General features: G+C 59.9%; 49 protein-coding genes, 1 pseudogene and 1 riboswitch (2 of these 51 only partly in view). Of the genes and pseudogenes, 39 read left to right on the top strand and 11 right to left on the bottom strand.

The window, feature by feature from the left end; translation table 11 throughout:
* From galU to VQ071_RS01035, 5 genes are all read left to right on the top strand, one after another.
* On the top strand, positions 1 to 101 hold the 3' end of the coding sequence (galU, locus tag VQ071_RS01015) for a UTP--glucose-1-phosphate uridylyltransferase GalU (protein ID WP_340511972.1). It extends 808 nt beyond the left edge of the window; only the last 101 of its 909 coding nucleotides appear in the window; its start codon lies beyond the left edge, outside the window; it ends in the stop codon at positions 99 to 101.
* A 101-nt stretch (positions 102 to 202) separates the two neighbouring features.
* Positions 203 to 1,576 (top strand): sugar phosphate nucleotidyltransferase, encoded by a 1,374-nt coding sequence (locus VQ071_RS01020; RefSeq protein ID WP_340511973.1) that lies wholly within the window; start codon positions 203 to 205, stop codon positions 1,574 to 1,576.
* Positions 1,549 to 2,613 carry an LCP family glycopolymer transferase gene (locus VQ071_RS01025; protein WP_340511974.1) on the top strand — a complete coding sequence of 355 codons (1,065 nt, stop codon included), beginning with the start codon at positions 1,549 to 1,551 and terminating at the stop codon, positions 2,611 to 2,613. The genes VQ071_RS01020 and VQ071_RS01025 overlap by 28 nt, the downstream gene beginning before the upstream one ends.
* Positions 2,614 to 2,759: 146 nt before the next feature.
* The gene (locus tag VQ071_RS01030) at positions 2,760 to 3,479 is read left to right on the top strand and encodes a PIG-L family deacetylase (RefSeq protein WP_340511975.1); all 720 of its coding nucleotides are present in this window, start codon (positions 2,760 to 2,762) and stop codon (positions 3,477 to 3,479) included.
* A gap of 73 nt (positions 3,480 to 3,552) precedes the next feature.
* Positions 3,553 to 3,930 (top strand): GNAT family N-acetyltransferase, encoded by a 378-nt coding sequence (locus VQ071_RS01035; protein ID WP_340511976.1) that lies wholly within the window; start codon positions 3,553 to 3,555, stop codon positions 3,928 to 3,930.
* A gap of 224 nt (positions 3,931 to 4,154) precedes the next feature.
* Here the strand turns inward: VQ071_RS01035 and VQ071_RS01040 are convergent, their stop codons facing one another.
* On the bottom strand, positions 4,155 to 4,679 hold the full coding sequence (locus VQ071_RS01040; protein ID WP_340511977.1) for a general stress protein: 525 nt from the start codon (positions 4,677 to 4,679) through the stop codon (positions 4,155 to 4,157).
* Between the two features lie 262 nt (positions 4,680 to 4,941).
* Here VQ071_RS01040 and VQ071_RS01045 point away from each other — a divergent pair, with 262 nt between their 5' ends.
* From VQ071_RS01045 to VQ071_RS01065, 5 genes are all read left to right on the top strand, one after another.
* On the top strand, positions 4,942 to 5,862 hold the full coding sequence (locus tag VQ071_RS01045) for a carbohydrate ABC transporter permease (RefSeq protein ID WP_340511978.1): 921 nt from the start codon (positions 4,942 to 4,944) through the stop codon (positions 5,860 to 5,862).
* Complete coding sequence (locus tag VQ071_RS01050) at positions 5,859 to 6,710, top strand: carbohydrate ABC transporter permease (RefSeq protein ID WP_340511979.1); 852 nt, start codon at positions 5,859 to 5,861, stop codon at positions 6,708 to 6,710. The genes VQ071_RS01045 and VQ071_RS01050 overlap by 4 nt, the downstream gene beginning before the upstream one ends.
* Before the next feature lie 159 nt (positions 6,711 to 6,869).
* Positions 6,870 to 8,243: an ABC transporter substrate-binding protein gene (locus VQ071_RS01055; RefSeq protein WP_340511980.1), complete on the top strand. Its 1,374-nt coding sequence runs from the start codon at positions 6,870 to 6,872 to the stop codon at positions 8,241 to 8,243.
* A gap of 88 nt (positions 8,244 to 8,331) precedes the next feature.
* Positions 8,332 to 10,254 (top strand): sensor histidine kinase, encoded by a 1,923-nt coding sequence (locus tag VQ071_RS01060; RefSeq protein WP_340511981.1) that lies wholly within the window; start codon positions 8,332 to 8,334, stop codon positions 10,252 to 10,254.
* Positions 10,255 to 10,296: 42 nt separating this feature from the next.
* Positions 10,297 to 11,898 (top strand): helix-turn-helix domain-containing protein, encoded by a 1,602-nt coding sequence (locus tag VQ071_RS01065; protein WP_340511982.1) that lies wholly within the window; start codon positions 10,297 to 10,299, stop codon positions 11,896 to 11,898.
* Positions 11,899 to 11,983: 85 nt separating this feature from the next.
* Here VQ071_RS01065 and VQ071_RS01070 read toward each other — a convergent pair whose 3' ends face one another.
* The 4 genes from VQ071_RS01070 to VQ071_RS01085 are packed head-to-tail and all read right to left on the bottom strand — an operon-like array spanning position 11,984 to position 15,948.
* Positions 11,984 to 12,463: a GNAT family N-acetyltransferase gene (locus VQ071_RS01070; RefSeq protein WP_340511983.1), complete on the bottom strand. Its 480-nt coding sequence runs from the start codon at positions 12,461 to 12,463 to the stop codon at positions 11,984 to 11,986.
* Positions 12,456 to 14,285: a family 20 glycosylhydrolase gene (locus VQ071_RS01075; RefSeq protein ID WP_340511984.1), complete on the bottom strand. Its 1,830-nt coding sequence runs from the start codon at positions 14,283 to 14,285 to the stop codon at positions 12,456 to 12,458. The genes VQ071_RS01070 and VQ071_RS01075 overlap by 8 nt, the downstream gene beginning before the upstream one ends.
* 57 nt (positions 14,286 to 14,342) lie before the next feature.
* Positions 14,343 to 15,122, bottom strand: a complete 780-nt coding sequence (locus VQ071_RS01080; RefSeq protein WP_340511985.1) for an SIS domain-containing protein — start codon at positions 15,120 to 15,122, stop codon at positions 14,343 to 14,345.
* A 37-nt stretch (positions 15,123 to 15,159) separates the two neighbouring features.
* Complete coding sequence (locus VQ071_RS01085; protein ID WP_340511986.1) at positions 15,160 to 15,948, bottom strand: glucosamine-6-phosphate deaminase; 789 nt, start codon at positions 15,946 to 15,948, stop codon at positions 15,160 to 15,162.
* Positions 15,949 to 16,173: 225 nt separating this feature from the next.
* Here VQ071_RS01085 and VQ071_RS01090 point away from each other — a divergent pair, with 225 nt between their 5' ends.
* The 5 genes from VQ071_RS01090 to VQ071_RS01110 all read left to right on the top strand — a co-directional run bounded on the left by VQ071_RS01090 (position 16,174) and on the right by VQ071_RS01110 (position 20,654).
* Complete coding sequence (locus tag VQ071_RS01090) at positions 16,174 to 17,163, top strand: catalase (RefSeq protein WP_340511987.1); 990 nt, start codon at positions 16,174 to 16,176, stop codon at positions 17,161 to 17,163.
* Positions 17,164 to 17,372: 209 nt separating this feature from the next.
* Complete coding sequence (locus VQ071_RS01095; RefSeq protein ID WP_340511988.1) at positions 17,373 to 18,443, top strand: ABC transporter substrate-binding protein; 1,071 nt, start codon at positions 17,373 to 17,375, stop codon at positions 18,441 to 18,443.
* Between the two features lie 34 nt (positions 18,444 to 18,477).
* A complete protein-coding gene (locus tag VQ071_RS01100) occupies positions 18,478 to 19,419 on the top strand; it encodes an ABC transporter permease (protein WP_340511989.1) in 942 nt (313 codons plus the stop codon).
* Complete coding sequence (locus VQ071_RS01105; protein ID WP_340511990.1) at positions 19,419 to 20,213, top strand: ABC transporter ATP-binding protein; 795 nt, start codon at positions 19,419 to 19,421, stop codon at positions 20,211 to 20,213. The genes VQ071_RS01100 and VQ071_RS01105 overlap by 1 nt, the downstream gene beginning before the upstream one ends.
* A 144-nt stretch (positions 20,214 to 20,357) precedes the next feature.
* Positions 20,358 to 20,654 (top strand): hypothetical protein, encoded by a 297-nt coding sequence (locus tag VQ071_RS01110; protein WP_340511991.1) that lies wholly within the window; start codon positions 20,358 to 20,360, stop codon positions 20,652 to 20,654.
* On the opposite strand, the gene VQ071_RS01115 is transcribed toward VQ071_RS01110, so the two are convergent.
* On the bottom strand, positions 20,633 to 20,953 hold the full coding sequence (locus VQ071_RS01115; RefSeq protein ID WP_340511992.1) for a hypothetical protein: 321 nt from the start codon (positions 20,951 to 20,953) through the stop codon (positions 20,633 to 20,635). The two genes, VQ071_RS01110 and VQ071_RS01115, sit on opposite strands and share 22 nt — an antisense overlap.
* 201 nt (positions 20,954 to 21,154) lie before the next feature.
* A riboswitch (cyclic di-AMP (ydaO/yuaA leader) is annotated at positions 21,155 to 21,322 on the top strand.
* Between the two features lie 98 nt (positions 21,323 to 21,420).
* Between VQ071_RS01115 and VQ071_RS01120 the strand changes: the two genes are divergently transcribed.
* From VQ071_RS01120 to VQ071_RS01160, 9 genes are all read left to right on the top strand, one after another.
* The gene (locus VQ071_RS01120) at positions 21,421 to 23,238 is read left to right on the top strand and encodes an APC family permease (RefSeq protein WP_340511993.1); all 1,818 of its coding nucleotides are present in this window, start codon (positions 21,421 to 21,423) and stop codon (positions 23,236 to 23,238) included.
* Positions 23,239 to 23,322: 84 nt separating this feature from the next.
* Positions 23,323 to 24,390 carry an LLM class flavin-dependent oxidoreductase gene (locus VQ071_RS01125; RefSeq protein ID WP_340511994.1) on the top strand — a complete coding sequence of 356 codons (1,068 nt, stop codon included), beginning with the start codon at positions 23,323 to 23,325 and terminating at the stop codon, positions 24,388 to 24,390.
* Positions 24,391 to 24,951: 561 nt separating this feature from the next.
* Complete coding sequence (locus VQ071_RS01130) at positions 24,952 to 29,577, top strand: RCC1 domain-containing protein (RefSeq protein WP_340511995.1); 4,626 nt, start codon at positions 24,952 to 24,954, stop codon at positions 29,575 to 29,577.
* 135 nt (positions 29,578 to 29,712) lie between these two features.
* Positions 29,713 to 30,441, top strand: coding sequence for a metallophosphoesterase family protein (locus VQ071_RS01135; protein ID WP_340511996.1), 729 nt, complete (start codon positions 29,713 to 29,715; stop codon positions 30,439 to 30,441).
* Between the two features lie 41 nt (positions 30,442 to 30,482).
* Positions 30,483 to 31,538 (top strand): LacI family DNA-binding transcriptional regulator, encoded by a 1,056-nt coding sequence (locus VQ071_RS01140; RefSeq protein ID WP_340512369.1) that lies wholly within the window; start codon positions 30,483 to 30,485, stop codon positions 31,536 to 31,538.
* A 46-nt stretch (positions 31,539 to 31,584) separates the two neighbouring features.
* Positions 31,585 to 31,821, top strand: a complete 237-nt coding sequence (locus tag VQ071_RS01145; protein ID WP_340511997.1) for a DUF6953 family protein — start codon at positions 31,585 to 31,587, stop codon at positions 31,819 to 31,821.
* Between the two features lie 92 nt (positions 31,822 to 31,913).
* Positions 31,914 to 32,381, top strand: a complete 468-nt coding sequence (locus tag VQ071_RS01150) for a hypothetical protein (protein WP_340511998.1) — start codon at positions 31,914 to 31,916, stop codon at positions 32,379 to 32,381.
* Positions 32,382 to 32,523: 142 nt separating this feature from the next.
* Positions 32,524 to 32,739, top strand: coding sequence for a cold-shock protein (locus tag VQ071_RS01155; RefSeq protein ID WP_340511999.1), 216 nt, complete (start codon positions 32,524 to 32,526; stop codon positions 32,737 to 32,739).
* A gap of 464 nt (positions 32,740 to 33,203) precedes the next feature.
* Positions 33,204 to 33,407 carry a cold-shock protein gene (locus tag VQ071_RS01160; RefSeq protein WP_090118053.1) on the top strand — a complete coding sequence of 68 codons (204 nt, stop codon included), beginning with the start codon at positions 33,204 to 33,206 and terminating at the stop codon, positions 33,405 to 33,407.
* A gap of 110 nt (positions 33,408 to 33,517) precedes the next feature.
* Here VQ071_RS01160 and VQ071_RS01165 read toward each other — a convergent pair whose 3' ends face one another.
* From VQ071_RS01165 to VQ071_RS01175, 3 genes are all read right to left on the bottom strand, one after another.
* Entirely contained in the window at positions 33,518 to 34,330 is an 813-nt protein-coding gene (locus tag VQ071_RS01165) for a hypothetical protein (protein ID WP_340512001.1), read from the bottom strand.
* A gap of 199 nt (positions 34,331 to 34,529) precedes the next feature.
* Positions 34,530 to 35,048, bottom strand: a complete 519-nt coding sequence (locus VQ071_RS01170) for a L,D-transpeptidase (protein WP_340512002.1) — start codon at positions 35,046 to 35,048, stop codon at positions 34,530 to 34,532.
* Positions 35,049 to 35,114: 66 nt separating this feature from the next.
* Positions 35,115 to 35,333, bottom strand: a complete 219-nt coding sequence (locus VQ071_RS01175) for a hypothetical protein (protein WP_340512003.1) — start codon at positions 35,331 to 35,333, stop codon at positions 35,115 to 35,117.
* Between the two features lie 444 nt (positions 35,334 to 35,777).
* On the opposite strand from VQ071_RS01175, the pseudogene VQ071_RS01180 reads away from it, so the two are divergent.
* The 5 genes and pseudogenes from VQ071_RS01180 to VQ071_RS01200 form a co-directional block, all read left to right on the top strand.
* A pseudogene (locus tag VQ071_RS01180) lies at positions 35,778 to 36,062 on the top strand (LacI family DNA-binding transcriptional regulator); the annotation flags it as partial.
* A gap of 233 nt (positions 36,063 to 36,295) precedes the next feature.
* The gene (locus VQ071_RS01185) at positions 36,296 to 37,237 is read left to right on the top strand and encodes an IS1595 family transposase (RefSeq protein WP_340512004.1); all 942 of its coding nucleotides are present in this window, start codon (positions 36,296 to 36,298) and stop codon (positions 37,235 to 37,237) included.
* A gap of 542 nt (positions 37,238 to 37,779) precedes the next feature.
* Positions 37,780 to 39,117: a hypothetical protein gene (locus VQ071_RS01190; protein WP_445293248.1), complete on the top strand. Its 1,338-nt coding sequence runs from the start codon at positions 37,780 to 37,782 to the stop codon at positions 39,115 to 39,117.
* Positions 39,118 to 39,204: 87 nt separating this feature from the next.
* Positions 39,205 to 39,864 (top strand): GDSL-type esterase/lipase family protein, encoded by a 660-nt coding sequence (locus VQ071_RS01195; RefSeq protein WP_340512005.1) that lies wholly within the window; start codon positions 39,205 to 39,207, stop codon positions 39,862 to 39,864.
* Positions 39,865 to 40,064: 200 nt separating this feature from the next.
* Positions 40,065 to 41,273 (top strand): amidohydrolase, encoded by a 1,209-nt coding sequence (locus tag VQ071_RS01200; protein WP_340512006.1) that lies wholly within the window; start codon positions 40,065 to 40,067, stop codon positions 41,271 to 41,273.
* Here VQ071_RS01200 and VQ071_RS01205 read toward each other — a convergent pair.
* Both VQ071_RS01205 and VQ071_RS01210 read right to left on the bottom strand, forming a co-directional pair.
* Entirely contained in the window at positions 41,251 to 42,903 is a 1,653-nt protein-coding gene (locus VQ071_RS01205) for a response regulator (protein WP_340512007.1), read from the bottom strand. The two genes, VQ071_RS01200 and VQ071_RS01205, sit on opposite strands and share 23 nt — an antisense overlap.
* Positions 42,900 to 45,005, bottom strand: coding sequence for a cache domain-containing sensor histidine kinase (locus tag VQ071_RS01210; protein ID WP_445293244.1), 2,106 nt, complete (start codon positions 45,003 to 45,005; stop codon positions 42,900 to 42,902). Before VQ071_RS01210 ends, VQ071_RS01205 begins: the two co-directional genes overlap by 4 nt.
* Positions 45,006 to 45,114: 109 nt before the next feature.
* On the opposite strand from VQ071_RS01210, the gene VQ071_RS01215 reads away from it, so the two are divergent.
* The 10 genes from VQ071_RS01215 to VQ071_RS01260 form a co-directional block, all read left to right on the top strand.
* Positions 45,115 to 46,005 carry a carbohydrate ABC transporter permease gene (locus tag VQ071_RS01215; protein ID WP_340512009.1) on the top strand — a complete coding sequence of 297 codons (891 nt, stop codon included), beginning with the start codon at positions 45,115 to 45,117 and terminating at the stop codon, positions 46,003 to 46,005.
* Positions 46,002 to 46,841 (top strand): carbohydrate ABC transporter permease, encoded by an 840-nt coding sequence (locus VQ071_RS01220; RefSeq protein ID WP_340512010.1) that lies wholly within the window; start codon positions 46,002 to 46,004, stop codon positions 46,839 to 46,841. Before VQ071_RS01215 ends, VQ071_RS01220 begins: the two co-directional genes overlap by 4 nt.
* 119 nt (positions 46,842 to 46,960) lie before the next feature.
* Positions 46,961 to 48,271, top strand: a complete 1,311-nt coding sequence (locus VQ071_RS01225; RefSeq protein WP_340512011.1) for an ABC transporter substrate-binding protein — start codon at positions 46,961 to 46,963, stop codon at positions 48,269 to 48,271.
* Between the two features lie 418 nt (positions 48,272 to 48,689).
* Positions 48,690 to 50,582, top strand: coding sequence for an LTA synthase family protein (locus VQ071_RS01230; RefSeq protein ID WP_340512012.1), 1,893 nt, complete (start codon positions 48,690 to 48,692; stop codon positions 50,580 to 50,582).
* A 133-nt stretch (positions 50,583 to 50,715) separates the two neighbouring features.
* Positions 50,716 to 51,957, top strand: a complete 1,242-nt coding sequence (locus tag VQ071_RS01235) for a DUF445 domain-containing protein (RefSeq protein ID WP_340512013.1) — start codon at positions 50,716 to 50,718, stop codon at positions 51,955 to 51,957.
* Positions 51,958 to 52,112: 155 nt separating this feature from the next.
* On the top strand, positions 52,113 to 54,236 hold the full coding sequence (locus VQ071_RS01240) for an ATP-binding protein (protein ID WP_340512014.1): 2,124 nt from the start codon (positions 52,113 to 52,115) through the stop codon (positions 54,234 to 54,236).
* Between the two features lie 2 nt (positions 54,237 to 54,238).
* Positions 54,239 to 55,471, top strand: a complete 1,233-nt coding sequence (locus VQ071_RS01245) for an acyl-CoA dehydrogenase (protein ID WP_340512015.1) — start codon at positions 54,239 to 54,241, stop codon at positions 55,469 to 55,471.
* Between the two features lie 178 nt (positions 55,472 to 55,649).
* Complete coding sequence (infC, locus tag VQ071_RS01250) at positions 55,650 to 56,141, top strand: translation initiation factor IF-3 (RefSeq protein ID WP_340512016.1); 492 nt, start codon at positions 55,650 to 55,652, stop codon at positions 56,139 to 56,141.
* 120 nt (positions 56,142 to 56,261) lie between these two features.
* Positions 56,262 to 56,660, top strand: a complete 399-nt coding sequence (locus VQ071_RS01255; RefSeq protein ID WP_340512017.1) for a hypothetical protein — start codon at positions 56,262 to 56,264, stop codon at positions 56,658 to 56,660.
* 81 nt (positions 56,661 to 56,741) lie between these two features.
* Positions 56,742 to 57,671: the 5' portion of a hypothetical protein gene (locus VQ071_RS01260; RefSeq protein ID WP_340512018.1), read on the top strand. 171 nt of this gene lie beyond the right edge of the window; the window shows 930 of its 1,101 coding nt (coding positions 1-930); its start codon is at positions 56,742 to 56,744; the stop codon falls past the right edge of the window.

A 57,671-nucleotide genomic window follows, 5' to 3' on the forward strand; every position in this document is an offset into this window, starting at 1 on the left:
AGCGCGATGAGCTCGGCTCGGGCCTGTGGGATCATCTGCACGAGCTGACCGGGGCCGGTGCCACGGCCGAGCGCGTGCGCGGAGAGCTGAGAATCGGTTGAGCACAGGCGCCGGCGCGATATTCGCCGCGTGAGCAGCGGCGCCGTCGGATGCAACCGTCGGTTGCAACAGAAAGAGAAAAAGATCTGGAGGGAATAAAACAATGAAATTGGTACTGCTGTCCGGGGGTTCCGGCAAACGACTGTGGCCGCTGTCCAACGATGCGAGGTCCAAGCAATTCCTCAAGGTGCTCGAAAACGAAAATAAGGAAATGGAATCGATGGTGCAGCGGGTATGGGGCCAGATCTGCGCGGTAGGCCTCGACCAATCGACCGTCATCGCGACGGGCAAGCAGCAGCTCGACATCCTGCAAAGCCAGCTCGGCCAGGTGCCGATCATCGTCGAGCCGGAGCGTCGGGACACGTTCCCGGCGATCGCGCTGGCGGCGGCCTACCTGTACTCGCTGAAGCAGGTCGACCTGAACGAGACCGTGTGCATCCTGCCCGTCGATCCGTATGTCGAAGACCGGTTCTTCGAGCGAATCTGCGATCTGGAGGATGTGCTGAACCGGACGGATGCGAAGATCGCACTCATGGGCGTGACGCCGACGATCCCGTCCTCGAAGTATGGCTACATCGTGCCCGAGCAAGGGAGCGGGGACGACTCGCACAGCCGCGTCGCGCGCTTCACGGAGAAGCCGACGGAGGAGAAGGCCAAGGCGCTCATCGCCGACGGCGCGCTGTGGAACTGCGGCGTATTCGCCTTCAAGCTCGGCTATCTGATCGGCCTGCTGCTCGAGCGGGGCGTGCCGATCCGCTACGAGGACCTGCAGCAGGACTACGGCAAGCTCGCCAAGATCAGCTTCGACTATGAGGTCGTCGAGAAGGAATCGGACATCGTCGTCATTCCGTACGACGGCTACTGGAAGGACCTCGGCACCTGGAACACGCTCACGGACAACATGGGCGCGAGCGTGATCGGCAACGGCATTCTGAGCGAGGACAGCAACAATACGCATCTGGTCAACGAGCTCGACATTCCCGTCACGATCATCGGCATTCACAACGCGATCGTCGCGGTCAGTCCGGACGGTATCCTCGTCTCCGACAAAAACGCGAGCCCGCGGATCAAGGACATGGTCGTGCCGAACCAGCGTCCGATGTACGAGGAGCGGACGTGGGGCTGGTACCGCGTGCTGGATTACTCCAAGAGCAGGGATTCGGAGGTGCTGACCAAGCGCGTCTGCCTGAAGGCCGGCAAGCATCTCAGCTACCACTACCATACGGAGCGCACGGATACGCTGACGATCGTCTCGGGAGAGGGCGAACTCGTGCTGAACGAGGAGCTGTACATCCTGAAGCCGGGAGACGTGTTCCGCATCCCCGCCGGCTCCTATCACGGGCTGCGGGCGGCGACGGACATGGAATTCATCGAGATCCAGCAGGGCGATTCGGTGAAGGAAGAGGATGAGATCGATCTGTACGGCACCTGGGAGGAGATGGAGTTCCATTGTCTGTCAAGAGGCATTCCTTCGTAAAAAAATCGCTCATCGTCGCAGCTGCGGCCGTCCTGCTCCTCGTCATCGGAACAGGCGGCTATGCCTGGTATATCTATCATGATGCGAAGGAGACGCTCAGCTCCATCTATCAGCCGATCGCTCCGGCCCCAGAAGGGGGCGGAGCGCAGGCGGTCGGAGTGGGGGCCTCAGGCGGCGGGAACGAGTCTGCGGGCGCCGACAACGGGTCTGCAGCAGGCGGCACCGTGCAGCTGGCGGCTTCAGGCGGTGCGCTGCCCGCCGCCGGCACAGGTCCGCACGCCGTCGATCTGAACGACGGCGATCCGTTCACCGTCCTGCTGCTCGGCGTCGACGAGCGCGCGGGCGACACGGGACGCTCGGACACGATCATGGTCGTCGCCGTCAACCCGGCCAAGCACTCCGCTCTCCTGTACAATATTCCCCGCGACACCCGCACCGAGATTGTCGGCAAGGGCAAGCTCGACAAGATCAACCATGCCTACGCCTTCGGCGGCGTCGACATGTCGATCCGTACCGTCGAGCGGTTCATGGACGTCCCCATCGACTATTACGTCAAGGTGAATATGGAGGGCTTCGCACGGATCATCGACATTCTCGGCGGCGTCTCGGTGGACAACCCGTTCGGCTTCACGATCGACGGCGTCACCTACCCGGAGGGCCGGCTCGACCTGGACGGTGAGAATGCGCTGCTGTACTCGCGCATGCGCTACGACGATCCCAAGGGCGACATCGGCCGGATCGAGCGGCAGCAGGGCGTGCTCGCCGAGCTGATCGACAAGGCGAAGCGGTTCACGACCGTGGCCAAGCTGCCGGACATCTTCGACCAGATCCGTGCCAACGCCAAGACGAATCTGACGGTCGACGACATGAAGGCGCTGTTCAACAACTACCGCAAGAAGATCGAAGTCGTAAACAAAGACCAGGTAGCAGGCGGCGGCGAACGCATCGGCGGCATCTACTACTATCAGGTCAGCGAGAGCGAGCGGCAGCGCATGCACGACCAGTTCGTCCGTCAGCTGGACGCGAACGGCGTGTAGAGCGCGCGAGGCCCGTCCGGGCGTATGGCCGCGAGGCCGCGCGCCCGGACGGGCCTCTTCATGTGCTGTCGGGGAGGCAGCGCATCTGCGCCGCAGCCTCTTGGGCGGGCACATAATTTTGAACGGGAGCGGGAGGGACAAGCCGGATGGCTGTTAATTTGTTTTTTGTGCCGCATCAAGACGACGAGGCGCTGACGTTCGGCGCGGGCATTCGCAACCATCTTGACGTGGGCGACGAATGCCATGTCATCTTGTATACGGACGGGCGCTCCTCCGGCGTGAGGAGGCAGCTCAACGGCGAGGACAGGAGTGCGCTCACACGGCGCTACTACGATCCTTCGGCCGAAGGCTACGGCTATCTTGAGGAGACGGATATCGTGCGGCTGCGCAACGATGAATTCCGCCGTTCTTGCCTGGCGCTCGGCGTGCCCGACAGTCACATCCACTTCGCGGACGGACAGATGCGCGACGGAGCGACGAGCGTGGAGGGGTGCGAAGACGTGCTGCGCGAGTACATGCGCAGATATCCGGGCGCCCGGGTCAAGACATTTACCGATCTGGGCGGCAATCATGCCGATCACGCGAATATGGGGCGCGCGGCGCGCAAGCTGGCGCGGGCTGGAGCGATTGCAGATTTGCGTCTCTATGTCGAGCCGTACAATCGCCGCAACGCCAAGCAGGAAGTCCGCAGGCTTGAACTGCTCGTCGAGCGTTCGGAGCAGCAGGCGCATCGGGTGGTAGCCTCCCTGCAGGAGTACAAGCGTTGGGACCCTGTCCGCGGACAGCTCGCCATCGGCTATCATTCGGTCAAGCGCTGCTTCGACGCCGCCATCGCGAAGCCAGTCTCTTATTATCACAAACCTTGAGTGCAGGGGCGATCGGATAGGCGCTGCCGGGGTAATGAATAGAGAACGAGATTGATGACGGAGGTGCTAGGCTATGAGCGCGTTATATGATAATGAATCAGCCGAAGTACGGACTGAAGAGGAGATTATCGCCGAACGGGAAGGCAACGGCTACATTCTGCGCGGCATCAAAGGCCGGATCGGCCAAATCTCGTATACGATGGCCGACGCGGACACTTGGATCATCGATCATACTGCCGTAGACGGCGAATATCGGGGGCGTGGGCTTGCCAGGCAGCTGCTCGACTTCGTCGTAGCCGAGGCAAGGGAGAAGGGACGGAAGATCATCCCCTCCTGCTCCTATGCGCTGCACCAATTCCAGACGGACCCTTCGCTCTCCGACGTGTGGGCCGAAGGCGACGCCAGCCGTTATTCGGACGCTTACAGCAGCAACGGCGTCGAATCCCGCTAGCGCTCGCATCCGGCGGCGGAATGCGGTTGTGATCGTGCACGCGATTAAGAGAGACTATTCCCCCGGGATAGTCTCTTTTTTCTGCGTAGGAGGACAGTCGGTGGAACGCAGCTCTGCGTCCGCGACGGCGCTTTGTCGGCGCGGTCAAGGTAAAAGGCCATCTCCGGTCGATTGGAGCACTCGACTGGAGATGGCCTTGTCTGTCGCCTATACGACGGCTGGAATCAGACGATATACGTATCCGAGTTTAGCGTGTTGTTCGTGCGGAACGTATCGTAGATCGGGGCTCGGCGGTCGGGATCGGTATCGACCAGCACGAGGATTCGGCCGGCGTTGAGATCCTCGTCGTACCGCTTGGCCTCGTCCTCTGGAATGCCGAGGCCGATCAGGCCGCCGACGATTCCGCCCGTGCCCGCGCCGATCGCGAGGCCCGTCAGCGTCGCTGCGATCGGGCCGGCTGCGAGGATCGGGCCGATGCCCGGTACGACGAGGAGGCCGAGGCCCGCGAGCAGGCCGGTCAGTCCGCCGACTACGCCGCCTGTCGCCGCGCCTGCAGCAGCGCCTTCGGGCGCCTTGGTGCCCGTCTCGTCGGTAACGTAATCGAGGTCATCCCGATTTTTGCTGATGACGGAGATGTCGTCCGACGTGTAGCCCTGACGCTTGAGATCCTCGATCGCCTTCACGGCGCCCTGTTCCGTGTCGAATACGCCGACGATTCTTCTCTCGTGTGTGCCGCGCTCCTGTGCCATGTTCATCCCTCCGAATTTATGATTTGTCTGCTTGTGTTCAATCTTGTGTGTGTTTGTATGCGGGTTCTTTATCTTTTACCCACAAGCGTTAAGCATAACCCTATCCTGAGATTATGAAATAAAGCATGTCGAGCCAACGGCCGGATCAGCAGTGTCCGATTCCCGGTCAAAATAATTTAAAATGAGTCATATTCCGGCCTTATGACGGGCTTCCGCGGACATCTATAATGAAAGAAATCGACAAGACGGGAGGCGACAGCCCGTGACGCCCAATCAGCATTACCGCCCAAAATCGAGGGCTGCCAGACGATGGAGAGAGATCGCGGCCGGGTATGTGTTTGTCGGTCCGATGCTGCTCGGCGTTATCGTTTTTACGCTCATTCCGATGATTATGCTGCTGCTCTTCAGTCTGACCGACTGGTCGTTTCTGACGGGCTACGACAAGCTCCATATTTCCGGCTTCGGCAATTTTGCCCGGCTGTCCAAGGACGCGGAATTCGGCGAGTCGCTGCTCCACAATCTGGTCATGCTGCTGGCCGTGCCGATCGGCATGGCGGTCGCGCTGCTGCTGGCGGTGTTGATATCCGAACGCGCTTACATGAAGTCCTTTTTCAAAATCATTTTTTTCATGCCGCAAATATCCAGCATCGTCGCAGTGGCGGTCGTCTGGCAAGTGCTGTTCCATCCGTCCTACGGGCCGGTCAACGGGTTTCTGTCGGCCATCGGCGTCCATGAGCCGCCCAAGTGGCTGGCCGATCCCCATTATGCGCTGCCTTCGGTCATGCTGCTGATGATCTGGATCGACCTGGGCGTCTCTCTCATCATTTATACCGCGGGTCTCAAAAACATTCCGCGCGATCTGTACGAGGCGGCCGACATCGACGGGGCTTCCGCGCGCGTGAAGTTTTTCCGAATCACCTTTCCGCTGCTGACGCCCACGAGCTTTTTCCTGCTGATCACCGGCCTGATCGCCAATTTCAAATCGTTTGCGCTCATCAAGGTGCTGACGGACGGCGGGCCGGCGCATTCCACGTCGGTTCTCGTATACGACATTTACCAGCAAGGCTTCGTTAATCTGAAGACGGGTTATGCGTCCGCCATGTCAATCGTGCTGTTCGTCATCATCCTGGCGATCACGTTTCTCCAATGGGCCGGACAGAGAAGGTGGGTGCATCAAGGATGAAGACGCAAGCCGCAGGGCGGAAGGGGCTGCCCGTATCCCGTATTCTGATCACGGTGCTGCTTGTACTGTTCGGCATCATCTTCCTGCTCCCGTTCATATGGATGCTGTCCGCCTCGCTCAAGCCGGAGGTCGACGTTTTTAATTATCCGGTCGAGTGGATCCCGAAGCACTGGCAGGCGATCGAGAACTACACGAAGGTATGGAACGGCAAAGCCAACTTCGTATTGTATTACTGGAATTCGATAAAGGTAACTGTACTGACCACGATGCTGTCCGTCGTCGTCTCGGCGATGGCGGCCTACGGCTTCACGAAGGTGCGGTTCCCGGGCCGCAATGTATTGTTTCTGGTCGTGCTGGCCACGTATATGATCCCGGTGGAGGCAACGCTCGTGCCCTTGTTCGTCATCTATCGCTCCATTGGGCTGTACGACACGCATACGGGTCTGGTACTGCTCGGCGGGTTCAGCGTGCTAGGCACCTTCCTGCTTCGTCAGTTTTTCTCGGGCATATCCGACGAGTATGTAGAGTCGGCGCAGATCGACGGAGCCGGGCACTTCTCGATATTCACGCGTATTCTGCTGCCGCTCGTAAAGCCGGCGATCGCCACCTATGCGATACTGCGCTTCATCTGGACTTGGAACGATTACCAGACGCCGTTCATCTTCCTGAGCGACAAGGCGCTTTACACGATCCAGCTCGGCATGAATGCATTCGCGGATCGCAATGGACAGTTTTACTCGCTCGTCATGGCAGCATCCGTATCGGCGATTGTGCCGCTGCTCGTCGTCTTCATCGTCGGGCAGAAGCAGGTGATCGAAGGCATTAGCCTGGGCGGGGTCAAAGGCTAACATACGACGGCATATTTGCCGGGACATCAGAAAAACGGTCAATTATTTTCCGTTTCAGTCAATTCTGATATCTTATCGACATCAAAACCCCAATGTTACGATTGTGTTACGAACCGCGAATCATCAGCCGGTGCGACAAAATTACTGGGGAGGTTAATCATGTTAAACAAAAAAGTGATATCTGCAGCCATGGCGTCCGCACTCTCGATCTCGCTGTTAGCCGGTTGCGGCAATAGCAATAGCAACGGCAACGATACTGCCGCCTCGCCGTCTTCGTCCGGGGCTTCCTCGAGCTCGGCATCCGCTTCGTCGTCGGACGCGCCTGTCACGATCAAGCTGGCTTCATGGATTCCGCAGGCTCAGATGGACGGCGTGCTCGCCGAATATAAAAAAGAGAAGCCGAACGTGACCGTGGAGTACGAGGAGCTGGTCGAGAACAACGATTCCGTCGAGGGTCTGAAGAAGCTGGACCTCTTGATCGCCTCGGGCTCCGATCTGGATGTCGTCATGTTCCCGAATGCCGCCGATTATTCCAAGCGCGTCGGACTCGATCTGCTGGCCCCGCTGGACGACCTGCTGGGCGCCGAAGGGATCAAAGTGACGGACGAGTATACGGTCGATCCATCACTGGACGGCAAGGTGTACGCCCTCCCCGACACTTATGAAAATTACTTCGTGCTCCTGAACAAAGAGATGCTGGACAAGGCGGGTCTCCCGGTACCGACCGACTGGACTTGGGACGAATTCTACGATTATGCGCGCAAGCTGTCCGGCGGGGAAGGCGCGAACAAGGTGTTCGGCACCTTTTTCCACTCCTGGCCGATGTATATGGAGCTGGGATTGCTCAATCAGAGCAAGGACAACAACCTCGTGAACAACGGCGTCCTCAAGGTGGACAGCGCCGAGGTACGCAAGTCTCTGGAGATCCGCAGCCAGACGGAGCAGGTGGACAAGAGCGCCATTCCTTACAGCGACACGATCTCGCAGAAGCTGGCTTACCGCTCGGTGTACTTCTCCAAAAAGGCGGCGATGATCGTCACGGGCAACTGGATGATCACGGAGGCGGGCGGCTCGGAAGAATTCCCTGCGACATTCGTCAGCGCGTTCGCGCCGATGCCGGCGAACAAGCCGGGCGATCCGTCGGGCGTGAGTCCGGCCAACGGCAACTTCATGAGCGTACTGAAAAAGTCGCGGAACCAGCAAGCCGCCTATGACTTCATCCGCTGGTATACGACGAAGGGCGAGCAGTGGAGCAACGTCTACTCGGCCTGGAAAAAGCAGGACGTCGATCAATTCATCGCCGGTCTGAAGTCGAAGGTCAAGAGCCCGGACATGATCGATACCGATTCGCTGACCTACGTCATGAAGAACAGCCCGACGACTCCGCTGAGCCTGCCGCCGGCGTATCAATCGGAGCTGGAAGAAGCATACGTCAAGGAAGCCGAGAAGTACGTCCTCGGGCAGCAGGATATGGAGACGACCATTCAGAAGGCTTCGGCCGCGCTGCAGAAGATCGTCGACGCCAACCAATAAACCGCCCGGACCGGGCTTCGGCTGCGCTTCGCAGGGGATCGTTCCCTGCGGAGCGTTTGTTGGCCTTCGGGGGCGGCGCGGGCGATGTATGGTAAAATACAGACACAAGCGCTGGCTCCGGGAGGCGAGAGGGATGTTCAACGGACGCAGATTCGTGCGCAGCCTGCGCGGCAAGCTGATCATGACCGCCCTGCTGTGCCTGCTGCTCCCGGCCGGCTTCACGCTGATCGCCGGAGATTATCTGACGCAGCGGATTGTGAGGGATCAGGTCGTCGACAACGAGAACAAGTCGCTCGAGCTGACCGGCGTATATCTCTCCAGCCTGTTCGACAACATGATCCGCGTCTCCAACGGCATCATGTTCGACAACAACATCAACGTCGCATTGAAGGAAACCTGGCAGCGGTACAAGCTGGGACAGTCCGATCCGGCACAGGACGCCTTCGATGCCAAGAACATCGGCTATATCCTCAGCAGCATCGCCTCTACGATGGACACGGTATATGTCACGATTCTCACCGTGGACGGACGCTATTTCACCAACTACCAATTCGATCTTTACGGCGGGTTTAATCCATCCAGCTTTTTGGAAAAGTCATGGATGGATCAGGTGGAGACGCTTCCCGCGTTCGACGTGGGCTGGATCGGTCTTGTAGACCAGTACACGGCGGACGGCAAGACGGTCGAACCCTACTTGCTCACGATGGCCCGCAATCTGCGGCTGGCGTATTCCAAGGATCCTTATGCCTACATCCTGATCAGCATCAGCGAGAGCAAGCTCGCGGAGATATTCAAGCACGATATCGGCAGGCAGGAGACGATGCTCCTTGACGGCGACGGACGCATCCTTGCGAGCCGCAACAGGGAGCGAATCGGACAGATGTTCCCTTTGCTAGACGAGGTGCGGCGAGCCGATGCGCCGCTGACCGTACGGTACGAGGGAGAGCAATTCCTGCTAAGCCGGCACGATCTGGATTACGGCGGGTATCGCGTCGTCAGTCTTCGTCCCTACAAGGAGGCGGTGCGTCAGCTGCATTCGGTCTCGCAGCTCAGCTTCGCGGTGCAGATCGTGGCGACGCTCGTATTTCTGGCTCTGTTCATATATATGCTGCGCCAGTTCACGAAGCCGGTCGTCGCGTTGGGCGAGGCTGCGATCCTGGTCGAGCGCGGCGAATTGACGGTTCGCTCGGGCGTGCGCGGCAGCGACGAGATCGGACGGCTGGGCAAGCAGTTCGATCAGATGCTCGAGCGGATCGAAGGGATGATCGGGGAGATCCGGGCGGAGCAGATGCAAAAGCGCAAGGCGGAGCTGGCGATGCTGCAGGCGCAGATCAATCCGCATTTCCTGTTCAACATCCTCAATTCGATCCGGCTGCGCCTCCTGCTCAAGGGAGACGAGGAAAACGGCGAGCTGCTCGCCTCGCTGTCCGGCCTGCTGCGGCAGACGATTCGCAGAGACGAGGAATTCACCTCGCTGCACGAGGAGCTTGAAGTGCTGCGCCGATACATGGAGCTGCTGAACTTCCGCCAGCAGGAAAAAGCGACGCTGATCATCGAAGCGGCCTCGGATACGCTGACGATCCGGGTGCCGCGCTTCCTGCTTCAGCCGGTAATCGAGAACGCCTATATTCACGGCCTGCGACAGGAGCCGGGGACGATCGTCGTCCAGGCGAGCCGCTGGATACCGGACGACGGCGGACCCCGGGAGCTGCCCGGCGCGGGCGCTGCTGCAGGCGAAGGAGCGCTTCGGCTCGTCGTCCGCGACGACGGAGCGGGCATGTCGAGAGAGACGCTCGACCGTCTGCGCGCCGAGCTCCGTTCGCAGCGAGGCGCATTGCCGGAGAGCGCGGCAGGGAGACTGTCGGGCATCGGCATCTCGAACGTGTACGAGCGTCTTCAGCTCGTCTACGGCGAACGGTTCAACCTGACGCTGGACAGCGAGGAAGGCCGAGGGACTACGATCGTGATCGTCATCCCCGCCGATCCGCAGCCGGCCGCGGGAGCCGGATAGGTTCGAGAGAATGCGTACTCATAAGATGGGGGAGGGGATCACATGTATTCTGTCATGATGGTGGACGACGATTACCCGGTGCTTGAATATCTGAGCGCCTCCATCCCCTGGAAGGAGCTCCGCCTGGAAGTTCATTCGATGTGCAAGAACGGCGCGGTCGCCCTGGAGCGAGCGCAGGCTTCGCTGCCCGACATCGTCATCACCGATATCGGCATGCCCCAGATGGACGGCATCGAGCTGATCGGCGAGCTGAAGCGGCTGAAGCCCGATATTCGCTGCGTCATCTTGTCGTGCATGGGCGACTTCGCCTATGCCCAGCAGGCGGTCCGGATGCAGGTGGACGATTATGTGCTTAAGGAGACGATGAGACCGGAGCAGATTGCATCTCTGCTGCGCAAGCTGTCGGACCAGATCGCCGCAGGAGAGGAGCAAACCCGGCAATTGGCCCGCATGCAATCCAAAAAAGAAGAAAATGCGCTCCTGTTCAGGCAAGGCCTGCTGGAAAGGATGACGGCCGACGGCGGCCGGGATCTCTCGTGGGCGGAGGGGGCGGCGGACGCGGGCATCGACTTCGAAGGCAAGGTATGGCTGCCCGTGCTGGTCGCGATGAACCGTTGGTCCGAGCTCTCGCGGAGGATGCCTGACGAACGGGCGGTGCAGATATCCCTCGGCCAGGCGGCTGCAGGGCTGGCGTACGAGCTGCCCGGCACCGTACTGCTGCCCCACGGCCGCCGGGAGGCGATGCTGTTGTTTCCGTTTCGCCGCAGCCTCACGGAGATGAAGGTGGAGTCGGTACGGCCCTTTCTGCGGGGACTTGGCGAACGGTTGTCGCAGGCGAGCGGCATCTGCGCGACCTTCCTGATCGGCATCTCCGCAGCGGCGCCTGCCGCGCTCGGTCGCGCGGCCGAGCAGCTGTTGTCCTCCGGTGCCGGCCGATTTTATCTGCCCGACGAAGGCGTCTTCACGCTCGCCGAGCTGCCCGTCACGGTGGAGGGCGACCTGCACGCGTTGTATCCCGAAGCGCTTCAGCGTATTCGCGATGCCTTCCTCGAAGAGGACGAGGCGCTGCTGGAGAGGACGATACGCGACTGGCTTGACCAGGTGCGAGAGAAGCGCTGCCGCCCAGAGCTGGTCAAGGAATGGACGCTCAAGATCCTGTACGACAACCAGATGCGTTTTCTGGCGCTGCAGCATTACCAGAGCATATTCTCGATGGAGGTGCTCCACCGGACGTTGGGCGACATCGGCACGCTCCAGGAACTCGGGGACTGGATGCTGCAGTTTTTCAAGGAAAGAATGCCGCTGCTCGGATTAATTTACAAACAGTCCCGCCGCTCGGAAATCCTGCGCGCACAGCAGTATGTCAGCCACAACATCGGCTCCAAAATCACGCTCGAGGAGGTGGCCGACATGCTGCACATCAACTCCAGCTACTTCAGCCGGCTGTTTAAGCGCGAGACTGGCTACAACTTCATTCAGTACGTGACGACAGCCAAGATGGAGCGGGCCAAGGAACTGCTCGCCCGCAGTAACATGAGCGTCGAGGAGGTCGCCGCGCGCCTCGGTTACGAGAACAAAAGCTACTTCGCCAAGCTGTTCAAAAAGCACATCGGCGGCACGCCGGGCGAGTACAGAGGAGACTGAATGGCGGTGGATAATCCCCCTCGATCACGTTTGAACAATATCCCTTTGCGTCAGGAACGGCTGCGTGCGCATTTAAGGAGCTGCTTTAGTTCAATGCGACCAGGTTCTTGTATGCGCCGGGAAAGGAGTCCGGAATAACCGTCGCGCCGACAGTCTTGGCGTAGAAGCCGATCGCTTCCTCCACCCAGCCGATCACGGCATAGGCGTAGCCTTCGTCCCGCATCGCCCGCAGCGTCTCTAGCAGCAGCGCCTTGCCGATGCCCGATCCCCGGCAGTCCGGCGCTACGCCGGTCGGACCGAAGAAGTTGCGTACGACCGCGTCGTACAGCGCAAAGCCGACGATTTCTTTGTTTCTCACCGCGATGAAGGCGTAGGACGGCAGCCTGCCGAAGGCGCATTCGCACTCGCTGCGCCAGTTTTCCGGGAAGTGTTTTCCTGCGAAGTCCGCCAACCGTCCCTTGTCCGCCGTCATGGCGCGCACGATTCGTATCCCTTGCGACTCGAGCGCGGCCAGCTCGCCCCGGTCGTCAGGCAGCTCGTACAGCTTGACCAACATATCAGGCATGGCCATCCTCCTCCTGTTCGCCTTCTCCGCGACGATCTTCCGCCGGAGCGGCCAGCTCCAGCAGCTTGGCTTCATACAAGCCGAATCGGTAAAATCTCGAAGCGATAAAAAGCTCGGCCATGGCCGGGGGCAGCAAAGGCGCAAGGGCCCGCCGCATGGCAAGCTTCGCGGCCTCAAGCGCGGCGTAGCCCGTTCGGTGCTTGTCTTTGAGGCTCGTCATGACTTCCTCGCCCGGGTATAATTCGCCTCTGAACAGAAACGTATACAGCGGGAGCCGGCGCTTGGCCGGAATCTCATATTGGATCATCGCGCCGATCAGCTCGGCGGTCTGACGATTCAAGGCAATCGCAGGCAGCAGATCAGGCACGAGCTGGTAATAGTCCGCGATCTCGTAGCCGTCCGCTGCCGTCGCCGCGTCTTCGATGCCATGATATTGCGATAGGAAACGCGGCAAAAACGTAGCCGGATCGGAACGACGATTCCAGCATTGGTCGGCGGAGAAGAAGGCGGGATAGCGCGACGTCTCGAACAGTCCGTAAGGGCTGCCGAGCGCGAACGGCGCGGACCAGTTCGTGCCGATAATGCCCCCAAGCTGCTCGGTCTCGGCCAACGTCGTCCAGTTCAGGATATTGGCGAGGCGATTGCGGATGACGGGATAGTTCTGGTCCCCTTCGTCGTCCCAGCAGCGTACGGAAGAGGCGCCGATGACGGACAATCCCGCTCGCCTCAGCCGCGTGATCATGTCGAGCGCGTCCCGCTTCATGCGGTGACCGCCGTAAATCCATACGACGACGGTCACTTCGGGATCGAGCGCCGACAATTCGTCATGAGACGCGTGCATCAGCATGTCGTGCCAGATCATCGGCTGCTTGCCGAGCTCGCGGACGCGGGCGGCGAGCCGGTTGACGAAGGCGATGAAGGATGCCTCGCGCGTCAGCCCGGAGGCGCGGCAGGCCTGGCATTCTCCGAGACTCCACACCTCGTCGCAGCCCATATGCAGGTAGCGGCTGTCCGGATGCATCGCCGCGACCTCCTCGAGGATGCCGGCCATCATGTCGAATGCGCCCGGCCGGTGTGGACACAGCTCGCCCACGCTGTCCGGCGTCTCCCGCAGCGCGATATAGGGAGGATGCTTCAGGATGAACTCCAGATGGCCGAACGACTGCTGCTTCGGGATGACCTCGATGAAGTGGTCTCTGCACGTCTCGAGCAGCAGCGTATGCTCCTCGTCGGTCATCGCAAGCTCGGAATGACGCAGGAAGGCATGGCGTCTGAACGGCAGCTTGTCTTCATATTCGACGACGAGCGTATTGAGCTTGTACTCGGACATCTCCGCGATGTACGCCAGTATATTGGGGAATGTCGGATATACGGTGCGGAGGTCCAAATAATCGCTGCGGAGCGGCAAGTCCGCCCAATCCGCAATCTCGACGGCAGGCAGCGGATCGTACCTGCGCATGAGCTGGAGCAGCGTCTTCAGGCCGTAGTACAAGCCGGACGCCTCGCGGGCGTGCAGCGACAAGCCGCCGTCGCCTATGCGGAGCACGTAGCCGTCGTGGCGTCCGGCCAGACGTTCCTCGGCAGCTTCGCGCCGTCGCGGCCGGTCCTCGGAGATCAGGGCGTACGTATCGGGCGACTGGCCGTCCGCGACATTCGCTTCTCCGAACAACTCCCGTGCCAGCTTCGACAGCCTGTCGTCGGACCGCGGCATCAGCAGCTTGACGCGCATGCCATCCAGATTGGCAGCCGGCGGCCGCACATCTTGCCTGTCTTCAATCAGTTCACGCACATACTGCGGTTGCGGGATCAAGTCCAGCTTCATGACGAATCCTCCCTTGCGTTCGCGAATCGTTGACGCCGCGGTCCTTTGCTAGCCTTCCTACAGCCATCGCACGCGGCCCTTGAACCTTTCGATGAACCGGTTGTTCCACTCGTCTCCGCCGGGCGCGTTGGCACTTCGCCATACGGGAACCTCGATTCCTTTCTCGGCGAGCAGGGCGGCTGCAGTCATCATCAGGGAATTCAGCAAAAAGGCGTTGGCAAACGTGGACGTCGAGCCCATCCTCGGCTCAAGGCCCTGGATCGGCAGCGCGGAATCGCCCGGCTTGACCTTGCTGTCGAGAAAATAATCGCAAGCTTCGTACAGATTGAGCCGGGACGGGTGACGCGCAGGGTGGTCTTTGGGCGTTGCATCGGCATGGCCGACCGAGGTGACGGCGATGGTGACGACGCCTCGGCTCTTGGCCGTTAACGCCGCATCGATGCAGGCGGTATTAATGCCGTAGGCGTTGGCCAAGATCAGAATATCGCCCGGACCCAGCCTGTTGTCCTCGATGACGAGCTTGCCGTAGCCGGGCGTGCGCTCGACGGCCATCGAGCGCAGCGCGCCGTTCGAGATCATCGTGCCTTCGTCGAGAATGGCGCTGATGTGCATGAGCCCGCCTGCGCGGAAAAAAATTTCCGTGGCGTTCATGTTCGAGTGCCCGCCGGGCCCGTATAAATAGACGAGCTTGTCCTGCGCAATATGATCGGCCAGCAAGCCCGCCACCTCCAGCAGGCGATCTCGCGGCTCGCTGCGGATCTCTTCGAGCAGTTCCGTTATATATGTCAGGTAAGCCCCCATAATATCGTCTTGCGCGGACAGCGGTCTTTGGTTCATTTTAGCAACCTCCTTGTCAAAGTAACCTGCAAATTCGTTAGACGGATTGCTTGTAGCCGAAACTATCGGTATCCGCGTACAGCGTGCAGCTCGGATGACGGCGCATCGCGGTGGCGGGGCAGGCTTCCTCGACCGTGCCGTGTATCGTGCGCATCACCGCTTCGCGCTTGCGCAGTCCCGGTACGATGCATACCAGATGCATCGCCGACATCAGAGCGGGGATGGTCATCGTGAGCGCATGCGTCGGTACGCGCTCGAGGGCGTCGAAGCAGCCGTCGTTCACCTGCTGCGCGCGGCAGTCCGCGTCAAGCTCGACGGGCTTGACCCAGCGGGGATCGTCGAAGTCTGCGACCGGCGGATCGTTGAAGGCCAGGTGGCCGTTTTCTCCGATTCCGAGACAGACGATGTCGATCGGCGCCTCGCGGAGCAGTCCTTCGTATCGAAGCGCTTCCTTTTCGGCGTCGTCGTCCGGCTTCATGAGATGGACCCGCCCGGGCTTCACTTTGTCGAACAGCCGCTCGTTCAGATAATGCGCGAAGCGCTGAGAGGCGCGGGCCGGCAAGCCGATATACTCGTCCATGTGAAAGGCGGTGACGAGGCTCCAATCGATGCCGGGTTCGGCGGCGAGCGCTTCGAGAAATTCGTCCTGCGAGGGCGCCGCCGCGAATACGATGCGAGCGCCGCGGCCGGCCGCCTGCAACGGCTTCAGCTTGACGACGAAGTCGCGGCATGCCGCCTGTCCGAGCTGCCGCCTGTCGGCGTAAACCTGCGTCCGCAGGCTGTCCTTTAACAGAGAATAGACGGGGAAAAGCATGGATTGACTCATCGTGCATTCCTCCAATTCGCACAGTACGGCGCAGTCGATTGCCACTTCAATATAGCAAGACGCCTCCAAAAAAAATTGACCGTTACCGGGACTGATTTGACCGATCGGCACAGCGGAGGGCGTGCCCGAAGCGCGAACCGAGTAGCGAGACGCATAAAGGGTAAATATAACAATCGCCGGCTGACAGACGCGGACGGCTATTCATCATCAGGAGGTGAACGATGGGTGCATAAACCTGTTGCAGGCCATGGCCGGATCGCTTCGGCTGCCGGAGCCGTCGAAGCGGGCGGTGATACGCATCTGGCGGGCCGGACCGTCGATGCGCTCGAAGGGTTGTCCGGCGTCCATCCGGGGGAAAGACGCGCGCATGCGAAGGGCGTATGCTGCCGCGCCGTATTTACGCCCAGCGGCCTGGCGGCCGGGATTACGACGGCAGCGCATTTGTGCGAGAAAGGCAGGGAGATAGAGGCGTTCGTCCGGTTCTCGGGCAGCTCGTCCGATCCATCGCTGCCCGATCTGCTGTCGCCGGGCAAGGGGCTGGCCGTGCGATTCGGGCCGCCGGGAAGCGATTCTTCGGTGCTGACGGCCGTCACGATCCCGGTTTTCTTCGCCAAGACACCCGAGTCCTTCCTTGACTTAATTAAGGAAGCAAACCGATTGAAGGGAGGCGGCATCGGCGCCGTCGCCGCCGCAGCGGAGCTGGCTGCGCACTTCCCGGAGGCGCGGCACAGCCTTATGCATATAGGCAAACTCCTGCCTCCTGCCAGCTACGCGACGTGCAGATACTATGCAATTCACGTCTTTAACCTAATCGATGGAGCAGGGAATCGCCGTCCGGTCAAGTTCGAGTGGATGCCGGAACTCGGCGTCGAGACGCTGCCGATGGCGGAGTTCAGGTCGCTGCCGGAGGACTATCTGGAGCTTGATGTCGCCGCGCGTATGAAGGAAGGGCCGATTCGCTTCCGCTTAAACATCGTGCTGGGGCGGGAGGAGGATCCGATGGATGATCCGACGCTGCCGTGGCCGGACGACCGAGATCGGATCGACGCCGGAATGCTGGACGTGACGGACGTTATCGACGATCCGGACGCGGACGGCCTTGCGATGGATCCGACCGCGACGGGGCCCGGCATCGAGCCGTCGGACGATCCGATTTTGCGCTTCCGCAGCCCGGTGTACGGCGAATCATGGAGGCGACGACGTCTAGGCGAATGAAGCGGCCCGCGTTCAGGGCCATTTTTTATGCCGATTACCATATAAATGAAAGCGCTTGTATGGGAGATTCGATTTCCGGAGAAAATGATCGTTCGTTTAGCGCGTTCATGCGTTGCACGACAACGCTTTAAATTGACGAATCGTCGCTCGGACATTTAAACTGTTATTTAAACCGCATTAAATATTTCTAGAACAAGGGGCCATGTAAAATGAAAAAACGTATCTGGGCATCCGCGCTGCTCTCGCTCGCGATGCTGGCGACCGCAGGCTGCGGCGCCAAAGGCGACAACGGCAACAACAGCGGAGCGGCGAGCCCGACGGCTTCGCCGTCGTCATCGGCAAGCGCTTCTGCGCCGGCTGACGACAAGACCTACTCGATCGCGATCTCGCAGATCGTGGAGCACCCGTCGCTCGACGCGACGCGCGAGGGCTTCCTCGCCGCGCTGAAGGACGCCGGCCTCGAGGAAGGCAAGAACCTGAAGGTGTCCTACAACAACGCACAGGGCGACCAGAACACGAACCTGTCGATCGGCCAGAAGATCGCCGGCGAGAAGTACGATCTCGTCCTCGGCATCGCTACGCCGTCCGCAACCGCACTGGCGCAATACGTCAAAAATACGCCGATCCTTTTCGCCGCCGTCACCGATCCGATCGATGCGAAGCTGGTGAAGAACCTGGACAAGCCGGGCGCCAACATCTCCGGCATCTCGGACACGAACCCGGTCGCCGTCCAGCAACTGATGGACTTCATCGCCTCCGACTTTCCGAATGTGAAGAAGGTCGGCCTCGTTATCAACGAAGGCGAATCCAACGCCGTCGTTATGGCGAAGAACGCCGAGGAGCAGCTCAAGAAGCACAATATCGAGCTGGTCAAGGCGCCGGTCACGAACACCTCCGAGGTCAAGCAGGCTGCCGAGTCGCTCGTTGGCCGCGCGGACGCGCTGTTCATCACGCTGGACAACACAGTCGTCAGCAGCGTGGACGCGATCATCAAGGTGGCGAACGACAACCATCTGCCGTTCTTCTCCAGCGACCGCGACACTGTCGAGAAGGGCGCCTTCGCCACCTACGGCTTCAAGTACTACGATCACGGCTATCAGGCGGGCCAGATGGCGATCGAAGTGCTCAAGAACGGCGCCAACATCGGCGATCTGAAGGTCGGCATGCAGGAGAAGCTTGACCTGATCCTGAACCTGAAGGCAGCCGAGGCCGAGGGCATCACGGTGACCGACGGCATGAAGAGCAAGGTGCAGGACCAGAGCAACAACATCATCCAATAAATATCATCCAAAAATAGTAGAGTAGGTGTCGTCCTTGTTCCATTCTCTGACCGGCGCGCTTGAGCTTGGCCTCATGTATGCCTTGATGGCGCTCGGGGTATACATCACGTACCGCATCCTGGACTTCCCCGACCTGACCGTAGACGCCAGCTTCACGACGGGAGCTGGCATCGCCGCGGTGATGATCACGCACGGCTACGCACCCTGGGTCTCGACGCTGGCGGCCTTCGGCGGCGGTCTGGCGGCCGGCGCCTGCACGGGCCTGCTGCATACGAAGGGCAAGGTCAACGGCCTGCTCGCGGGCATCATCATGATGATCGGGCTCTATTCGATCAACATGCGCATCATGGGCAAACCGAATATCTCGCTGCTCGGCGAGGACACGCTGCTATCCGGCGTGGCCTCCCACGAGTGGCATGACGTCCGCCTCGGATATATCGCCGTGCTGATCGGGCTGGCAGCCGTCGTCAAGCTGCTGCTCGATGCGTTTCTGCACACGGACCTGGGGCTCTCGCTGCGGGCGACGGGAGATAACAAGCGCATGATCCGCAGCTTCGGCAGCAACACGGATCTGACGACGATCCTCGGCGTCAGCCTGTCCAACGGTCTCGTCGCCCTGTCCGGCGCGCTGATCGCGCAGGATGGCGGCTCCGCCGACATCTCCATGGGGATCGGCATGATCGTGATCGGGCTCGCGTCGGTCATCATCGGCGAAGCGATATTCGGGCCGAAGCGCGTCTTCTGGGCGACATTCGCCGTCGTCATCGGCGCGATCGTCTACCGGATCGTCTACGCGCTCGCGCTGCGCGCCGAATGGCTGCATTTGCGGACGACGGATCTTAAGCTGATCACCGCCGTCATCGTCGTCCTGGCGCTCGTCATACCGACGGTGAGCCGGACGGCCAAGCAGCGGCAGCAGGCCAAGCGGCGCACGGCCGAGCTGATGGCGGAATTCCGCGGCAAGGGGGCGATCTGATGCTGGAGCTGAACGGGGTATCCAAGCTTTTTAATCCGAGTACGCCCAACGAGAAGATCGCGCTCATGGACATCAACCTGAAGCTGAACGAAGGCGACTTCGTCACGGTCATCGGCAGCAACGGGGCGGGCAAGTCCACGCTCATGAACATCATCTCGGGCGTCATGCAGCCGGATATCGGTGACGTGCTGATCGGCGGCCAATCCGTGGCGTCGAAGTCCGAATCCGAGCGCAGCAAGTGGATCGGGCGTGTGTTCCAGGACCCGATGGCCGGTACGGCGCCCAATATGACGATCGAGGAAAATCTGGCGATGGCGTATGCGCGCGGCAAGCGGAGAGGCTTCGGCTGGGCGGTGACGGCGAGCAAGCGCGACCTGTTCAAGCAGGAGCTGAAGCGCCTGGGCATCGGCCTCGACGCCAGGCTGCGGGCCAAGGTCGGCCTGCTCTCGGGCGGCGAACGGCAGGCGCTCAGCCTGCTGATGTCCACCTTCACGCGGCCGTCCATCCTGCTGCTCGACGAGCATACGGCTGCGCTCGATCCGGCGCGCGCCGAGCTGATCACGCGCATTACGGAACAGATCGTGCGCGAGATGAAGCTCACGACGCTGATGGTCACGCACAACATGGAGCAGGCGATCCGGCTCGGCAACCGCCTGATCATGATGGACAAGGGACGCATCATTCTCGATATCCCGGCCGACCGCAAGCAGGACCTCACCGTCCAGAAGCTGCTTGGCGAGTTCGAGCGCATCAGCGGCCACAAGCTGGCGGACGACCGGGTCGTGCTCGGCTAATAGGTGTTAGGAAGGACGAAGCCTTTGCGGGCTTCGTTCTTTTTTTGTGGCGTGACGCTGCTCGCTGCCGGCCTCACTCGAGCTGTACGCCTTCAACGGTTATGTCGGCAGGGACGCCGGCAAGCATCGGCAGGCTGTATTGGCATGGTCATGGGCGTCGGCATTGGTAATCGGTATTGGCGTCGGCATGGGCATGATCATCGGTGCTGGCGTCGGGTCATGGGCATTGGCATGGTCATGGGCGTCGGCACTGGCGTCGGGTCAAGGGCATTGGCGTTGGTAATCGGTATTGGCGTCGGCATGGGCATGATCATCGGTGCTGGTATCGACATGGTCATGGTCATTGGCATGGTCATGGGCGTCGGCACTGGCTCGGCATGGTCATCGGCATGGTTATGGGCGTCGGCACTGGCGTCGGGTCATGGGCATTGGCATTGGTAATCGGTATTGGCGTCGGCATGGGCATGATCATCGGTGCTGGTATCGACATGGTCATGGTCATCGGCAAAGCCTGCATATGTGCATCTTTTTAGGCAGCGAATGCCGGCGGCGGAGCGAATTCCTGCATCCGTACATCCTTTCAGGCGCCTGGCGCTGAATTTGCGCCCAAATGGACGAAAAGCCTGCATATTTGCAGGTATTAAGCTCGGCCGGTTAGCGCACCATTTCAAGCCTGCATATTTGCAGGAATTTAATTCATCTGCCCTGCTCGCCCGCGCGAGGACGTCCTTGCGCAGCATCTGACGCGCCCCGGCAGGGCTTCGCGTCATAAAAGTTGCGATAAATCGCGCGCGAATGTGTCCGAACGCGATAATGCATGAGCCGCTTGCATGTAATCGCTCTCTTGCGTCGCTAACGGTGCGCTATGCCGTTTCATGTGTATCGGCGGCAGTTTACATGAAGATGGAGCGTGCCTTATGATTCATTTCGTGTTCAATCACACATCCTAATCGCTGAATCCCGCAGGAGCGGGAACGGGGGAACCAACAGGAAGCCGCTGCCCGCCAGGCCGGCTATCCCGGGGTGAATCGCTTGATGCGTTCAAGCGTAGGGCTGCTTGCCGAGCCCGAATCCGACAGCTAACCTCGCAAGCGTCCGGAAGAGGAACCTGCGCCGCTATTCGCCGACGAATCAGCTGCGGGAGATTCTTTCCCGCGGCTTTTTGCCGATGGCACGACCAGGCCCGGAACAGCAAAGGAGCAGAGCTATGGTCAGCAAAGTTAAAAGGTTCTTGATCGGCAGACCGATGAAGAGTGCGGAGATCGAGGGCGCGAAGCTGGGCAAATTCAAGGCACTCGCCGTCTTGTCATCCGATGCCCTGTCGTCGGTCGCCTACGGCACGGAGCAGATCCTGCTCGTGCTCATGGCAGCGGGGTTCGCGGCCGTCTGGTATTCGGTGCCGATCTCGCTGGCGGTGCTCGGACTACTATTCATACTCATCCTGTCTTATCGCCAGACGATCTACGCCTACCCGGCAGGCGGGGGCGCCTATATCGTAGCCAAACACAATCTCGGCGTATCGACAGGTCTGCTGGCCGGCGGCTCCCTGCTGGTCGATTATATTCTGACGGTGGCGGTCAGCTCCTCCGCGGGCACCGACGCGATTACGTCCGCCTTTCCTTCGCTGCACGATCACCGCGTCCTGATCGCGCTCGTCATCATACTCGTCCTGACGCTCATGAATCTGCGCGGCGTGACCGAGTCCGCATCCGTGCTGGCGACGCCGATCTACCTGTTTGTCGTCGCGATCTTCGTCCTCATCGGCTCGGGCATCGTCAAGTACGCCGTGGGCGGCGTCGACGCGCATGTGCCCGAATTCGGCGCCGCCGTGTCCAACGTGAGCCTGTTCCTGCTGCTCAAGGCGTTCAGCTCCGGCTGCTCGGCACTCACCGGGGTCGAGGCCGTATCCAATGCGATTCCCAACTTCAAGAAGCCGGCCGAGCGCAATGCCGCCGCCACGCTGATCATGATGGGAACGATCCTCGGCGCGATGTTTATCGGCATCAGCCTGCTTGCCTACTGGTACGGCATCGCGCCCGACGAGAAGCAGACGGTCGTCTCGCAGATCGCCCAAGCGACCTTCGGGCGCGGCACAATTTATTACATTATCCAGGCGCTGACCGCGCTTATTCTGATGCTGGCGGCCAATACGGCATACTCCGCCTTCCCCCTGTTGGCGTTCATGCTGGCGAAGGACCGCTATATGCCCCACGCCTTCATGGTGCGCGGCGACCGTCTCGGCTACTCCAACGGCATTATTTTCCTCGGCGTCTTCTCCGCTCTGCTCGTCGTCGTATTCCACGGGAATACCGAGAACCTCATCCCGCTGTATGCGGTCGGCGTATTCATCCCGTTCACGCTGTCGCAGCTCGGCATGATGGTGCGCTGGATCAAGCTCAGGCCGCACGGCTGGGTGACGAGGCTGGCTGTCAATACGATCGGCATGCTGACGACGCTCAGCATTACGTTGATTTTTATCTTCACCAAGTTCGCGCACGTATGGATGGTGTTCGTCTTCCTGCCGATCGTCATGCTGACCTTTTTTAAGATCAACAGGCACTATCGCGATACGGCCGACCAGCTGCGCATCGACCCCGCCAAGGAGAAGCCATGCATCAAGGGCAGCACGATCGTCGTGCCCGTCGCGGGTGTCACCCGGGTCGTCATGAACTCGCTCAGCTATGCGAAGTCGCTCACCGACAACGTCGTCGCCGTCTATGTCGGCTTCGATGACGAGGAGATCGAGCGGATGGAGAAGAAGTGGGAGGAATGGAATCCCGGCGTCCGTCTCATCACCCTGCGTTCGAGCTACCGGAGCATCATCCGACCGATCATGAAGTTCATCGACACGATCGAGTGGAAGACCGCCGAGACCGACCATATTACCGTCCTCATTCCGCAGTTCATCGCCAAGCATTGGTGGCAGCATATTTTGCACAATCAATCGAGCCTGCTGCTGCGCGCCTACCTGTACAATCAGAAGGACGTCGTCATCGCGACCGTGCCTTATCATCTGAGGCGCTGACGATCGGAAGCTGCTGCGCGCTCGTTTCGTTTGTATGGGGCGGTGCAAATCAGTATGATAGGGTAAACGAGGAGGCGATTCATCTTGGCCGAACACGATATACCGTTTGAAATTGGCATCAGCACCTTCCTGGAGACGACGCCCGATCCTGCGACCGGGACGACGATCAGCCACGCGGAGCGTCTCCGCGATGCGATCGAGGAGATCGTCCTGGCCGATCAGGTCGGCTTAGACGTCTACGGGATCGGCGAACATCACCGTCCCGACTACGCAGCCTCCGCGCCGGCGGTCATTCTGGCTGCCGCAGCATCCGTGACCAAGCGCATCCGACTCACCAGCGCCGTCACCGTACTGTCTTCGGACGACCCGGTGCGCGTGTTCCAGCAATTCGCTACGCTAGACGCTGTGTCCAGCGGTCGCGCGGAGATTATGGCAGGCCGCGGCTCCTTTATCGAGTCGTTCCCGCTGTTCGGATACAGCCTGGAGGACTACGACGAGCTGTTCGAGGAGAAGCTGGAGCTGCTGCTCGCGATCCGCGATTCGGAGAAGGTCAGCTGGCGCGGCGGACACCGCCCGTCGTTCGACGACCTGGGCATCTACCCCAGACCGGTGCAGCAGCCGCTCCCGGTGTGGATCGCCAGCGGCGGCAACCCGGAGTCGGCGATCCGCGCAGGCATGCTGGGATTGCCGATCGTCTTCGCCATTATCGGCGGCATGCCGGAGCGGTTCGGCCAGCTGTCTGCGTTGTACAAGCGGGCGGCCGCGGAGGCCGGCCACGATCCGGCCAAGCTGCCGATCGCCACGCACTCGCACGGCTTCGTCGCGCCGACGACGGCCGAGGCGGCGGACAAGTTCTTCCCGTCGACGCAGGCCGCGATGAGCAAGCTCGGCCGCGAGCGGGGCTGGCCGCCGTACACCCGCGACAGCTTCGACGCGGCGCGCACCCTGCGCGGCGCACTGTATGTCGGGGACCCCGAATTTGTCGCCGAGAAAATCCTGCTGCTGCGCCGCAGCGTCGGCGTGACGCGCTTCTTCCTGCATGTGCCGGTCGGCTCGATGCCGCACCGCGAGGTGCTGTCCGCGATCGAGCTGCTCGGCACGAAGGTGGCGCCGATCGTGCGGCGGGAGATCACGCGCGAGACGCAGGCCTGATCGGGCGGGCGGTACGCGAGGGATATATGACCTGCTCCTATTGCCGCGTTTGCATCGTATCCCCTTCGGTCAGGAAGCGGCAGTTCGGATGCGGCAGACGAATAAGCGCCTCGCCATAACCGTTGTATTTACGTACTCGTGCCCACTATCAATATGTTGAACGATCGCGTCTGCATAGTATCCCCTTCGCTCAGGGCGATTTTGCAGGCTACGGTACCGATCTGCGCATTTGAACGGTATCCCCCTCAGTCAGGGATTGACGGCAAACTTTGCAGCGGACGAGACCGGTATGCCCTCCCGTCATGAGGCGTCTGCCTGAAGCGGCCAGCGGCTAACCTGATCGAAGGGGATACCGTTAAAACGTCCCAAACCACCCCTGCCTGCAACGATCGCGCGCTCCCGTCAAACTTTCCGCAAGCTCGCCCAATCGGCGGGCTATTTGCCGTTTAACGGCGTTTCCGTTTAACGCAATTAACTTTCGATAATCGAATTGTTCGCTCCTCTCCTCTACAATAGCGGCTAGAAGCCGGTTTGCGCCGGCAAGCGGGGGAGGAATTGAAGTTGAGACGCATCACGAGTATATGGCTGTGCGTGGCGCTGCTGATCGGGATCATTCCCATATACGGTCCGCGCGCACATGCCGCCGCTCCGGCGAACGAGCCGCAGCTCGTTGCGGGATATTATCACAGCGTCGGCCTGGCAACCGACGGCACGGTATGGGGCTGGGGCGGCAATGAGTTCGGCGGCCTGGCGAACGGGACGAAGACGAACAGCAGCATCCCGGTAGCCGCGAAGGGCATGAACGATGTCGTATCCATTGCGGCGGGCGTACGCCAGTCGTTCGCAATCAAGAAGGATGGCACGGTATGGGCGTGGGGCTCCAACAATTACGGCCAGCTGGGAGACGGCTCGACGACCGACCGGCTGCTGCCCGTGCAGATTGATATCGGCGACGTAGCGGCGCTGTCGGGCGGCATCGGCTATCATACGCTGGCGCTCAAGAAGGACGGCACGGTGTGGGCGTGGGGCGACAACGAGAGCGGCGAGCTGGGAGACGGCACGAAGATCAGCCGTTCCGTACCGGGACCGGTTCCCGGGCTAAGCGATATTGTCGCGGTATCCGCGGGCGGCTATCACAGCATGGCCTTGAAGTCGGACGGCACGGTGTGGGCCTGGGGATTGAATACGGCCGGGGAGATGGGCAACAACACAGAATCGGCGGCGCAGACGGCGCCCGTGAAGGTGTCGGGTCTGGACCATGTCGTCGCCATATCCGCGGGCAACTACCACAACCTCGCGCTCAAGGAGAACGGCACGGTATGGGCCTGGGGAGACAACGGACAAGGCCGGCTGGGGGACGGCACGGCAACGAAGCGGATCGTTCCGGTTCAGGTGCAAGAGCTGAGCGGCGTGAAGGCAATCGCGGCAGGCGGCTTTCACAGCGTCGCATTGAAGGAAGACGGCACGGTGTGGGCCTGGGGACATAATAATTACGGACAGGTCGGCGACGGGACGACGACGCAGCGGAACAAGCCCGTACCAATAGGCGGCTTATCCGGCGTCATGCAGATTGCGGCCAATTCCTTCTCCTCCGCTGCGCTTCGCGAAGACGGCTCGATCTGGAGCTGGGGTTACGGCGATTACGGGCAGCTGGGCACGGGGAATAAGGCCGCGTCCAACGTTCCCGTGCAGAGCAAGGCGTGGCTCGACGGCACGCCGCCGGCAGTCTCGTCAGGCACAATCGCGGCCTCCGACGTTACGACCGACAGCGCGACGCTGACGTGGGCCAAGGCATCCGACAATATGTCCGGGCAGACAGATCTGGAATATCGCGTCTACCGCTCGTTCAAGAACAATATTCAATCCATCGCGGATATCGAGGCCAAGGGCATCGCCGTGAACGCCTATACGGCCGACATCGACAGCTTGCGGCTGACGGGCCTTTTGGACGGCATGCCGTATTACTTCAACGTCATCGTCAAGGATAAGGCAGGCCAAAAGAGTGCCTATACGATGCAGCAGGTCGTTACGGTGGCGATTCCTACATATAGCGTGATCTATAGAGGGAACGGCAACACGGGCGGCAAGGTGCCGGTAGACGACTACTATTACTATGAAGGCGAACAGGCGGTTATATGGGGCAACGTTAGAGGGCTCGTACGGGCAGGCTACACCTTCGCCAATTGGAACACGGCGGCGGACGGCTCCGGCACCGCATATGCGGCGGACGAGCAAGCGACGATCGGCCAAGCGGACCTCGTGCTGTTCGCCCAGTGGTCCAAGAACCCGACGTACAATGTCATCTACCGCGGCAACGGTCATACTGGCGGTGACGGGCCGGTCGACGACGAGGCATACGAAGCGGGCGCTTCGGTGACCGTGCTCGGCAATACGGATGGTTTTATTCGAAAAGGGTACAGCTTTGTCGGCTGGAATACGAAGGCGGACGGCAGCGGCGAGGTGTATGCGGCAGGCGATACCGTAGCGATGGGAACGTCCGATCTGGAGCTGTACGCCCAGTGGACGGCGAATCCAACGTACGGCGTGACGTATGAGGCGCCTGATGCGGATAGCGGAGCCGTGCCGGTGGACAGTGGCTCATATGAGGCAGGCGCCGAGTTCACAGTGCTCGGCAACACGGGCGGCCTGGCGAGAGCCGGGTACACGTTCGCAGGCTGGACGCTGGCTGCCGACGGCAGCGGCACGGCATACCAGGCAGGCGCGAAGCTGACGATGGGCGCCGCAGCGGTGAAGCTGTACGCCCAGTGGACGGCCAATCCGACGTATGGCGTGACGTATGAGGAGCCTGATGCGGATAGCGGAACCGTGCCGGTGGACAGCGGCGCGTATGAGGCAGGCGCCGAGTTCACGGTGCTCGGCAACACAGGCGGCTTGGCTAGAGCCGGGTACACATTCGCAGGCTGGACGCTGGCCGCCGACGGCAGCGGCACGGCATACCAGGCAGGCGCGAAGCTGACGATGGGCGCCGCGGCGGTGAAGCTGTACGCCCAGTGGACGGCCAATCCGACGTACGGCGTGACGTATGAGGCGCCTGATGCGGATAGTGGAACCGCGCCGGTGGACAGTGGCTCATATGAGACAGGCGCCGAGTTCACGGTACTCGGCAACACGGGCGACCTGACGAGGGTAGGCTATACGTTCGCAGGCTGGACGCTGGCCGCCGATGGCAGCGGCACGGCATACCAGGCAGGCGCGAAGCTGACGATGGGCGCCGCGGCGGTGAAGCTGTACGCCCAGTGGACGGCGAATCCGACATATGGCGTGACGTATGAGGCGCCTGATGCGGATAGCGGAACCGCGCCGGTGGACAGTGGCTCATATGAGGCAGGCGCCGAGTTCACGGTACTCGGCAACACTGGCGACCTGGCGAAGGCCGGGTACGCGTTCGCAGGCTGGACGCTGGCTGCCGACGGCAGCGGCACGGCATACCAGGCAGGCGCGAAGCTGACGATGGGCGCCGCAGCGGTGAAGCTGTACGCCCAGTGGACGGCGAATCCGAATCAACCGGATCCGGACCCGAGCCAGAATCCGGATCCGGACCCGAGCCAGAATCCGGATCCCGATCCGGTCCTGGAGCCAAAGCTGGACGCGCTGGAGCTATCTGCCGGCACCTGGAATATGGCCTTCGACGCCGGAACCACGGCGTATACGATCACATTGGAGGCTAATGTGTACGTCCTTCGGATGACAGCGGCTGCTGCAAGCGATCGTCAGTCCATCGCGGCAAGCGTGTACGATGCTGATCATGCCCGGCTCTATGGCCCGATTGTCCTCCGTCAGGGGGCAGCAGCGGACATCCGGGTGTCTACGACGGCAGCCTCCATTCAAGTCGTCGTTACGGGAGAGGACGGCACCGCCTGCACTTACACGCTTCATATCGAGAGACAACAATCACTGCCCGATCCCGTCCTCCCCGTCCAGGGCCCAACGCCGGTGACATCCTTCAGTCTCACTATCGGCGGAACGGCACGTACCGATATGGCAACCGCGGCAAGTACGGGCGACGGCAGTCTGGACATTGTGCTGCGTTCGCAGGCGCTGATCGCCGGTCTGGCGGGCGCCGCCGAAGGCACGATAATCGTCATCTCGGCGCCGGATATTCGATCGAATGCCGTCACCGTTCAGCTCGACGCAGCTTCGCTGTCAGCCTTGCAGGCCAAGCAGGCGGTGCTGGAGCTGCGCACGGCGATAGGCAGCTACACGCTGCCGCTGAATGAAGTTCGAGGCGATACGGGCAGAGGCGGCACTGTTCGACTGGCAATGAGGGCGGCCGACGAGTCTGTCGCGCAGCGGCTGTCCCAAGCGGCGCTTCAGTCGAATCTCGCAGTTATTGCATCCCCCGTCGCATGCGAGCTTGCGATCGTGCAGGACGATCACATCTCTGAAGTGGTTCGCTTCCATTCTTATGTAAAAAGAGAATTGGCGCTGCCTGCCGGGGTTGATCCGAAAGGCGTGACGGCGGTTGTCGTCGAAGCTGACGGAACGCTGCGTCCCGTGCCGACGGAGATCATTGAGCGCGACGGCAACTATTATGCCGTCGTACGCAGCCTGACGAACAGCGCTTATGCGCTCGTAAGGCCGACTGCTGCGGAATTCGCCGATCTGGCCGGGCATTGGGCGCAGGGAGCGGTCGCCGAACTGGCATCCAGACTGATCGTGAACGGATATGGCAGCGGACTATACCGCCCGAACGATGCCGTCAGCCGCGCCGAATTCGCAGCGATGCTCGTGCGCGCGATGGGCCTGCCTTCTTCGACTGCAGCTGCGTCTGCGTCTGCCTTTGTTGACCTCAAAGCAGGCGCATGGTACCTGGGCATCGTAGAGCAAGCTTCATCGTATGCGCTTCTTCGGGGAGATGCGAACGGGCGATTCCGGCCCGACGACACCTTGACGAGAGAGGAAGCATTTACAATTGTGATGCGGGCGATGAAGCTTGCGGGCTATGAGTCCGTTTCGGGCGTTGAAGAAACGGAAAGCATTCTATCGGCGTACGCGGATCAATCCGATATTCACGCATGGGCGAGAGCCGAGGCAGCGACAGCCGTACAGGCAGGCTTGATTCAAGGAGCCGGCGGCAATCTGCGTCCATCCGGTCATGTGACGCGGGCCGAGGCGGCCGCGATGCTGCAGCGCCTGCTGAAGCAAGCGGGTCTTATTAATCGCTAATGAAGCAGGGCGATCCAAGCCGGCGGGCTGAGGATCGTCCTTTTTCTATGCTGCCAAATATGCCGATGCGGCAGGAATAGCCAGTGCGGCCGGCTAATTACTAACGATCGGACTTATGTGGAAGGAGCAGGCGGGATGAAGCTTAGAACGTTAATTATTAGCGACATACATGGTTGCCGCCGTGAATTGGACGCCTTGCTCGAACGGATGGCGTACGATCCTGTCTCCGACCGTCTGATCCTGCTGGGAGATCTGGTTGACAAAGGGCCGGATTCGATGAAGACCGTAGAGCGAGCGATGCAGCTCTGCCGCGATCACGGCGCGATCGTCATTCAGGGCAACCACGACGAACGGCTTGCAGCCCTCGTCCGAGGAGACGACCCGACCGTGGCGTCCAAGTTTTTGGAGCACGGCGGCCCGGCCACCATGGCCAGCTATGCCGGCAGCGAGTACGATCCGCATGATCTTGATGCCTTCAGGCGGCTTATGGAATCTCGCTACGCGCATCATCTTGATTTCCTGGCCGGTTTGCCGCTCTATGAGGAGGACGAGGATCATATTTTTGTGCATGCGGGATTGAATCCGGCCTATGCGGATTGGCGCGAGCAGCCGCGGCGGGACTTTTTATATATCAAGGAGCCATTCTACGGCTATCCGACCCGTACGACGAAGACCGTCGTGTTCGGACATACCCGTGCGACGGATCTTCATGGCAGCCCTGACATATGGTTCGCCGCGGACAAGATCGGGATTGACGGCGGTTGCGCGTACGGACGGCAGCTTAACGGCCTGGAGATACGCCGTGGATCGGGCTATCGGGCCTGGACCATACAGAGAATGATGGGCGACAATCTGGTACAATAAAGTCAGTAAAGCGCATAACGGAGTGAATCCGATTGAAAAAAGTGACGATGCAGCATATTGCCGATCAGGCGGGCGTATCCAAGTTTGCCGTCTCGCAGGCGCTGTCCGGGAAGCCGGGCGTAGCCGAAGAGACGCGCCAGCGTATTTTGCAGACTGCCAATGAGATGGGATACTACCGGCAGCCCAAGCCGCGCGAGCAGACGCCGGTCAGAACCAGGAGCAGCAAGGGCAGGGGGGCTGCGTCCGGCGCCAACAAAGGCACTGTCGTAATTCTCATGCCAACCGTCCGGTTCCAGAGCCGCGAATCGTTGTACTGGGGGCGGATAGTCGACGGCGTGGCGGCGGCGCTCACCGAGCGGGGGATCGGCGTCCTGATGATTACGGAGCATTATTCCGAGCGGTCGCTGAGGAGCATCAACCCCGAGGCACTGCTCGGGCTGATCGGAGTCGGCTATCTGTCGACGCAGCTTCTCCAGGAGATACGGCATCTGGAGCTTCCCTGCGTATTGGTCGACCACGAGGACCCGATGGTCCCGACAGACGCCGTATTCATGAACAACTTCGAGGCAATCCGGACGATGACCGAGCTTGTGATACAGTCCGGACGGCGGCGGCTGCGGTTCGTAGGCAACCCGCTGTATTCGCCCAGCTTCCGCGATCGCTGGCTTGGTTTTCGGACGGCGCTTGACGAGGCGAAGCTCGAAGTGCCCGATGCCGGTGCGGACCCGCTCCTGCAGATGGGGGAGCAGGACCCTTATCTGGTCGTAGACAGCGTCGTTGACGAGCTGTACGCCAGCGACCAATTGCCTGCTGCATTTGTGTGCGCGAATGATTCGATGGGATACTTGGTGCTCAAGGCGTTGGCCAGATGCGGCGTGCGTGTGCCGGAACAGGTTGCGGTTACGGGCTTCGACCATACCGACGAGAACACGAATCAGGCGCTCCCGTCGCTCAGCACCGTTCACGTGCCGCGGGAGGGGCTTGGCAAGCGGGCGGTAGAGATGCTGTTCGCCAGGCTGGCCGAGACCGAGCGACCGATCGAGAAGACGCTGATCGCCGGGGAGCTGCTGCTCAGGGAATCGTTTCGCAGAGATTGAGATACCGGCGCGCCGGGAGCGAGCCGTCAGCCGAGGAGGCGAACTGATGGACAACACGGCGCAAGACGTCGCCGAATGGATGGTCGCGGAGATCAGACACCGCGGCATGCTGAAGCAGGAAGAGGCTGTCGCCTATATAAGGGAGCATTTCGGTGACCGCTTTGTATTTGTGAACGAGCGCGGACACACGTCGCTCGACAAGCAAGTGGTCAAAGCTTTTCGCAAGCTGCATGGAGGACGTGTCGCTTGGGATCGGGACGGTTTTTTCTGGGGCTGGACCTGAGGCTGCAGATGCGTTTTTTTTGCGGTGTCCCGTCTGGAGAAGAGCGAGAGCAGCTGGAGAGCCGCGTACAACAATGACAGGAGCGTGCAGGCATGTTGAGCTTCGAGCAGAAGTTGGCGATCGCCGACGAATTCAAGGCGCTGACGCGCAAGGACGTGTCGCTCGGACGCGTGAATTATCAATACGAAGACAGCGTCTACGACAAGAAAAATGTGATCTATCATCTGCACCGCAGCGGCAATGGCTTCGTATACGCGGGCCGGCTGCAAGGCTATGAGACCGATGACAGGGGCTTCGTGAATATTGCCGACTTCACGGCCGACCGTCTCCGCGAGATCATCGCGGCATCGATCGATTCGCTCACGGGCGAAGACGGTCCGGATGTCGAACCGGCGAACGAGGAGATCTGGCAAAATGCCAAACGGCAGACTCTGGAGCTCAAATACGACGCGGAGGACCGCATGTGGTACGTCTATGCCGGACTCAGCCTGGACGGAGCCTTCGAATCCTATGCGGAAGCCGCGGAATATTTGAAGGAAGAGGGATTCGGCAAGGTTTGAATCGCTCGGATGGGCTGCTTGCGGTTGCTATCCGGCCTTGAATGGACTATGATGGATATAATGCATGTACGTGGAGAATCATATATCGTCAAGGTATACACCCATACCAGGAACAAGGCTTAGCCTTGGAGAGGAGCGCTCCATGTACAATTCCCGCAAGAAGCCTTTAGAAGAAGTTCCGCTTGAGCCGACATCCGTGTGGTCTTGCGCCAGTGACAGCTGCAACGGGTGGATCCGCGAGAACTTTGCGTTCTCCGCCGAGCCTGCCTGCACGTTGTGCGGATCGCCTATGGAGAAGACCGAACGCATGCTGCCCGCTCTCGTGAATACGAGCCTATCGATGTCGAGCCGAAGCTGACGAACGCCGGGAATCGGTCCCGCGGCCCTTTCCCCGTTCATTGTCCGATGCCGCTATTCCTCTTGGGAAGGCGGCATTTTTGTGTTTTTATCGCATGGGGATGCTGCTCTGGGGACCGGTATCGCATGCCGCCGAATACGCTGTAACCGATCCTCGAAAAAAATTTTAAAAAGTAGGTTTAAAGCGGCCTTGATCTGGTTATTATAATTCTATGCGAGGCTTTCTACGCTTTCAAGCGGGAAGACAGACAGGGGTATAACTATTCTGCCAAGCTAAACCGATTCTGCATTTGCGTTCCTGGACAAGATATGATAAGATGAAATCAATCTAAATCTTGACCTGAGTTCACATATTGTAGAGGGTTATTATTTTAGAAGCATCAATAACCTTGTACAATATGTGAATTTTATTTTCTACGCAAAATAAAGGTCATGTAGAAAAAACATTTTTGGAGGTAATACCAAATGGCTCAACAAGGTACAGTTAAGTGGTTCAACGCAGAAAAAGGCTTCGGCTTCATCGAAGTTGAAGGCGGCAACGACGTATTCGTTCACTTCTCCGCAATCGTCGGCGAAGGCTTCAAGACCCTGGACGAAGGCCAACGCGTTGAATTCAACGTTGTTCAAGGCAACCGCGGTCCGCAAGCTGAGAACGTCGTAAAGCTGTAAGTCATTGATTTTAAGCGGCGGAGACGCCCCTTAAATAGCGAAGCCCGGCCCATGGCCGGGCTTTTGTGCTGTCTTATAACCTTATAAATCACATTGGGTCTGGAGCTGGACTAGGCGGCGGCAAGCGTCTCGGCGCGCGCGATGGCGTCCGCGATTTTTTGCTCCAGAGCGTACTGATTCTGCTTGGCCGCATTCGTCTGGCCCGCCAGCTTGAGCAGTCCTGCCAGATGGCTTGAGGCGTCTGCGCTGTTGCTCTTCTTCGCGGCCGCGTTGAAGCTGCTCCACAGCGTCTTGCCGGCCGACTTCGCGGTCGAGGCCGCGCGCTTTTCGGCCTGAATCCGCGGCTTGTACGAATCGATGGCCGCTAGCGGCTCCTTGGCCCGCTTGGCTTTTGAGGCGGCAGCGTTTTTAGCCAGCTTAAGCTTGTCCTGCTTGGCGCGAATATCATCGCGGGCGAGCTGCACAGTGACTTTCATAATATCTGTCTGCAGCTTGAGCGCCGCGTTCACTTCCTTGTTCTTCAGCTTGCGCGCGGCCTCGGCGCGCTTGTTAAGCGCGGTGTACGAGTCGAAGAGCGGCTTGTACTTCGCCTGCGCTGACTTGACCTGTCCGTCCAGCTTCGCGATGGCCGCTTCGTCAATCGCCTTGATCCGCAGCTTGACCGCCTTCAGCGCCAGTTCGTTGCGGTCGTGCAGCTCATAGGTTCGCTTGTCCGTCTCTTCGCCCTTCATCTCCAGCGATTGCAGCTCGGCATACTGCGCCTGAATCCGGGTCCGAACAGCCGTCTCTGCGGACGCATTCATTTTCTCGTACGCGATCTTGCCTGCAGCGCTGAACGTGTACGTCGCGGCATTCGCCGCTCCCGGCAGCAGCACGGCCCACAATATCGTCGCCACCGCGAGTATTCTCCATCTCTTGCTCATATTCCATTCCTCCCGCCAAAGTAATGGTGGACAGCAAAAAAGCACCAGCAAGCAAGGCATTCGCCTTGGCTCACGGGTGCTTCCCCTGTCGGATGATATGAATCGTACTTGTTCGTTCAATATACACGATGAATGCGGCAGCCGTCAATAGTGATTCGGAACTCACGTTCGCATTTGAGTTTGTTTGTGGTCCAAGCGATCACTTTTGAATCAGCACGAGCGTTTTGTTCGGCACTTTGTCGTACAGCCAGCGGACATCCTTGTTGTGCAGCCGGATGCAGCCGTTTGAGACATATTTGCCGATCGACTTCTCGTTGTTCGTGCCGTGGATGCCGTAGGCATAGGACACACTGCCGTCTTTTTGCGGCACGACCAGCCCGAACCAACGGTCGCCGAGCGGGTTTTTGGGGTCGCCGCCTTTGATCTTCTCTTTGTAATAGGGGCGATTCTTGATTTTCTCGTGAATGACGAACAGCCCCTCCGGCGTATAGGAGGCTTTGGCGCCGGTCGCCACCGGGAACGTCTTGACGAGCTTGCCTTCCTTGAAGTAGGCCAGCTTGTTCAGCGACTTGTCGATGACGATGAAGTCTTCGTAGCTTGCGTACTTCGCGTTCAGCTTGATCTGCGACGACGAGGCGGCAGCCGCTGCGGCGTTGGCGGGGAACGAGCAGATGAGCAGGACGAGCAGACAGAGCAGACAGTACATTGCTTTTCTCAAGTATAATCGCCTCCTTGCGCTGTTCCATGGATATGCGCGAGAGGAGGCGAATAGGTCTATTCCGAATCAAGTCCGCCGCTTAAGCTCAAAAAATTCGCAGCCTTGCCTCGAGTGGTAAGCCAGATCGCTGACACTGGACTGAATAACGACAGTGTTGTCGTCAAAACGTAGAATGACGCCGCCGCTGTCCACGATATGTTCGTTCTTGAACACCCGCAAGCGAAGCTGGCGCTCCATCGCCTCTTGAAAGTCCGCGTCGGTCGTCAGCCTGCGGTTGATCGCCATGACACACAGCACTCCTTTAAGTATAAATGATCAAAACGTATCACTCACTGTACTCTTTGTCAAACTTAAAAACGATGGTGCGGACGTGGGGGAGCACGGATCGTACTGTGGCACGTTTGAGGCATATCCCCTTCGCACAGGTCCGGCGCATGAAGCCTCCTTTGGACCGTTTGGACCGTATCCCTTTCCGTCAGGCCGGATCTCCCGCTAACCCGCTCTGCGCACATTTTTGTACACCCTGACCCCGGCCCTTTTCCAGTCGCCCAGCATGAGAGTTCGGCAACCTAAAGGGTCATTCCTGATCGAAGGGGATACCGTTAAAAAGTGCAAATACGGACGGCTTCTGCGATAGCTTGTCAGCCCGTGTCCACCACTTTTATAATTGTGGATAACAGGACATAACGGACGGAACGAGGTATTATGGATCATTAACTAACAGACGTAGCCAAGCTGGCCGGGGTATCGCCGGCTACGGTATCCCGTGTGCTGAACAATAGGAATCCGGTAAAAGGAAAGACGGCGGAGCGCGTGCTGCGTGCGATCGAGGAGTTCAACTATCATCCCAACGCCGCCGCCAAAAATCTCCGTTCGCAGCGTACGCGCACCATCGGCGTCATCGTGTTGGACATCAACGTGGCTTACTTTGCGGAGATTATCAAGGGGATACAGAATACGGCTTACCGGATGGGGGACAAGGTCATCATCTGCGACGCCGACAACAAAATATGAAATCGATTTCATTCAGTCGAGTGTCGTGCTCTGGATTGCGGGCCAAGGAGAGGGAAGGGCGATCGGCAAATGGAGGCGCTGATCGATCATTACAGGCTCCGTGCTGAACCAGTGGAAGAAAATCACGCTGCCGGATATCCCCTTCGATCAGGTTAGCAAATTCTCTGTTGAAATTTTTGGAACTTCACCTTATAATGAGAACATATATTCTCATTTGTTTGGAGGTGTAAATGATGAGTTTGGAGCAGTTGCCTCACGGCCAGATGCCTGAATTTCATGAAGAGGAGTGCGAGCATGCATTTTATCAGGCGAAGTGGCCCACCGGGTTTCGGTGCCCCCGTTGCGGTTGTTCAGCCTATTATCGTATCTCCTCCCGAGGTCGCAGGCTCTTCGAATGTCGTTCTTGCGCGCATCAGACATCCTTGACGGCGGGAACGATTCTTGAAGGTACGCGTACGCCTTTAGTGAAGTGGTTCCAGGCGTTGTTCCTTATGCAAATCGGCATCTCTGCCAAGCTGCTGGCCGAGCGGATTCTGGTTACTTACAAGACGGCGTGGCTGATTAATCACAAGCTTCGTCATGCGATTCAGGTCCTTGACGAGGCCAGTCCGTTGGCGGGCGATTTGCAGGTATATGGCAACTTCTATGCCGGTCCGACGACGAGTTGGCCTTCGGATCCGTTGGCCCCACAGGAGCAGCCCGTGATTGTGGGCGCTTCTAGCGATCCGGACACCGGAGAGTTGACAGCTGTGAAAATAAAGCGAATGCCTGCCGCGGGATTTGCGCGCCGTGTGTTCGATCTGGAATCGATCGGCGGTTTTGTGTGGCGCCATGCGGCCGATGCCAAATCCCGTACGAGGAACATCGAAGTCGTGAAGGTGAACGACGGCTTCGGCGTGACGGAGCTTGGAGGAATCTGGCGGGGCGTCATTCGCTGGCTGGCACGGACGTTCGGAGGCATCGGACCTAAGCATCTTCAAGCCTATCTCGATGAATATTGCTTTCGTCTTAACGTTCGCGCGGATGCGCAGGAGACGTTGCTCTCGCTGTGCGGTTCGACGAACACAATCACGCAGCCCGAACTGGTGGGCAAGGATCGTCATGTGCGGCCGATACGTTGGACAGGTATCGCCGGCAGGAGGAAGCCAAGGCTTCGTGGCGCAGAGGTTTGTTAAATTCATCGCATGTTATTTGAATTGAGTTTCTATGCAAAAATGCCGCGTGCGCTATCCCTAAAACAGCTCCTTCCCGCGACCTTCCTGTAAGTGCCGACCTTCGCAAACTTTTCCCGCTATCGTTGCAGCTTGCTGTCATCAGCTCATCGTTGCATCCTGCTGTCATCAACTCATCGTGGCATCCTGCTGCCATTCCCGCCTTTGTACAACCTCGCCCTTGTTTAAAATCCTATCTTGCTGCGATTGCCGTGCCATTTGTCGATACCTATTTCATTTAACGGCTTGGCGCCTGCTGCGCTATGCTGGGTTCCGGGGTCGCTGTGCCATCGTACATCCTTTTTGAGCATTGCCCTGTTCCTGTGCGAAGGGGATACCGTAGAAAAGGGGGAAAAGCGAGTCCAGCCCCCCGCTCCGCGGGACGAACGCCCGCCCGTTTCTCGGCATACGATGTAGCAGTCTTCGCGGAGAGGCAGAGGGTGATTGTTTTGGAGGTAGCCCTGACATCCTTGCATTGGGTGTATCTGGCTTTTATTTTGTTTGTTATGGCGATGCTCGTCATGCGCAGGGATACGACGCTGGTATGTGTGTGCGGCATATTGGCGCTCGGCTTGATCGCCGCCGACAGCTTCGGCAGCTCGGTGTCGGGTATATTCAACAGCTTTATTTATGCCATTAAGGAGCTCATCGGCACCATCCTCATCATCTCGATTATCGTATCGATGAGCCGCATCTTGATCCGCACGGGAATTAACGAAGTGATGGTGGCGCCGCTGACCCGGTTCATACGGACACCTGCGATGGCTTATTGGGGAATCGGGATTATTATGATGGTCACGTCCTGGTTTTTCTGGCCGTCGCCGGCTGTCGCGTTGATCGGAGCCGTGCTGCTGCCGGTCGCCGTCAGGGTAGGGTTGCCGGCACTCGGCGCTGCGATGGCGATGAATCTGTTCGGCCACGGCATCGCCTTGTCGGGCGATTATATTATTCAAGGCGCGCCCAAGCTCACGGCAGACGCCGCCGGGTTGCCGGTGGCGCAGGTGATGGAGGCGAGCATCCCGCTCGTGGCTGTGATGGGGGTCGTCACGACGATCGCGGCATTCTGGCTCATGCGACGGGACATGAAGCGGGGTACATTCCGCGAAGGCCTGGTCGCGGCTCCCGCCGGAGACGGCGCGGATCGGCGATCGGATGCGATCGCGATGCCGCAGACGCTCAAGCGGCTGCTTGCTGTAATTATTCCGCTGCTGTTCCTGGCAGACGTGGGCGCGATGATATTGTTCGATCTGCAGGGAGGAGATGCGACAGCGCTGATCGGAGGCACGGCCGTGTTGATCCTGATTGCCGTGACGCTGCTGGCGCACGGGAACCGGGGACTTGAGGCGACGACCGATTATCTCATCGAGGGGCTGCAATTCGGCTTCCGGGTGTTCGGTCCCGTTATCCCGATCGCGGCCTTCTTCTATCTCGGCGACTCGGCATTTTCGGACCTGATCGGCCAGCTGCCTGCGGGCTCGCACGGCATCGTCAACGATCTTGGCGTCGCGCTGGCGAATACGGTGCCGCTGAATGGCGCGGTCAGTTCGGTGACGCTGACGATCGTAGGTGCAATTACGGGGCTCGACGGCTCCGGCTTCTCCGGCATCTCGCTGGTCGGTTCGATCGCCCGGATGTTCGGCGCCTCGGTCGGCGGCACGGATACGCTGACGGCACTCGGTCAGGTGGCGGCCATCTGGGTCGGCGGAGGCACGCTCATCCCATGGGCGCTCATCCCGGCCGCAGCGATCTGCGGCGTCAGCCCGTTTGAACTGGCGCGCCGCAATTTGCTGCCGGTGCTGATCGGACTCGCGGTCACGACGGTCGTCGCCATGTTCCTTATCTGAATCTGAGTGGGACACGCAGCCTTGACGGGAAGGCGCAGGCGTCCCATGATGAAAGGAGAATGCGAACGGATCGAAGGAGGGGCGGCTATGAATCAGGAGACATACCCGGCGATGGATGGCGAGAAGCTGGATAAACTGCGCAATTATCGGATGCTGAACCGGTTCGCGGCCAAAGGGCAGACCGTGCTCGTGGGCTCCTCGCTGATGGAGTTTTTTCCGATTAACGAGCTGCAGCAAACGCTGCCGGGCACCTATTGCATCTACAATCGGGGCATCGCCGGATTTGTGAGCGCCGAGCTGCTGGCGTCGATGGAAGCTTGTATCTTTGAGCTGGAGCCGTCCAAGATATTCATCAACATCGGCTCCAATGACGTCGGCACCCCCGACTACAGGCTGGAGCGGCTGCTCGCGAACTATGACGATATCCTGACCCGGATCGGACGACGGCTGCCGCACTGCTCGGTGTATGTGATGGCTTACTATCCGGTCAATGCCAAGGCGGAGTTCCCCGGTGTGTCTCGGGCCGCGATGGAGGAAGTATTCCGCTATCGCACGAATGAGGCGCTCAGGGAAGCGAACGCCGCTATCGCCCAACTGACGCATCGGCACGGATATACTTTTATTGACGTGAATGAGGGATTAATGGACGAGGAAGGCAATCTGAGGGCAGCGTATGCCACGGACGGGATTCATATGAATCCGGACGCCTACGCCCGTGTGCTGGGCAATATGCAGCAGTATTTGTAATGACGGAACGACATGCAGGAAGCGATCGCGCGGTATGGCAGCGGCCCTTGGGGGCCGCTGTTGCTGCGTAGGGGGCTGTTGAAGCGATATCTTCATAGCATAAGACAATTATCTCTAATGGCGAACGGCCGGTGTCTATGTCATTGTTGAGTGTATAAGCCCAATCAATTCTATGCAGCGCAGGAGGTTGGAATTATCCGATGACAATTGACGTTAGGCCCTTGCTGGACAGTGTGCAGGACGAGGTCGTCGCTTGGAGACGGTATTTGCATCAGCATCCGGAATTGTCCTTTCAAGAAGTGAAGACTGCCGCCTATGTATACGAAGCCTTGAGCAGTATCGAAGGACTGGAGCTGAGTCGGCCGACGCGGACGAGCGTGATGGCCCGGTTGACAGGAGAGCTGCCGGGCGTTCCCAAGGTGCTGGCCGTCCGTGCGGATATGGACGCGCTGCCGATTCAGGAGCAGAACGAATTCGAGTTCGTATCCCGTACGGATGGTGTGATGCACGCATGCGGCCACGATGCGCATACGGCCGTGCTGCTGGGAGCCGTGAAGGTATTGGCGCAGCTTACCGCGCATTTCTGCGGGGAGATTCGCTTCTTGTTCCAGCATGCGGAGGAGGTGCCGCCCGGCGGAGCCCGGGAGATGATAGCCGCCGGGGTGCTGGACGGCGTGGATTGGATTATCGGCGCCCATCTATGGTCTCATTTGGCTTTAGGGAAAATGGCGTTTATCGAGGGTCCGGCGATGGCTGCGACGGATTCGTTCCGCATCGTCGTCAAGGGAAAAGGGGGGCATGCTGCGTCTCCCCACCGCACGATCGACAGCATCGCCATCGCGGCCCAAGTCATCACAAACCTGCAGCATATCGTAGCGAGAAATACGAGCGCATTCGATCAAGCCGTCGTATCGGTAACCCAAATCAACGGCGGGACCGCCAATAATGTGATTCCGGATGCGGTAGAGCTGGGCGGGACGATCCGCACCTTCGTACCGGACGTCCGGGAGCAGATTGTCCGCCGGATGGAGACGGTTGTCGGGGGCATTACCCAGGCGCACGAAGCCGAGTATGAATTAACGGTCCAGCCCGGATACCAGGCCGTGATGAACGATCCGGCGCTGATTCGGGCGCTGCGTCAGATCGCGATCGAAGCATACGGCGCCGGGTGCATAGAGCCGCTTAATCCTTCCATGGGGGGAGAGGATTTTTCCGCCTATCAGACGGTAATCCCCGGCGCTTACTTCTTCGTCGGAGCGGGCAATGCAGAGCAGGGGATTGTCTATCCGCATCATCATCCCCGGTTCACGATCGACGAGCAAGCGATGGCTACCCAGACGTCGATGTTCGTCCGGGCTGCGCTGACATTGCTGGGATCTTCGCATGTTAACCTTTCCGATACTGATTAGGAGACACGCCGGTCCATTTTTTGAACACCTTGCTGAAGTACTTCTCGTCGGCATAGCCGACCATCTCGGCCACCTGAGCGATCTTGAAGTGGGGGCTCTCGAGCAGCAGCTTGGCTTTGTCGATGCGGATGCGGCAGAGAAAGTCGATCAGATTCTCTCCGGTCTCCTGCTTGAATCTCCGGGAGATGTATTCCCGGCTCAGGTAAAAATGACTCGCGATATCCTGCAGGGTGAGCTCTCTGTTGTAATGCTGCTCGATATAGCGGACGACGGCGGGGATCGCGCTCTGGCTGGGCTGATGAGCGGCCGCGCGACCGTGCGACCATGCCTTCAAGATGGCGATCAGCTCGGATTCCAGACGATCGAGATCGAGTCGGCCTCGTTCATCCAGCGTGGCGAGGCCGCTGGTATCGATGGCTGCGTCGTGTGCGTCGGCGGTCGCCTGCGCATCCTGCCGCTCGCCGGATCGCCCGCTATCAGACTGCAGCCATCGCCGGAGCATCTCCGCGAGCTCCGCCTGCCACCGCTGCAGCTGCTCCGCGCTGATGCGGGGCAGGCGCCGCACGTCGGCCATCCAGCGGCCGACCGCATCGCGGATCGGCTTGTCCGATCCGCTCAGGGCGGCGAGCCGCAGACTCTCCTCGTAGGCTTCGAGGCGCGGAGCGGGAGCCGAGACCCGCATCACGGCAGGGTCGTATGAATAGTAGTGCGTACGCCCGGCCAGCACATCCCGCTCTCGCAGCGCCGCCCTGGCGGCCTGATAGGAGAGCGCCGTCCCATCCGGAAAGGACTGCACGGGACCGATGCCGAAGTCGAAGCGGCTGCGCAGCGTCAGCTCGCAGCCGTCGTTGATCTTCGCCAGCAGCTCCGCTAGCGGCGGCGACGCTGTCCGCGCTGCGCCGGGCGGCGCCCAGCAGAAGAGCAGCACCTCGCCGTCCTCGCGCAGATTCCGGCAGGCGAGGCCATGTCCGCCGGGCAGCAGCACATCGTCCGCGATGTTGATGAGCGTGAAGTAGAGCAGGTCGCGGTTGCGCGCGTACCGGTTCGCGACCTCGGCGGCCGCAGAGTCTGCGCTCAAGATGACGACGCGGCAGGCGGACGCCAGCGGGGCGCCTGGCAGTTCTTGCAGCGCATGATGCGCATTGCCGTACGGATCGCTCCCGCCGAGCAGGTCGGAGAAGATGCGGTCGCGCATGACCGGGCGCAGCTGATTGATCTCCATGCTCCTCGCGAGCTCGCGCTTGCGGGAGTGATCCTGTTCGCGCCAGCGGTCCGCAGCGCGCCGCAGCGCCCCGCTCAGCTGCTCCGGATCGATCGGCTTCAACAGATAATCCTGTCCGCCGTGCTGCATCGTGCCTCGAACGAGGTGAAAGTCGTCGTGGCCGCTGATGACGATCTTCTGAATCTCGGGGCGATGCGCCTGGAGCCAGGCGAGCAGATCGAGCCCGCCGCGCACCGGCATCATCATGTCGGTGATGACGATGCCGGGCCGCTCGCGCTCGATCAGCGCCGCCGCTTCTTCGCCGTCGGCGGCTTCATAGATCTCGTCGATCCCGAGAGATTCCCAATCGACGAGCAGCCGGACGGCCTCCCGCACATGACGTTCGTCGTCTACGAGCACGATCTTCATCTCGATTCCTCCCCATCGCTCCCGGTCGCGCGCAGCGCCGGTCCTCCTGCATCGTCTTCTGCCTTCGCCGTCTCTCGCAGCGGGATGGTCAGTCTGACCTTGAACCCGCCTCTGGCCGAGCTGTCTACGGCAATCTCCGCCTCGTCTCCGAAGTACAGCCGGAGGCGCATGAACACGTTGGCGAGGCCGATCTGTCCGCCCATGCCGTCGGCGTCTCCCGCGCGGGCCAAGCGGCCGCGCAGCTCGGCCAGCGGACCGGGCGCCATGCCCCGGCCATCGTCCTCGACCTCGAGATGCAGCCATCCGCGCCCGGCATCCGGCCGCGCGCGGATGCGGAGCTCGCTGCCCTGCGCCCTGGGGGCAGCGCCGCCCTGCGCCTCGCTCGCCGCTCTGCCGCTCGCCTCCCCGCCGGCGCTCGCGCTCGCTGCCCCGCCTCCGCCTTGTGCATCGCTCGCCGCCCTGCCACCCGCCCCGCCGCCGGCGCTCGCGCTCGCCGCATAGCCGTGCTTGAAGCAGTTCTCGACGAGCGGCTGCAGCACCATCTTGGGCACGGGGATATCCAGCGCCTCCGGATCGATCTCGTAGGAGACGGCCAGATGCTCGCCGAACCGCTGCTGCTGCAGCTCGAGGTAAGCCTTGGCGTGCGCGAGCTCGGCCGACAGCGGTACGACGGTCTCCTCGGTATTCATGCTGTAGCGCATCATGCGCGCCATCGCCGCGATCAGCGCGTATACCTTGGGCGCGCCCGACTGCAGGGCAAGCGTCCCGATCGACTGGAGCGCATTGTTCAGAAAATGCGGGTTGGTCTGCGCCTGCATCATCTTGAGCTGGTTCGTCTTGTTCGCGAGCGCCAGCTTGTACTCCCGGTTGATCAGCTCCTCGATCGTCGACACCATCGTGCCGAACCGCCGCTCCAGCACGCCGAATTCGTCGCTGCTCTGCGCGAGACCGGCGTCCGCGCCTGCGCTCCATTTGCCCGCCTGCACGAGGTTCATGCGCGCGATGAGCTTCTTGATCGGACGCGTGAACTGCAGGGAGACGACCGCCGTCGCGATGACGGCGACCACGAGCGACAGCGCGATGATGAGCGAGTTGATCGTGCGGATGCCGCGCGCGTTCTGATACAGATAGGAGTAGGGCAGCTGCTTCGCGACGATCCAGTCCATGAACTGCGTCTGCAGCGTATCGTAGATCACATAGCCGGCGAATTGTTTATCCGACCATTTAAAGTCCCCGCTGCCGCCCTCGCCGCCCAGAATGTCGCGCGTCCATGCCGCATTGCGCAGTTGCCGGTCCCCATCGGGGCCCCCGTCCGCATCCCCGTCCCGGTTCCCGTCCGCATCCCCGCCTCGCACCGCAACCCGATTCCCGGCCTCGTCCGCCGCGCAGACGACGCCCCCCTGCCGGTCCAGCAGGTACAGCCGCTCTTCGGCGGATTGCGCGAGCTGGGCGCAGATGCTGTGCAGCTCGTCCAGCCGGACGTCGATGGACAAGTAGCCGATGATCTGATCGCTCGGCGTGCGGATAATCGGCCTGCGCAGCGTGATGACGTCCTGCTCGCTCACGGACCGCCCGACGTCCAGCTCGTAGTTGGCGCTCTTGTGGGCCGGCTCCACGAACGGGAGCGGGTTGTCCGCCCGTCCCGCAGGCCAGCCGCCGTCCGACTCCCGCCCGCTGCGGAACATGCCCCGCGCCAGCAGATACGACCAGCTGTCCTCGCCCTGGCCGATCTGCAGATGAATCTGATGAATCTCTTTGTCCGACTGATACATGTTGAGCAGATGCTGATAGATTGTCGTCCGGTAGGCGAGATCGGCGGTCTCGGGATCGACGCCGGGGGAGCCGAAGCGCTCGATGAGCGCATACAGGGACGTAGGCGAATTAATAGAGTTGTAGACGCTGAGCGAATTCCGGTTCAGCGTGTTCATGTAGTTCAGGATGTTGTTTTTGCCCACTTGCAGCAGGCTGCGGTTCTCCAGGATCGACTTGTCCGTCACCTGGTTTTTGATGTAGAAGTCCGAGATGATCATGGACAGCGCCATCGGGATGATCGTGGCGGCGAGCAGCAGCACCGTCAGCTTCGCGCGAATGCTTTTTTTCAAGACCATTCCCCCGAGGTCAATATATTACACCAAACCCATCATATCTATCGGTGTCCAGCGCCGCAATAACGATTTATATTTTAGAATATCGGAAAGGAAGTGTGACCTCATGACCAAACGCAGCGGTAAATCCGGACAATGGCTGCAACAGCTCGTATTCGTGGGGCCGGGCCTCGTCGTATTCTCAATTATCGTACTGGTGCCGTTTCTGCTCGGATTTTATTACGCGTTCACCGAATGGAACGGCCTCGATCTGAACAAGGCGAAGTGGACGGGCATGAACAATCTGCACCGGATCTTCACGAACGACGACAAATTCTGGGCCGCCTTCGGCTTCACGCTCCGCTTCACCTTCATCACGGTATTGACGTCCAACTTGCTGGCCTTCCTGCTCGCGCTCATGCTGACGCGCGCGCTCAAGACGCGCAACCTGCTGCGTACGGTGTTTTTCGTGCCGAACGTGATCGGGGGCATCCTGCTCGGCTATATATGGCAGTTCATCTTCACCAAGGGCTTCAAGACGATCGGGGAGATGACCGGCTGGTCGTTCTTCGAGCAGCCCTGGCTGGGCACGCCGAATACCGGCTTCTGGGGCCTCGTCATCGTATTCGTCTGGCAGTCTGCGGGCTATATGATGGTCATCTACATCGCGGCGCTGACCGGCGTGCCCAAGGACATGCTCGAGGCGGCCACGATCGACGGCGCCGGCTACTGGCAGAGCATCCGCAAGGTCACGCTGCCGCTCATCATGCCGGCGATCACAGTATGCCTGTTCCTGACGATCTCGAACGCCTTCAAGATGTTCGACCTGAATCTGTCGCTCACCAAGGGCGGGCCGGGCACCTCGACGCAGTCGCTCGCCTACAACATCTACGCGGAGGCGCTCGTCAACAACCGCTACGGGCTCGGTACGGCCAAGGCGATGCTGTTCTTCCTCGCCGTCTCGATCATCGCCGTGACGCAGGTATGGCTCACCAAGCGCAAGGAGGTGGAAGCATGAACCGGGTCCGCGCGCTTCGCTACAGGCTGGCCGGCATCGAGATCTTCGCGGTTCTGCTCGGACTGCTGTTCCTCGCGCCGTTTTACTTCGTTCTCGTCAACTCGGTCAAGACGCTCGGCGAGATTCTCGTCGACGCGGCTTCGCTGCCCGAGGCATACAGGTTCACGAACTATAGCCGGGTATGGGAGATGATTCGCTTCCCGACCGCGCTGCGCAATACGGTGACGATCACGGCCATCAGCGTGGCCGGCATCGTCATCCTCAGCTCGATGACCGCCTACCGCCTCGTGCGCCGGCCGTCCCGCTTCAACAACTTGCTGTTCCTGGCGTTCATCTCGTCGATGATCATTCCGTTCCAGTCGGTTATGCTGCAGCTTGTGCGCGTGACGAGCTTCCTGGAGCTGCGGGGCGACCTGCTCGGCATCGTCGTCTGCTATCTCGGCTTCGGCCTCTCGCTGTCCGTCTTCCTGTTCCACGGCTTCATCAAAGGCGTGCCGCTGGAGATCGAAGAGGCGGCCGTCATGGACGGCTGCTCGCCCTACGGCGTCTTCTGGCGGATCGTGTTCCCGCTGCTCCGTCCGATCGCGGTGACCGTCGTCATCTTGAACACGCTATGGATCTGGAACGACTATCTGCTGCCCGTGCTCATCATCGGCTCCAACAAGGATCTGACGACGATTCCGCTCGCGGTCACGCGCTTTTTCGGACAGTATACCAAGCAGTGGGATCTGGCGCTCGCCGGTCTGGCGATGAGCGTGACCCCGATCGTCGTGCTGTTCCTGCTGCTGCAGAAGTATATCGTCGAAGGGATTACGGCGGGCTCGGTCAAAGGGTGAGGGCGTCAATATGTTACACTATTGAGATCAACATAATCGGTGTTGTGCAAACGTTTTCCCCGCTATACTCGACACTGTAGCCAGTTAATGAACAACGAATATACGGGAGGTCATTATTAATGAAACGAATCTCCGCAGGCATTCTAATCGCATCGCTCATGACGGTCGCCGCAGGCTGCGGCAGCAACAACAAAGACAACGCCGCACCGGCATCCTCGGGCGCTGCCTCGTCCGCACCGGCATCCTCGGCGGCCGCTTCGTCCGACGCGCCGAAGAAGGACGTCACGATCAAGGTGTTCCAGTTCAAAGTCGAGATCGCCGACGCGCTGAACAAAATGGCCGAAGCGTATGAGAAGGAGACGGGCGTCAAGGTCGACGTCGAGACGCATGGCGGCGGCGAAGATTACAACGCGCTGCTCAAGGCCGAGATCGCTTCGGGCTCGGAGCCCGAGATCTTCAACTCCGAGGGCTATGCGGCGCTGGAGCCTTACTATGACCGCGCCACCGACCTGTCGGGCGAGTCCTGGGCCTCGGACGTCATCAACGCCGCCGCAGCGCCGGCCCGCGTCGACGGCAAGCTGCTCGGCATGCCGATGAACATCGAGGGCTACGGCATCATTTACAACAAGGAGCTGTTCGCCAAGGCGGGCATCACCGAGCTGCCCAAGACGCTGACCGCGCTCGAAGACGCGGCCAAGAAGCTGCAGGACGCCGGCATCACGCCGTTCTCCACGACGAACGAATGGTGGTCGATCGGCCATCACACGATCAACGTCGGTCTCTCCGAGCAGCCGGACCCGATCAAGTTCATCGAAGAGAACAAGGCGGGCACCGCATCGTTCAAGGGCAACGAGGTATTCGAGAAGTGGATCCACTATGTCGATCTCGTCTTCAAGTACTCGCAAAAGGATAAGCTGACGACCGACTATGCGACCCAGGTCGCCAACTTCGCCAGCGGCAAGGCAGCGATGATCCAGCAGGGCAACTGGATTCAAGGCGATATCGACAAGGTCGCCAAGCTCGACCTCGGTCTGCTGCCGATTCCGATCGACGACAGCGGCAAGGCGCGCATCTACACCGGCCCGGCGAACTTCTGGATCGTCAACAGCAAGTCCAAGCACGCGGACGAGGCCAAGAAGTTCCTCGAGTGGATGGTCACGTCGGAGACGGGCAAGAGCTATATCACCAAGGAGTTCAAGTTCATCCCCGCGCTGGCGACGATTCCGGCGACGCCCGAGGACATCGGGCAGATCGGAGCAGCCGTATCCGGCATGGCGAAGGAAGCGGGCGGCTGGAACTGGGGACGGTATCCGGACGGCGTGCCGCAAGGCTGGGGCGCGGCGATGCAGGAATACCAAGGCGGCTCGATCGACAAGGATAAGCTGTTCGACAAGCTCGATCAGGCGGTCAAGGATATCGTCAGCAAATAAACGAATATTACTATTATAGTAGAAACGCAATTTGCATAAGGCTGCGGGCTTCATGAGAGGGAAACCTCCCGTGAAGCCCGTTTTCCGTTTCCGCCTGCGTTTTAACGAATCTTTAGAACCTTGGCTGCTCTTGCTTCGTTAATAGTAAAGAAGCGTAAGATAAGGATAAAGCCTTATTTATGGGGACTGGCTTCAATTTATTCCCAGACTAATGCGCCATTTTATCCCGATTTGGCCGACAATTGCGTGTTTTAAGCCGGAATTTCAGCTTTTTTCGCGGCTCCTGTCTTTTGACATGCGACTTCGTTCGGTGCATAATTAAACACGTTGTTTACAGACAGATTACAAAAAAATGAAATTGCGCGCATTGATACAGCTTCGACATCCCGCAATGCTGCAAGAAAGGAGAGTGCTTAACATGCGACTATGGAATGCGATCAAGTCCAAGCCGATCCTATGGTTTTCATTGATTTTGCTGTTGAAGGGCGCTTTGGCCTGGTTCGTCATTTTCGACGACGGCCCGTCCTGGATGACCTTGCTGACAGAGATTCCGTTTATCCTGATCGTATTCTGCCTGATCGAGTGGTTCGCCTCCAAGCGCAAGCTGCTATATTATATGATCGCGAACCTGTCGATTACGCTGCTCTACTTCGCGGTGCTGATGTACTACAAATATTACGGCGTCATCGTCACGTACCACGCGCTCGAGCAGGCGGACAAGGTGACGAAGGTCGGGGAGAGCACCTATTCGCTGCTTGATCCGTACTACCTGCTCATCTTTATCGATATCATCATCTTCGCCTTCTATATGTTCCGGCCCAAGTACATCGCGCGCTTCCGCAGCATCGGCATGCGCAGCGTGAACCGCACGGCTCTGCTCGCTACGTTCATCGTCTCTGCAGCGCTGTGCATCTTCAACATCTGGCCCAATCATGCCAGCATGAACGAGAACAAGAAGGCCGAGGGCATGGGCATCCTCAACTACGAGGTATATACGATCTTCGCCGACAGCACGACGAACGAAGAAGTCATCGACATGAACGAGATCAACCAGGATGCGATCGATGCGCTGAAGGGCGCGAAGCAGCCCGCCTCTCCGGCGGAGTGGGCCGCAGCCCAAGGGAAAAATCTGATCGTCGTGCAGATGGAATCGTTCCAGAACTTCCTGATCGGACTGACGATCGAGGGGCAGGAGATCACGCCGAATATTACGAAGCTCGCGGCGGGCGATTTTTACTTCAACAACTTCTACACGAACGTCGGTCAGGGCACGACGTCCGATGCGGAATTCGTCGTCAACACGTCGCTCTACGTGCCGCGTCATGAGGCGGCTACGTCGTCGGAATACATGGATAAGCAGCTGCCGAGCCTGCCGCGTCTGATGTCCGCGAGCGGCTACAATACGGCCACGTTCCATACGAACAGCGTGGAGTTCTGGAACCGCTCGGCGCTGTACAAGGCGATCGGCTTCGACAAGTACTACGATCAGCAATTCTACGGAGACGATGACCATATCGCCTTCGGCGCTTCGGACGAGGTACTGTTCGCCAAGACGGTGCCCGAGCTGGTCAAGATGGATCAGCAAGACAAACCGTTCTATGCGATGGTCATCTCGATGAGCGCCCATCATCCGTACAAGATGCCGGACGACAAGCAACGGATCAAGCTGCCTGCTTCGTACGACGGCACGCTTGTGGGGAACTATATTATGGCTCAGAACTATGCCGACTATGCCATGGGACAGTTCCTCGACGAGCTCAAGCGCAGCGGTTTGTGGGACGACAGCGTCATCGTGTTCTACGGGGACCACCAGGGTCTGCCGCTGTACTCCCTGAGCGGCAAGGAAAAGGATCTGATGGAAGGCATCTTCGGACGCCAATACGGCTATACGGATATGTTCAATATTCCGTTCATCGTTCATGCGCCGGGCGTCACCTATCCGAAGACTTTCGAGCAGACCGGCGGCCAGATTGACATCATGCCGACCGTCGCCAACCTGCTCGGCGTATCGATGAAGGATCAGATCCACTTCGGCGAGGACCTGCTCAACCAGCAGACCAACCTGCTGCCGATGCGTCACTTCCTGCCGACCGGCTCGTTCGTGGGCGATACGGCGATGTTCCTGCCGGGCGTCGGATTCGAGGACGGCACCAACTACGACGTCAAGGACAACAGCATCAGCGCGAGCGGATCGACCGAGGCGCAGTACAACGCCGCGCTCAGATTGCTGAACATGTCGGACAGCTACGCCAAGCAGCTGCCGGCGCTGCCGGAGGGCGGCGGGCCCAAGCCGGGAGCGGATGATCAATAAGATGGGGCTCGTACGGACGGCGGTTATGCGGGATTACTCGCGTAGCCGCCGTTTTGTTTTTTTTGCAGGACGATCAACGTAGGGTAATATAGAATACATAAGACAAATCGAACAGTTGAAGGAGTCTATCGATATGCCTGGACAAGCGAAGCATACGGCGGCCGTCTCGCTCGGCATCATGGGAGCGGGATTCCTGGCTACGTTCCCGATGGCAGGCTGGGGCGGCGCGCTGCTGCATGGCGGCTTCGAGGCGGGGCTGGTCGGAGGACTCGCCGACTGGTTCGCCGTCACGGCGCTGTTCCGCCACCCGCTCGGCATCCCGATCCCGCATACGGCGCTGCTGCCGCGCAATCGGGACAAGGTCGTCCGGTCCCTCATCCAGGCGATCGAGACGGAGCTGCTCACCAAGGAGAGCATCGTGACCAAGACGACGGAGTTCAAGATCGGCGAGCGGCTGCTCGGCCTCCTCGAGACGCATCGTGCCGAGGCGGCGGGCGTGGCGGTTCGCGTGAGCGAATTCCTCCTGGAGCGTCTGCCGATGGAACGCATCGTGCCGATGCTCTCCCGCGCGATCGGCGCGCAGCTGCGCGAGCTGGATACGGTCGGTCTGCTGCGCAAAGTATCGGAGGAGGCGCTCGCGAGAGGTTACGAGGAGAAGGCGCTCCTGTTCCTCGTGGACAAAGCGGGCGGCTTCGTCGCCCGCGAGGAGACCCGGCGCCAGCTCGGGATCATGGGGTCCGCAGCGCTGCACAATCTGCAGGTCGGCGGACTGATGGGCTTCGCCGTCAATGCGTTCGTCTCGTTCATGGACGAGGACAAGCTGGGCGGCATGCTGCAAAATGCGATCCTCGGCACGCTGGCCGACATGCAGGCGAGGGAGGACCATCCGCTGCGCGAGATGCTGCTGGAGACGATGCGCGATACGCTGCGCAGGCTCCCCGATCAGCCGTCTGTCGTGTCGGAGCTCGACGGCTGGAAGGAACGGCTCGCGGACGGCGGCGCGATCGAGGGCTGGCTGGGCCCATGGCTCGAGACGCAGCGGGAGCGGGCGCTCGCGTTCGTCCGCGAACCCCGCTTCGCGGAGGCGTACGTGCAGCCCGCCATCACGGGGCTGCTGGACAGTCTGCGTGCCAACCCGCAGCTGATTGAGACGTTCCAGACCTGGGTACAGGAGCGCATCAGCGACTTCGTCGAACGCAATCACTGGAAGATCGGCAAGCTCGTCCAGGAGAATATCGACAAGCTGGACAACGAATCGCTGATCCGGATGATGGAAGACAAGATCGGCGGCGATCTTCAGTGGATTCGCGTCAACGGCGCCGTGTGCGGGTTCCTGATCGGGCTGGTGCTCGAAGGCGTCAACCTGCTCGCTTGAGATTGGCCGAGCAGGGCGGGGCAGGCTGCTCGGCGGATCGCGCCCCGTCTTCGACCAAGCCGACGGCTGCCCGCCTCGAGCGTCTCCATATGTGAAGTACGGACGTCGGACGATTTGCTATAATGTACGTAGAAGTTCGACCGAGGCGGTGTACCATGGACGACATCAGCGCGTTTTTGCGTATTTTTCTCATCAATGCGAGCACGATGATGACGATGCTTTATTTGGCGAGTCTGCTATACAAATATATCGTTTATAAATGGAGCGCGCGCCAGAAGGAAGCGCTTTTTGTCGTGCTCGCGATCGCATGCGGATGGACGACGATGCGTTTTGGCTTTCGCTTTTCCGATACGGTCATATTCGACCTCAGGTACCTGGTGCTCATCGCATCGCCGCTGTTCGTCCGCAACCGGCTGTCGATTCTGGTCATCGGTCTTGGGATCGGTCTCGCCAGATTGTCCTTCGGCGTGAACAAGGCGGCGGTCGTCGGCTGCCTGAACGTAATCGCGATGAGTCTGCTCGTTATCTTCATCCTCTGGTTCGCACGGCGATACCGCCTGACAGAGCTGCGCAAGCTGGTCACGCTCGTCCTCTCGGTCAATGCCGGCAACGTGCTGTTCATCGCGCTGTTCGGCATCATCCCGCCGCGCCATTACCTGGTGGATATCGCGCCGGGCACTTTTCTCGTCAGTATGCTGCTGTGCTTCGGCTTCATGTTCATCCTGCAGGAGTTCATGCGCGAGGACAGGCGCAAGCAGAAGCTCGAGCTCTACACGGCGCGTCTCGAAAAGCAGTATCGCATATCGGAGGAAAAGGGGCAATCGCTGGAGCTGGCCAAGGTGGAGCTGGAGGGAATGTACAAGCAGGTGGAGGCGGCTTCCCGCTACAAAAGCGAGTTTCTCGCCAACATGTCCCACGAGCTGCGTACGCCGCTCAATTCCGTACTCGTACTCGCCCAGCTGCTCGAGGAAAATATTGACGGCCGGATGACGGACGAGGAGGTCGGCTATGCGCGCATCATCCGCCACTCCGGCAAGGAGCTGCTCGGACTGATCAACGATGTGCTGGATCTGTCGAAGATCGAGGCCGGGCGGCTGGAGCTCGACCGCTCGGCGTTCAGCATCGAGGAGCTGCTCCTGCATATCGAGGAGCGCTTCCGGCCGATCGCCGACCAGAAGCGGCTCATGCTGCGTCTTAATACGGAAGGCGAGATGCCCGAGTATCTCTACACGGACGAGCAGCGTCTGAAGCAGATCATCAGCAATCTGCTCTCCAACGCGCTCAAGTTCACGCAGCGGGGCACTGTCAGCCTGACCGTCTCGCGCGTGGATAGCGGCCGGCTGCTTGAGGAGGGCGGATTGGCGTTCATCGTCGCGGATACCGGCATCGGGATCGCGGCGGACAAGCAGGAAGCGATCTTCGACGCGTTCTTCCAGGCGGACGGCTCGATCAGCCGCGCGTACGGGGGGACGGGACTCGGCCTGTCGATCGCCAAGCAGTTCGCTCTCATGCTCGGCGGCGACATCATGCTCGAGAGCGAGCCGGGGGCGGGCAGCCGCTTCACGCTGCTGCTGCCCTGGCCGGCGCTGAGCACGCTCGAGGCGGCTGCTTTGCTGCGCGACGAGTGCGCGGGGGCGCCGGACGGGGCGGAGCCGTCGCGTGAGTGGCCGAGCGGAGAGCGCTCGGCGGAGCGGGCCGGGCTTGCCTGGCCGCAGGCGGAGGCTGCCCGCGAGGGGGCCGACAGTGCCGCGGCGGCAGGTGCGGATGCGGGAGAGGCGGCGCAGAGAAGCGCCGGCGGCGCGGAAGGTGCGGCGGATGTGCGGACAGGCAGGTCTGCCTCCGCCTCCGACCCAGTAGAGGCCAGGCCGCACCGACTGCTCATCGTCGACGATGACGAACACAACGTCTATTCACTGCGGGCGGCGCTCGATGCCAGAGGCTACCGCATTCTGACCGCCTATTCAGGCGTCGAAGCGCTCGGCTTGCTCTCCGGCAGCGCTGTCGTCGACCTCGTGCTGATGGACATCATGATGCCGGGCATGGACGGCCTGGAGGCGGCCCGCCGCATCCGTTCGATGCCGGGACGCAGCGGCGTGCCGATCATTGCCCTGACGGCCAAGGCATTTTTCTCCGATAGCGAGCAATGCCTGGAATCGGGCGTGGACTTCTATATGACCAAGCCCGTGGATCTCGGGAGCCTGACCGACAAGATCGAGACCTATATTCGGGGGAGCCGCGAGGCTGGCTGGGGAGAACGCGTCAACAATAAGGAGCTGTAGAGATGATAGAAAGAGAGACAGGTCTGGAAGCGGAGAAGAAGACGGGCGGGGAGCGAGAGCTTGACCAGGCGAGGGGCATATCGCAAGCGTTGAGCGGACGCGTGCAAGCGGCGTCTCTTTCAATCGAGCGTGAAGGCCGGCTGCCGTCCGATATTGTGGAGATGATCTACGAGGAGCGGCTGTTCAAGCTGTTCGTGCCGGATGCCTTGGGCGGGCGGATGACGGCGCTGCCGGAGGCCGCTCGCATCTTCGAGCAGGCGGCCTACATAGACGGCAGCTTCGGCTGGCTCGTGACGATCGGCTCGGGCGGCGGCTTCTTCGCAGCTACGCTGCCGGAGCCGACGGCCGAGGCGCTGTTCTCAGACAGGCGGGCGGTCATTGCCGGCAGCGGCCATCCGACCGGGACGGCGACGGCTGTGCCTGGCGGCTATCGGGTCAGCGGCAGCTGGCAGTATTGCAGCGGAGCCGGCCATGCCAGCTTCTTCACGGCGAACTGCCGGGTGGAGCGGGACGGAGCGGCAGTTGACGACGGCGAAAAGGGACTGACGGATAGCGCGGTACGTGCGGCAGTCGGCGATGGGGAGCAGCAGGACATTCGCGGAGATGCTCCGGAGGTCGAGAGTAAGCCGCCTGAAATCCGCTCGTTCGCATTCCTGCCCGATCAGGTCGAGATCGTCCAGGATTGGGCGGCCATGGGGCTCAAGGCTACGGAGAGTCACACCATCCGCGTGACGGACGCCTTCGTTCCCGAGGAGAGAACCTTTGATATCGCCACCCCGCCGCGCTACGGCGATCCGGTATACCGCTACCCGTTTCTGCCGTTCGCCCAGGTCTCTTTCGCCGCAGTCGCAGTCGGTCTCGGCCGACGCTTTTTGGACGAAGCCCGACGACTCGCGGATGCCAAGCGCGTCGCGTGGGACCGTGCCTATGCCGGCCGTTATGCGCGAGTGGCCGACCAGATCGCAGCGCGGCGACGGGAGCTGGACGAGGTGGTCGACGTATTCTACCGGGAGACGGAGGAATCGTGGACGGCGTTTGTCGAGCGTCAGGCGCTGTCCGACGATGCCGTCGCAAGCGTGGGAGCCGCCTGCCGGGCAGCGTCCCGGACGGCGACGGCGTGCGCGCACGCGCTGCTGCCGATGCTGGGCATGACCGGGCTGATGGAGCACGAGCCGGTCAACCGCGCATGGCGGGACCTGCATACGGCCGCACAGCACGGCTTGCTGAACGGGTGAGACGGCACACGGCCGCCGCGGAGGACAACGTCGTGGGCGCTCATGCGGTGGCAGCCTGCCAGAGTTCGCAATTCCGCCGAGTGCTTCCGATTGACAGTACTTTGGGGTGTGTGGGCGATATAGACGAAGCGGCAGCAAGTGTGGCAGTCACGCAAATGAGAAAACGAGGAGAGTCGCCATGCTGATTATGAACGAAAAAATAAGAGCCTCCGAGGTTGCGCTGACCGGACTGGACGGCGAGGATCTGGGCGTCGTGACCCGCGATGAGGCGCTGGCGCTGGCGAAGCAGGCCAGAGCCGATCTCGTCTGCACCTCGCTGCTCAGCAGCCCTCCGCCGTGCAAGCTGGTCGCGCGGGGCGCCGCCAAGCAGGCGGTCTCGCAGGAGAAGCGCGCCGAGCGTGCGCGGGAGGGCGAGATCAAGACCAAGGAGATCCGTCTGACTGCGCAGATCGAGGATCACGACTACGATACGAAGCTGCGGCAGTCCGAGAAGCTGTTGTCCTCGGGACATGCCGTCCAGCTCACGGTCAAGCTCGGGAACGCCAAGGAAGGCACGCGCGCCAAAGAGCTGCTGGAGCGCATGCTCAAGGAACTCGCTCAGCTGGGCACAAAGGAAACTGGTATACAGGTCAGCGGCAAGCAAGCCGCTGTGCGTGTGATGCCGCACTAGAGCAGCGGACGATGGCGTCGGGTTTATGAGCAAGCCTGTTCTGTCTGTACGGGGGCTTGTCATAGAATAATATAGGCACATGGAAAAACGCCTATATTATTCATGGAGGCGAGTGCCGGCATGTCAATCGATCCGGAGCGCGGGATACATCAGGCTCAATTCGAAGAGTCGGTCCGCACAGCCCTCATTCGCCAGGAAGAAGCGATTGCCGATCTTCTCCGTGCCGCCGCCCTGTACGTGCAACTCTCCATGATGCCGAGTGCGGCTCATCAGGAAAAACACACCCGCGGGCTGCCCGTCGCCGAGTCGCTCGCCGATGCTCTCTCCATCGCGACCCGGATCGCCGAATCGCTGTCCGAATTGCAGCGCCTGACCCAGGGGATCGCACGTGACCTCGGTGTCCTACGTTTGTCCGTCCCCGCCTCACGATCCCTACCCACAGATAGCCCGCCGCGATCCGTCCGCTATTCTCCGGCGGAGAAGGCACCCCCGCCCTGGTCCGCATCGCCCAAACCCTAGTAGCAGCCAAACAACGGCCCGGCCCAAAAACCTTCTAGTCTCACTGCAACAACTTGATTGTATACCGGAAAAAGTGATTATTTGGAAGAAGTCGTCATGAATTGCATTTCCCCTCCCGATATTATCAATACGGGGATATTGGGAGGGGTTATTTTGGATTTTGATGTGTCATTCAGCGGATGGGCCACAGCTTTATTAGTGCCACCGCTTATTCCATTCATTAGTATTATTGTTTCGATTTTAAAAATAACACGTGAGGAAAAGTTATTACTAAGCCCCAGTATTCAAATTTTCACAACACTGCTGAGTGAAATTGGAAAATTTCTATTGATAACAACTGCGGCAATCATTCTCGGAACGTTTGAGATCAAAGGGCATTCAGGAAACAATCGATTTCCTTTTGTCTCGGATTTTCCTTTTCCAACCCTATTAATTCAGATCTCAATCGTATTGACTGCGCTTATTTCTCTTGGTTTACTCATGCTCAGAGTTAAGAAAAGCTATAGAATTCGAGTATTCACCGAAATAAACAAATCAACAAAAACTCGAAAAGGATTCATTCTTACTTTTTTAATAATACTAATTATTATATATGCTTATGTATTTTTTCCTCTATTTTTAGTTGCGTGCGCTCTAGGTGTAATATCCTTCTATTACGGTATAGCATTCAAGTTAAATATAACGTTTACTGGCGAAACCGCAGGATATTTATTTTCGAAAGTTCCAGTGGATGCGAGCATAATTTTTATATTGCTCTACTTGGTTTTATATGTGACATTGCGCCTGCTTTACGGGCAACTGATCTATGCGGGAAATTTATACGTATCAACAAAGGTGATTGCACACATCAAGCTAATAACAAACGAAGTGATGGAGAATGTAACGATTATTAGGGCAAGTATCGATGGAGCGTCCTTGCTTGTTAAAAACGCAGATGATAAGGATGGAAATAAATACCTTATACCTAAGGCGTCGATCCTACACATTAGGTTTGAAATGAAACAAATCAAG

It is taken from the genome of Cohnella sp. 56 (genome assembly GCF_037963805.1).
Taxonomy (GTDB): Bacteria; Bacillota; Bacilli; order Paenibacillales; family Paenibacillaceae; genus Cohnella.

Bases quoted from the DNA above. Each gene is read 5' to 3' on its own strand.
- VQ071_RS01020 (WP_340511973.1), top strand. From the start codon at position 203: ATGAAATTGGTACTGCTGTCCGGGGGTTCCGGCAAACGACTGTGGCCG.
- VQ071_RS01030 (WP_340511975.1), top strand. From the start codon at position 2,760: ATGGCTGTTAATTTGTTTTTTGTGCCGCATCAAGACGACGAGGCGCTG.
- VQ071_RS01035 (WP_340511976.1), top strand. From the start codon at position 3,553: ATGAGCGCGTTATATGATAATGAATCAGCCGAAGTACGGACTGAAGAG.
- VQ071_RS01040 (WP_340511977.1), bottom strand. From the start codon at position 4,679: ATGGCACAGGAGCGCGGCACACACGAGAGAAGAATCGTCGGCGTATTC.
- VQ071_RS01050 (WP_340511979.1), top strand. From the start codon at position 5,859: ATGAAGACGCAAGCCGCAGGGCGGAAGGGGCTGCCCGTATCCCGTATT.
- VQ071_RS01055 (WP_340511980.1), top strand. From the start codon at position 6,870: ATGTTAAACAAAAAAGTGATATCTGCAGCCATGGCGTCCGCACTCTCG.
- VQ071_RS01060 (WP_340511981.1), top strand. From the start codon at position 8,332: ATGGTAAAATACAGACACAAGCGCTGGCTCCGGGAGGCGAGAGGGATG.
- VQ071_RS01065 (WP_340511982.1), top strand. From the start codon at position 10,297: ATGTATTCTGTCATGATGGTGGACGACGATTACCCGGTGCTTGAATAT.
- VQ071_RS01070 (WP_340511983.1), bottom strand. From the start codon at position 12,463: ATGCCTGATATGTTGGTCAAGCTGTACGAGCTGCCTGACGACCGGGGC.
- VQ071_RS01075 (WP_340511984.1), bottom strand. From the start codon at position 14,285: ATGAAGCTGGACTTGATCCCGCAACCGCAGTATGTGCGTGAACTGATT.
- VQ071_RS01080 (WP_340511985.1), bottom strand. From the start codon at position 15,122: ATGAACCAAAGACCGCTGTCCGCGCAAGACGATATTATGGGGGCTTAC.
- VQ071_RS01085 (WP_340511986.1), bottom strand. From the start codon at position 15,948: ATGAGTCAATCCATGCTTTTCCCCGTCTATTCTCTGTTAAAGGACAGC.
- VQ071_RS01095 (WP_340511988.1), top strand. From the start codon at position 17,373: ATGAAAAAACGTATCTGGGCATCCGCGCTGCTCTCGCTCGCGATGCTG.
- VQ071_RS01105 (WP_340511990.1), top strand. From the start codon at position 19,419: ATGCTGGAGCTGAACGGGGTATCCAAGCTTTTTAATCCGAGTACGCCC.
- VQ071_RS01110 (WP_340511991.1), top strand. From the start codon at position 20,358: ATGGTCATGGGCGTCGGCATTGGTAATCGGTATTGGCGTCGGCATGGG.
- VQ071_RS01115 (WP_340511992.1), bottom strand. From the start codon at position 20,953: ATGCTGCGCAAGGACGTCCTCGCGCGGGCGAGCAGGGCAGATGAATTA.
- VQ071_RS01120 (WP_340511993.1), top strand. From the start codon at position 21,421: ATGGTCAGCAAAGTTAAAAGGTTCTTGATCGGCAGACCGATGAAGAGT.
- VQ071_RS01135 (WP_340511996.1), top strand. From the start codon at position 29,713: ATGAAGCTTAGAACGTTAATTATTAGCGACATACATGGTTGCCGCCGT.
- VQ071_RS01145 (WP_340511997.1), top strand. From the start codon at position 31,585: ATGGACAACACGGCGCAAGACGTCGCCGAATGGATGGTCGCGGAGATC.
- VQ071_RS01150 (WP_340511998.1), top strand. From the start codon at position 31,914: ATGTTGAGCTTCGAGCAGAAGTTGGCGATCGCCGACGAATTCAAGGCG.
- VQ071_RS01155 (WP_340511999.1), top strand. From the start codon at position 32,524: ATGTACAATTCCCGCAAGAAGCCTTTAGAAGAAGTTCCGCTTGAGCCG.
- VQ071_RS01160 (WP_090118053.1), top strand. From the start codon at position 33,204: ATGGCTCAACAAGGTACAGTTAAGTGGTTCAACGCAGAAAAAGGCTTC.
- VQ071_RS01165 (WP_340512001.1), bottom strand. From the start codon at position 34,330: ATGAGCAAGAGATGGAGAATACTCGCGGTGGCGACGATATTGTGGGCC.
- VQ071_RS01175 (WP_340512003.1), bottom strand. From the start codon at position 35,333: ATGGCGATCAACCGCAGGCTGACGACCGACGCGGACTTTCAAGAGGCG.
- VQ071_RS01185 (WP_340512004.1), top strand. From the start codon at position 36,296: ATGAGTTTGGAGCAGTTGCCTCACGGCCAGATGCCTGAATTTCATGAA.
- VQ071_RS01190 (WP_445293248.1), top strand. From the start codon at position 37,780: ATGGCGATGCTCGTCATGCGCAGGGATACGACGCTGGTATGTGTGTGC.
- VQ071_RS01195 (WP_340512005.1), top strand. From the start codon at position 39,205: ATGAATCAGGAGACATACCCGGCGATGGATGGCGAGAAGCTGGATAAA.
- VQ071_RS01200 (WP_340512006.1), top strand. From the start codon at position 40,065: ATGACAATTGACGTTAGGCCCTTGCTGGACAGTGTGCAGGACGAGGTC.
- VQ071_RS01205 (WP_340512007.1), bottom strand. From the start codon at position 42,903: ATGAAGATCGTGCTCGTAGACGACGAACGTCATGTGCGGGAGGCCGTC.
- VQ071_RS01215 (WP_340512009.1), top strand. From the start codon at position 45,115: ATGACCAAACGCAGCGGTAAATCCGGACAATGGCTGCAACAGCTCGTA.
- VQ071_RS01220 (WP_340512010.1), top strand. From the start codon at position 46,002: ATGAACCGGGTCCGCGCGCTTCGCTACAGGCTGGCCGGCATCGAGATC.
- VQ071_RS01225 (WP_340512011.1), top strand. From the start codon at position 46,961: ATGAAACGAATCTCCGCAGGCATTCTAATCGCATCGCTCATGACGGTC.
- VQ071_RS01230 (WP_340512012.1), top strand. From the start codon at position 48,690: ATGCGACTATGGAATGCGATCAAGTCCAAGCCGATCCTATGGTTTTCA.
- VQ071_RS01235 (WP_340512013.1), top strand. From the start codon at position 50,716: ATGCCTGGACAAGCGAAGCATACGGCGGCCGTCTCGCTCGGCATCATG.
- VQ071_RS01240 (WP_340512014.1), top strand. From the start codon at position 52,113: ATGGACGACATCAGCGCGTTTTTGCGTATTTTTCTCATCAATGCGAGC.
- VQ071_RS01245 (WP_340512015.1), top strand. From the start codon at position 54,239: ATGATAGAAAGAGAGACAGGTCTGGAAGCGGAGAAGAAGACGGGCGGG.
- infC (WP_340512016.1), top strand. From the start codon at position 55,650: ATGCTGATTATGAACGAAAAAATAAGAGCCTCCGAGGTTGCGCTGACC.
- VQ071_RS01255 (WP_340512017.1), top strand. From the start codon at position 56,262: ATGTCAATCGATCCGGAGCGCGGGATACATCAGGCTCAATTCGAAGAG.